This window comes from Rhodovulum marinum, from assembly GCF_004343075.1.
Classification (GTDB): Bacteria; Pseudomonadota; Alphaproteobacteria; order Rhodobacterales; family Rhodobacteraceae; genus Rhodovulum; species Rhodovulum marinum.
In genome coordinates this window covers 499,737-554,274 of record NZ_SLXP01000002.1, presented here as the reverse complement: position 1 = coordinate 554,274, position 54,538 = coordinate 499,737, and the positions used below count along the sequence as shown (strand labels likewise).

At 69.8% G+C, this 54,538-nt stretch carries 58 protein-coding genes and 1 pseudogene (2 of these 59 only partly in view); 41 read left to right on the top strand and 18 right to left on the bottom strand.

The features are described from left to right. The 11 genes from EV662_RS05835 to EV662_RS05785 form a co-directional block, all read left to right on the top strand. Window positions 1-20, top strand: the 3' portion of a protein-coding gene (locus EV662_RS05835) for a Mu-like prophage major head subunit gpT family protein (protein WP_132461192.1). It extends 877 nt beyond the left edge of the window; 20 of the gene's 897 nt are visible here — the last part of the coding sequence; its start codon lies off the left edge, out of view; the stop codon is at window positions 18-20. Between the two features lie 50 nt (window positions 21-70). Continuing rightward, a complete protein-coding gene (locus EV662_RS05830; protein ID WP_132461191.1) occupies window positions 71-1,930 on the top strand; it encodes a phage tail length tape measure family protein in 1,860 nt (619 codons plus the stop codon). Window positions 1,931-2,145: 215 nt separating this feature from the next. Beyond that, a complete protein-coding gene (locus tag EV662_RS05825) occupies window positions 2,146-2,508 on the top strand; it encodes a helix-turn-helix domain-containing protein (protein ID WP_132461190.1) in 363 nt (120 codons plus the stop codon). Then, entirely contained in the window at window positions 2,505-2,885 is a 381-nt protein-coding gene (locus tag EV662_RS05820; RefSeq protein ID WP_132461189.1) for a hypothetical protein, read from the top strand. The genes EV662_RS05825 and EV662_RS05820 overlap by 4 nt, the downstream gene beginning before the upstream one ends. Before the next feature lie 283 nt (window positions 2,886-3,168). Next, entirely contained in the window at window positions 3,169-4,644 is a 1,476-nt protein-coding gene (gene nifE / locus EV662_RS05815) for a nitrogenase iron-molybdenum cofactor biosynthesis protein NifE (protein ID WP_132461188.1), read from the top strand. 4 nt (window positions 4,645-4,648) lie between these two features. Further along, on the top strand, window positions 4,649-6,043 hold the full coding sequence (gene nifN / locus EV662_RS05810) for a nitrogenase iron-molybdenum cofactor biosynthesis protein NifN (RefSeq protein ID WP_132461187.1): 1,395 nt from the start codon (window positions 4,649-4,651) through the stop codon (window positions 6,041-6,043). Next, the gene (nifX, locus tag EV662_RS05805) at window positions 6,015-6,497 is read left to right on the top strand and encodes a nitrogen fixation protein NifX (RefSeq protein ID WP_132461186.1); all 483 of its coding nucleotides are present in this window, start codon (window positions 6,015-6,017) and stop codon (window positions 6,495-6,497) included. Before nifN ends, nifX begins: the two co-directional genes overlap by 29 nt. Then, on the top strand, window positions 6,494-6,967 hold the full coding sequence (locus tag EV662_RS05800) for a NifX-associated nitrogen fixation protein (RefSeq protein ID WP_132461185.1): 474 nt from the start codon (window positions 6,494-6,496) through the stop codon (window positions 6,965-6,967). The genes nifX and EV662_RS05800 overlap by 4 nt, the downstream gene beginning before the upstream one ends. A 139-nt stretch (window positions 6,968-7,106) precedes the next feature. Next, a complete protein-coding gene (locus EV662_RS05795) occupies window positions 7,107-7,316 on the top strand; it encodes a CCE_0567 family metalloprotein (protein ID WP_132461184.1) in 210 nt (69 codons plus the stop codon). A 3-nt stretch (window positions 7,317-7,319) separates the two neighbouring features. After that, window positions 7,320-7,622, top strand: a complete 303-nt coding sequence (gene fdxB, locus EV662_RS05790; protein ID WP_132461183.1) for a ferredoxin III, nif-specific — start codon at window positions 7,320-7,322, stop codon at window positions 7,620-7,622. Window positions 7,623-7,875: 253 nt separating this feature from the next. Beyond that, window positions 7,876-8,247, top strand: a complete 372-nt coding sequence (locus tag EV662_RS05785; RefSeq protein WP_132461182.1) for a 2Fe-2S iron-sulfur cluster-binding protein — start codon at window positions 7,876-7,878, stop codon at window positions 8,245-8,247. Here EV662_RS05785 and EV662_RS05780 read toward each other — a convergent pair. The 5 genes and pseudogenes from EV662_RS05780 to EV662_RS05760 all read right to left on the bottom strand — a co-directional run bounded on the left by EV662_RS05780 (window position 8,244) and on the right by EV662_RS05760 (window position 11,629). Beyond that, the gene (locus tag EV662_RS05780) at window positions 8,244-9,323 is read right to left on the bottom strand and encodes an FAD:protein FMN transferase (protein ID WP_132461181.1); all 1,080 of its coding nucleotides are present in this window, start codon (window positions 9,321-9,323) and stop codon (window positions 8,244-8,246) included. The two genes, EV662_RS05785 and EV662_RS05780, sit on opposite strands and share 4 nt — an antisense overlap. After that, the gene (locus EV662_RS05775) at window positions 9,320-9,784 is read right to left on the bottom strand and encodes a SoxR reducing system RseC family protein (protein WP_132461180.1); all 465 of its coding nucleotides are present in this window, start codon (window positions 9,782-9,784) and stop codon (window positions 9,320-9,322) included. The genes EV662_RS05780 and EV662_RS05775 overlap by 4 nt, the downstream gene beginning before the upstream one ends. A gap of 2 nt (window positions 9,785-9,786) precedes the next feature. Beyond that, window positions 9,787-9,987, bottom strand: a pseudogene (locus EV662_RS05770) (4Fe-4S binding protein); the annotation flags it as partial. 48 nt (window positions 9,988-10,035) lie between these two features. Further along, window positions 10,036-10,323, bottom strand: a complete 288-nt coding sequence (locus EV662_RS05765) for a 2Fe-2S iron-sulfur cluster-binding protein (protein ID WP_132461178.1) — start codon at window positions 10,321-10,323, stop codon at window positions 10,036-10,038. A gap of 16 nt (window positions 10,324-10,339) precedes the next feature. Continuing rightward, on the bottom strand, window positions 10,340-11,629 hold the full coding sequence (locus tag EV662_RS05760; RefSeq protein WP_243695775.1) for an FprA family A-type flavoprotein: 1,290 nt from the start codon (window positions 11,627-11,629) through the stop codon (window positions 10,340-10,342). A gap of 274 nt (window positions 11,630-11,903) precedes the next feature. Between EV662_RS05760 and rsxA the strand changes: the two genes are divergently transcribed. From rsxA to modD, 18 genes are all read left to right on the top strand, one after another. Then, the gene (gene rsxA / locus EV662_RS05755; RefSeq protein WP_132461176.1) at window positions 11,904-12,485 is read left to right on the top strand and encodes an electron transport complex subunit RsxA; all 582 of its coding nucleotides are present in this window, start codon (window positions 11,904-11,906) and stop codon (window positions 12,483-12,485) included. A 19-nt stretch (window positions 12,486-12,504) separates the two neighbouring features. Continuing rightward, window positions 12,505-13,074 (top strand): electron transport complex subunit RsxB, encoded by a 570-nt coding sequence (rsxB, locus tag EV662_RS05750; RefSeq protein WP_132461175.1) that lies wholly within the window; start codon window positions 12,505-12,507, stop codon window positions 13,072-13,074. Further along, on the top strand, window positions 13,071-14,624 hold the full coding sequence (rsxC, locus tag EV662_RS05745; protein WP_132461174.1) for an electron transport complex subunit RsxC: 1,554 nt from the start codon (window positions 13,071-13,073) through the stop codon (window positions 14,622-14,624). Before rsxB ends, rsxC begins: the two co-directional genes overlap by 4 nt. After that, complete coding sequence (locus EV662_RS05740; RefSeq protein WP_132461173.1) at window positions 14,621-15,697, top strand: RnfABCDGE type electron transport complex subunit D; 1,077 nt, start codon at window positions 14,621-14,623, stop codon at window positions 15,695-15,697. Before rsxC ends, EV662_RS05740 begins: the two co-directional genes overlap by 4 nt. Beyond that, window positions 15,694-16,335 carry an electron transport complex subunit RsxG gene (gene rsxG / locus EV662_RS05735; protein WP_132461172.1) on the top strand — a complete coding sequence of 214 codons (642 nt, stop codon included), beginning with the start codon at window positions 15,694-15,696 and terminating at the stop codon, window positions 16,333-16,335. The genes EV662_RS05740 and rsxG overlap by 4 nt, the downstream gene beginning before the upstream one ends. Next, window positions 16,335-17,060 carry an electron transport complex subunit E gene (locus EV662_RS05730; RefSeq protein WP_132461171.1) on the top strand — a complete coding sequence of 242 codons (726 nt, stop codon included), beginning with the start codon at window positions 16,335-16,337 and terminating at the stop codon, window positions 17,058-17,060. Before rsxG ends, EV662_RS05730 begins: the two co-directional genes overlap by 1 nt. Window positions 17,061-17,062: 2 nt before the next feature. After that, on the top strand, window positions 17,063-17,317 hold the full coding sequence (locus EV662_RS05725) for an RnfH family protein (protein ID WP_132461170.1): 255 nt from the start codon (window positions 17,063-17,065) through the stop codon (window positions 17,315-17,317). A gap of 33 nt (window positions 17,318-17,350) precedes the next feature. Next, window positions 17,351-18,340, top strand: coding sequence for an FAD-dependent oxidoreductase (locus EV662_RS05720; RefSeq protein WP_132461169.1), 990 nt, complete (start codon window positions 17,351-17,353; stop codon window positions 18,338-18,340). 229 nt (window positions 18,341-18,569) lie between these two features. Beyond that, window positions 18,570-18,890: a HesB/IscA family protein gene (locus EV662_RS05715; RefSeq protein WP_132461168.1), complete on the top strand. Its 321-nt coding sequence runs from the start codon at window positions 18,570-18,572 to the stop codon at window positions 18,888-18,890. A 13-nt stretch (window positions 18,891-18,903) separates the two neighbouring features. Next, window positions 18,904-19,596 (top strand): iron-sulfur cluster assembly scaffold protein, encoded by a 693-nt coding sequence (locus EV662_RS05710; RefSeq protein ID WP_132461167.1) that lies wholly within the window; start codon window positions 18,904-18,906, stop codon window positions 19,594-19,596. Between the two features lie 11 nt (window positions 19,597-19,607). After that, on the top strand, window positions 19,608-20,810 hold the full coding sequence (gene nifV / locus EV662_RS05705) for a homocitrate synthase (RefSeq protein ID WP_132461166.1): 1,203 nt from the start codon (window positions 19,608-19,610) through the stop codon (window positions 20,808-20,810). After that, the gene (gene nifW, locus EV662_RS05700) at window positions 20,807-21,139 is read left to right on the top strand and encodes a nitrogenase-stabilizing/protective protein NifW (RefSeq protein WP_132461165.1); all 333 of its coding nucleotides are present in this window, start codon (window positions 20,807-20,809) and stop codon (window positions 21,137-21,139) included. Before nifV ends, nifW begins: the two co-directional genes overlap by 4 nt. 58 nt (window positions 21,140-21,197) lie before the next feature. After that, the gene (gene rpoN, locus EV662_RS05695) at window positions 21,198-22,502 is read left to right on the top strand and encodes an RNA polymerase factor sigma-54 (protein WP_132461164.1); all 1,305 of its coding nucleotides are present in this window, start codon (window positions 21,198-21,200) and stop codon (window positions 22,500-22,502) included. 149 nt (window positions 22,503-22,651) lie between these two features. Then, window positions 22,652-23,452: a TOBE domain-containing protein gene (locus EV662_RS05690; RefSeq protein WP_132461163.1), complete on the top strand. Its 801-nt coding sequence runs from the start codon at window positions 22,652-22,654 to the stop codon at window positions 23,450-23,452. Between the two features lie 28 nt (window positions 23,453-23,480). After that, complete coding sequence (gene modA, locus EV662_RS05685; protein ID WP_132461162.1) at window positions 23,481-24,227, top strand: molybdate ABC transporter substrate-binding protein; 747 nt, start codon at window positions 23,481-23,483, stop codon at window positions 24,225-24,227. Between the two features lie 5 nt (window positions 24,228-24,232). Further along, window positions 24,233-25,039: an ABC transporter permease gene (locus tag EV662_RS05680; protein WP_132461161.1), complete on the top strand. Its 807-nt coding sequence runs from the start codon at window positions 24,233-24,235 to the stop codon at window positions 25,037-25,039. Next, entirely contained in the window at window positions 25,020-25,700 is a 681-nt protein-coding gene (locus tag EV662_RS05675; protein ID WP_132461160.1) for an ABC transporter ATP-binding protein, read from the top strand. The genes EV662_RS05680 and EV662_RS05675 overlap by 20 nt, the downstream gene beginning before the upstream one ends. Next, window positions 25,661-26,500 (top strand): ModD protein, encoded by an 840-nt coding sequence (gene modD, locus EV662_RS05670; protein ID WP_132461159.1) that lies wholly within the window; start codon window positions 25,661-25,663, stop codon window positions 26,498-26,500. The genes EV662_RS05675 and modD overlap by 40 nt, the downstream gene beginning before the upstream one ends. A gap of 199 nt (window positions 26,501-26,699) precedes the next feature. Here the strand turns inward: modD and pqqE are convergent, their stop codons facing one another. The 11 genes from pqqE to EV662_RS05615 all read right to left on the bottom strand — a co-directional run bounded on the left by pqqE (window position 26,700) and on the right by EV662_RS05615 (window position 38,077). Then, complete coding sequence (gene pqqE / locus EV662_RS05665) at window positions 26,700-27,782, bottom strand: pyrroloquinoline quinone biosynthesis protein PqqE (RefSeq protein ID WP_132461158.1); 1,083 nt, start codon at window positions 27,780-27,782, stop codon at window positions 26,700-26,702. After that, entirely contained in the window at window positions 27,779-28,057 is a 279-nt protein-coding gene (pqqD, locus tag EV662_RS05660; RefSeq protein ID WP_132461157.1) for a pyrroloquinoline quinone biosynthesis peptide chaperone PqqD, read from the bottom strand. Before pqqD ends, pqqE begins: the two co-directional genes overlap by 4 nt. Continuing rightward, window positions 28,054-28,803, bottom strand: a complete 750-nt coding sequence (pqqC, locus tag EV662_RS05655; protein WP_132461156.1) for a pyrroloquinoline-quinone synthase PqqC — start codon at window positions 28,801-28,803, stop codon at window positions 28,054-28,056. The genes pqqD and pqqC overlap by 4 nt, the downstream gene beginning before the upstream one ends. Then, window positions 28,800-29,696 carry a pyrroloquinoline quinone biosynthesis protein PqqB gene (pqqB, locus tag EV662_RS05650; protein WP_132461155.1) on the bottom strand — a complete coding sequence of 299 codons (897 nt, stop codon included), beginning with the start codon at window positions 29,694-29,696 and terminating at the stop codon, window positions 28,800-28,802. Before pqqB ends, pqqC begins: the two co-directional genes overlap by 4 nt. Before the next feature lie 22 nt (window positions 29,697-29,718). Further along, entirely contained in the window at window positions 29,719-29,814 is a 96-nt protein-coding gene (gene pqqA, locus EV662_RS05645; protein WP_132461154.1) for a pyrroloquinoline quinone precursor peptide PqqA, read from the bottom strand. Between the two features lie 111 nt (window positions 29,815-29,925). Continuing rightward, window positions 29,926-30,612: a response regulator transcription factor gene (locus EV662_RS05640; protein WP_132461153.1), complete on the bottom strand. Its 687-nt coding sequence runs from the start codon at window positions 30,610-30,612 to the stop codon at window positions 29,926-29,928. Beyond that, window positions 30,612-32,261 carry a sensor histidine kinase gene (locus EV662_RS05635; RefSeq protein ID WP_132461152.1) on the bottom strand — a complete coding sequence of 550 codons (1,650 nt, stop codon included), beginning with the start codon at window positions 32,259-32,261 and terminating at the stop codon, window positions 30,612-30,614. The genes EV662_RS05640 and EV662_RS05635 overlap by 1 nt, the downstream gene beginning before the upstream one ends. Before the next feature lie 204 nt (window positions 32,262-32,465). Continuing rightward, window positions 32,466-34,757, bottom strand: a complete 2,292-nt coding sequence (locus EV662_RS05630) for a GNAT family N-acetyltransferase (RefSeq protein WP_132461151.1) — start codon at window positions 34,755-34,757, stop codon at window positions 32,466-32,468. 1 nt (window position 34,758) lies between these two features. After that, entirely contained in the window at window positions 34,759-35,739 is a 981-nt protein-coding gene (locus tag EV662_RS05625; RefSeq protein ID WP_132461150.1) for a D-alanine--D-alanine ligase family protein, read from the bottom strand. Further along, window positions 35,736-36,737: a D-alanine--D-alanine ligase family protein gene (locus EV662_RS05620; RefSeq protein WP_132461149.1), complete on the bottom strand. Its 1,002-nt coding sequence runs from the start codon at window positions 36,735-36,737 to the stop codon at window positions 35,736-35,738. The genes EV662_RS05625 and EV662_RS05620 overlap by 4 nt, the downstream gene beginning before the upstream one ends. Beyond that, the gene (locus EV662_RS05615) at window positions 36,731-38,077 is read right to left on the bottom strand and encodes a KamA family radical SAM protein (RefSeq protein ID WP_243695774.1); all 1,347 of its coding nucleotides are present in this window, start codon (window positions 38,075-38,077) and stop codon (window positions 36,731-36,733) included. The genes EV662_RS05620 and EV662_RS05615 overlap by 7 nt, the downstream gene beginning before the upstream one ends. Before the next feature lie 309 nt (window positions 38,078-38,386). Here EV662_RS05615 and ugpB point away from each other — a divergent pair, with 309 nt between their 5' ends. From ugpB to EV662_RS05555, 12 genes are all read left to right on the top strand, one after another. Continuing rightward, a complete protein-coding gene (gene ugpB / locus EV662_RS05610) occupies window positions 38,387-39,697 on the top strand; it encodes a sn-glycerol-3-phosphate ABC transporter substrate-binding protein UgpB (RefSeq protein WP_132461148.1) in 1,311 nt (436 codons plus the stop codon). A gap of 50 nt (window positions 39,698-39,747) precedes the next feature. Next, entirely contained in the window at window positions 39,748-40,629 is an 882-nt protein-coding gene (gene ugpA / locus EV662_RS05605) for a sn-glycerol-3-phosphate ABC transporter permease UgpA (RefSeq protein ID WP_132461147.1), read from the top strand. Window positions 40,630-40,667: 38 nt separating this feature from the next. Then, window positions 40,668-41,504 (top strand): sn-glycerol-3-phosphate ABC transporter permease UgpE, encoded by an 837-nt coding sequence (gene ugpE, locus EV662_RS05600; protein ID WP_132461251.1) that lies wholly within the window; start codon window positions 40,668-40,670, stop codon window positions 41,502-41,504. After that, a complete protein-coding gene (locus tag EV662_RS05595) occupies window positions 41,504-42,505 on the top strand; it encodes an ABC transporter ATP-binding protein (protein ID WP_132461146.1) in 1,002 nt (333 codons plus the stop codon). The genes ugpE and EV662_RS05595 overlap by 1 nt, the downstream gene beginning before the upstream one ends. 188 nt (window positions 42,506-42,693) lie before the next feature. Beyond that, the gene (locus EV662_RS05590; RefSeq protein WP_132461145.1) at window positions 42,694-43,617 is read left to right on the top strand and encodes an aminotransferase class IV; all 924 of its coding nucleotides are present in this window, start codon (window positions 42,694-42,696) and stop codon (window positions 43,615-43,617) included. A 131-nt stretch (window positions 43,618-43,748) separates the two neighbouring features. Further along, window positions 43,749-45,344, top strand: a complete 1,596-nt coding sequence (locus EV662_RS05585; protein WP_132461144.1) for an ABC transporter substrate-binding protein — start codon at window positions 43,749-43,751, stop codon at window positions 45,342-45,344. 62 nt (window positions 45,345-45,406) lie between these two features. Beyond that, window positions 45,407-46,504: a M24 family metallopeptidase gene (locus EV662_RS05580; protein WP_132461143.1), complete on the top strand. Its 1,098-nt coding sequence runs from the start codon at window positions 45,407-45,409 to the stop codon at window positions 46,502-46,504. Further along, window positions 46,501-47,511, top strand: coding sequence for an ABC transporter permease subunit (locus EV662_RS05575; protein ID WP_132461142.1), 1,011 nt, complete (start codon window positions 46,501-46,503; stop codon window positions 47,509-47,511). The genes EV662_RS05580 and EV662_RS05575 overlap by 4 nt, the downstream gene beginning before the upstream one ends. Next, the gene (locus EV662_RS05570; RefSeq protein WP_132461141.1) at window positions 47,508-48,410 is read left to right on the top strand and encodes an ABC transporter permease subunit; all 903 of its coding nucleotides are present in this window, start codon (window positions 47,508-47,510) and stop codon (window positions 48,408-48,410) included. Before EV662_RS05575 ends, EV662_RS05570 begins: the two co-directional genes overlap by 4 nt. A 3-nt stretch (window positions 48,411-48,413) precedes the next feature. Continuing rightward, window positions 48,414-49,385: an ABC transporter ATP-binding protein gene (locus EV662_RS05565; RefSeq protein WP_132461140.1), complete on the top strand. Its 972-nt coding sequence runs from the start codon at window positions 48,414-48,416 to the stop codon at window positions 49,383-49,385. After that, window positions 49,382-50,341: an ABC transporter ATP-binding protein gene (locus tag EV662_RS05560; protein WP_132461139.1), complete on the top strand. Its 960-nt coding sequence runs from the start codon at window positions 49,382-49,384 to the stop codon at window positions 50,339-50,341. The genes EV662_RS05565 and EV662_RS05560 overlap by 4 nt, the downstream gene beginning before the upstream one ends. Window positions 50,342-50,439: 98 nt before the next feature. Further along, window positions 50,440-52,260 carry an SUMF1/EgtB/PvdO family nonheme iron enzyme gene (locus EV662_RS05555; RefSeq protein WP_132461138.1) on the top strand — a complete coding sequence of 607 codons (1,821 nt, stop codon included), beginning with the start codon at window positions 50,440-50,442 and terminating at the stop codon, window positions 52,258-52,260. Between the two features lie 9 nt (window positions 52,261-52,269). Here EV662_RS05555 and EV662_RS05550 read toward each other — a convergent pair whose 3' ends face one another. After that, window positions 52,270-53,469 (bottom strand): OpgC family protein, encoded by a 1,200-nt coding sequence (locus EV662_RS05550; protein WP_132461137.1) that lies wholly within the window; start codon window positions 53,467-53,469, stop codon window positions 52,270-52,272. Further along, on the bottom strand, window positions 53,456-54,538 hold the 3' portion of the coding sequence (mdoH, locus tag EV662_RS05545; RefSeq protein WP_132461136.1) for a glucans biosynthesis glucosyltransferase MdoH. Its footprint extends 687 nt past the window's final position; only the last 1,083 of its 1,770 coding nucleotides appear in the window; its start codon lies beyond the right edge, outside the window; the stop codon is at window positions 53,456-53,458. The genes EV662_RS05550 and mdoH overlap by 14 nt, the downstream gene beginning before the upstream one ends.

The following is a 54,538-nucleotide window of genomic DNA, read 5'->3' as shown; positions in this document are numbered from 1 at the left end:
CGCCGTTCCTGTCCGCGTGACGGGGCGCGCCGCAGGGGGCTGAACCGTGGTTTTCGTTGTCCAGGGCTTGATGGAATTCGACGCCGACGGCGCTATCAAAAGCGTGCGCGTGGCGAAGACGGAATTCGAGAAGCTCAAGACGGCGGGCGTCAACGTCAGCAAGGGCCTGTATGGCACCGACGAGCTGATGAAGAACCTCGGCCGGAACGCCAGGGTCTCGGCCGGGGCGGTCCAGAACCTCGGGTATCAGTTCAACGATATCGGCGTGATGATGGCTGCGGGCCAGTCGCCGCTGACGCTGGCCATCCAGCAGGGCACCCAGATCAGCCAGGTGCTCGGCCCGATGGGCGCGCAGGGTGCGGTGACAGCCTTGGGCGACGCGTTCAAGGCGATGATCAACCCGGTCAGCCTGGCGACCATCGGCATTGTCGCGGGCACCGCCGCCCTGGGCCAGTGGGCCATGGCGGCCGCCCAAGGCGAGGACGCCACCGAAGACTTTGCCACGTCGGTGGATGACCTCGTGACCGCGATGAACGCGCTTCAGGATATCACGGCGATCTATTCCGGCTCTGGCCTGGTCGACCTCAAGGAGAAGTATGGCGAGGTCACCGACCAGGTTCTCGCCCTGGTCGAAGCCCAACGTCAGTTCGCGGTCACCGACGCGGTGCAATCGGCTGCCGATGCGGCCAGCGCGCTAAAGGAAGAATTCCGCGACGTGTTCCTCGAACTCGGCCGCACCGACTTCGTGGACGAGCGCCGCCTTGCCTGGTTCAAGCGGGAATTCGGCCTTACCATCGGGCAGGCGCAGCAACTGCGCGCCGCCCTGGACGAGGCATCGCAGGCGACCACCTTTGATAGCCAGGCCGCCGCCCTGGCCAAGGTCCGGGGCATCCTCGACGCCACCACGCTCAAGACCGGGGAACTCTACGGCAAGCTCCTAGACGCCGAAAGCGCGATGCGCCAGCTCGCCGCGCAGGCCCCGCAGGCCGGGTGGCTGTCCGCGGTCATCGGCGAGGCCAAGTCGCTCGCCAGCGCGCTCTGGGACGCGGCCAAGGCCCGCGCGGCGGCGACGGCCGAGGCCACCACCGACGCGGCGGGCAATCCGACCCCGTTCGGGCCGGGATCGCGCGCGCGCAGCCGCCCGGAACGCATGGGCTTCGCCGCGTCGGAAGACGCGATCTACGGCCCGGCCGTGCGAACCCGGCAGGGCGGTGCCGCCGCGGCGCGCGAGGAACGTGACGCCGTCGCCGAGCTGATCCTGTCGCTGCAAGGCGAGGTGGACATTCTCCGCGAGGCGGACCCGGTCAAGCAGGAGCTCATCCGGTTGCGCGAACAGATGGTGGACGCGACCGACGCCGAGCGGGCGAAGATCGAAGATCTCATTCGCGCCAAGGAACGCGAGATCAACCTTGGCCAAACCCAGAAGCAAATGTGGCAATCCCTCGGACAGACGGCCCTGACCGCACTGGACGACATGGACGCGGCCATGAACATGCTGCTGCGGTCGCTTCGGGAAGGCGCGTTTCTGGGCAGCGGACCGCTGGGCGGTCTGTTCGGCGGTCAGAACGCAAGCGGCCTGGGTGGCCTCTTCGGAATGATGGTGGGCGGGTTCGGTGGCTTCCGCGCCTCGGGCGGATCGGTGCAGCCCGGCCGCGCCTACATCGTGGGCGAGCGCGGCCCTGAACCCTTCATCCCCTCGGTCCCCGGTACGATCCTGCCGAACAGCGCGCTGCGCCAGCAGGGCAGCGGGGGCACGGCGCAGTTCTCCATCACCGTGAACGTCAACGGCGCGACGGGCGACCGCGAGCTCGAAGAGCGGGCCTATGCGGGCACCTCGCGCGCAATCGAGGCGGCCTTCGCCCAATACGACGCCGAGCGCCTGCCGCTGCGCGTCCGCGAGATCAACGACCAGCCCGAGAGGATCGGATGAAGCGCTGGTGAACAGAGATTGCGCGGGAGGTTCTGGCCCCGCGCATTGGCCGCCGGTTTGTTCAGTTCACGGCGGTCTCGGGTCGGTTGCCTTTCTCAGCGGGTGACCGGCCCATCCCGCCCGCGGCGCCAAACGCGGGCGCGGCGGACCGGCCGGCTCCATCTCGGCGGCCGGTCCGCCTTCCATCCACCCCGCCGCCCGACGAGGTGACAGACGTGACGGACAGCTACCCGAAACCCCCGGCCCATGCCGCGCCCTATGTCGATATCCTCGGCTCGGCGCTGGCGGTGCGCTTTCTTCTGACCTTCGGCGGGGCCGAACTCTACATGGCCGAGCGACCGACCGAACGCTCGCGCGTGGTGCAACTCGTGGGCGTGGACCTGGCCCGCGCCCTTGGCGCGGCGGACCTTCCGCGCCGTGTGCCGCTCGCCAAGCCCTGGCTGGCCGCCTGCCTGGCGTATGAGGGCCAGACCGTCGCCGATATCGCGCGAACGCTCCACATGAGCGACACGGCTGTTCGCAAATGTCTCGCGAACAACCCCTATCGCAGCGCGCCCGCGTCCTGGAGGGACGCATGAGCCGCGCCCTGTCGCAGATCGTGGCCGTGCGCATCGCCCTGGCCGAGGCCCGCAAGCTCCTCGACAACGCCTCGGCCAAGATCGACGGCCTTCAGGGTACCCTTCGAGCGGAGCTTGAAGAGGGTCTTCCAACACCCCTTCGAACGCCCCTCGAAGACTTGCCCGAACCGAATGATCACGTCCGCGACCACCGCCCCGGCCGCCCATCTAGGATCAACACCGACCCCGAACTGCGCGCCTTCATCCTCGCCAGGATCGACCGGATGACCTATCATGCGCTCGCCGCCGAGGTCGCCAAGGCATTCCCGCCCGAGCGGCGTATCGGTCACAGCGGCATTTGCTCCTGGTGGCACCGCCACGGGAAACGCAAGCCCTAAAAACCCATCCGAGATAGCCCGAGGTCTACCGGGCTCTTCCGGTATCAAAACCCCTGTAAACCCCTGTCAGAACCTCGTGTAACTACACAGCCAAGGCGAAACCTGCAAGGCGCCGCGGGGCCAGGGGCAACAGGCGTGTCGCGTCCCCGACAAAGACCCGACAAAGGCGCCATCGCGCGACCCGCCGCGGTCGGCCAAGGTCCTGACATCGCGGGCGATCCGGCGAACCTGTGAGGCTTGGCATGCTTTCTGCTTGCCTTGGGGCAGCAACCCGGAGTGCCCGATGTCCGACGCCTTGAAGCAGACCCGAGAGGACGCCTTCCAGGAACCCGCCTGCGCCACCAACCGCGCCAAGTCCGCCGCGGAGCGCAAGAAGGGCTGCGCCAAGCCGCTGACGCCCGGCGCGGCGGCGGGGGGCTGTGCCTTCGACGGGGCGATGATCACGCTTCAGCCCATCGTCGACGTGGCCCACCTGGTGCATGCGCCGCTCGCCTGCAGCGGCAATTCCTGGGACAACCGCGGCTCGGCCTCCTCGGGGTCGATGCTTTACAAGACCGGCTTCACCACCGACCTGACCGAACTCGACATCGTCATGGGCCATGGCGAGAAGAAGCTGTACCGCGCGATCCGCGAGATCGTGGAGAAGCATGATCCCCCCGCCGTCTTCGTCTATGCCACCTGCGTGACCGCGATGATCGGCGATGACATCGCCGCCGTCTGCAAGGCCGCGACCGAGGCCTTCGGCACCCCCGCGATCCCGGTCGACGTGCCGGGCTATGCCGGGTCCAAGAACCTGGGCTGCAAGCTGGGCGGCGAGATGATGTTCCGCCACGTGATCGGCACGCAGGAGCCCGCGCGCACCACCGCCTATGACATCAACATCATGGGCGATTACAACCTGTCGGGCGAGCTGTGGCAGGTCAAGCCGCTGCTCGACCGGCTGGGCATCCGCATCCTCGGTTCGCTGTCGGCGGACGCCCGTTACCGCCAGGTCGCGCAGATGCACCGCGCGCGCGTGACCATGCTGGTCTGTTCCCACGCGCTTCTGGGCCTGGCCCGGAAGATGGAGGAAAAATACGGCATCCCCTATTTCGAGGGCTCGTTCTACGGCATTTCCGACACCTCCGAGGCGTTGCGCACCATGTGCCGGATGCTGGTCGAGCGCGGCGCCGATGCGGATCTCATCGACCGCTGCGAGGCGCTGATCGCCGAGGAAGAGGCGAGGGTGCGGGCCGAGCTTGAAGCCCTCAAGCCCCGCGTCGCCGGGCGCCGCGTGCTGCTTTACACCGGCGGGCACAAAAGCTGGTCGGTGGTCTCGGCGCTCCAGGAGCTGGGGATGGAGGTTGTCGGGACCAGCGTGCGCAAGGCCACCGAGAACGACAAGGCCCGCGTGGTCGAGATCATGGGCACCGAGGCGCACATGTATGAGAACATGGCCCCGAAAGAGATGTATGCCACGCTGCGCGCCTCGGGGGCGGATGTCCTGATGTCGGGGGCGCGCAGCCAGTTCGTGGCGCTCAAGGCGCGGGTGCCCTGGATCGACGTGAACCAGGAAAAGCACGAACCCTATGCCGGTTACATGGGCATGGTCGACCTGGTGCGCGCCATCGACCGGTCGCTGAACAATCCCGTCTGGGAAGATGTCCGCCGCCCCGCGCCCTGGGACGAATCCCGCGCCTTTGCCGGCGCCCGCCCGCGGATCAAGGATCGCTGCCCGGTCTCGGGCATTTCCAACGACCCCACCGATTTCGAGGACTGATGCCATGGCCCGCCTGACCCGACCGCGCCGCGCGCTGTCCACCAACCCGCTGAAGACCAGCGCGCCGCTGGGCGCCGCGATGGCCTATCTGGGCGTCGAGGGCGCGGTGCCGCTGTTCCACGGCGCGCAGGGCTGCACCGCCTTTGCCATGGTCCACATGGTGCGCCATTTCCGCGAGGCGATCCCGCTGCAGACCACCGCGATGAACGAGGTCAGCACGATCCTGGGCGGGGCCGAGCAGATCGAGGAGGCCATCGCCAACCTGCGGAAAAAGGCCGATCCGCGGTTCATCGGCATCGCGTCCACCGCGCTGACCGAAACCCAGGGCGACGATGTCCGCGGCGAGCTGGCCGAGATCATGGCCCGCCGCCCCGACCTGGCCGACATTCGCGTGGTCTATGCCTCCACCCCTGATTTCGACGGCGCGCTGGAGGATGGCTGGGCCAGGGCGGTGACCGCGATCATCGACGCGCTGGTGCCCGAGATCGACCCGATGTGGCGCGATGCCGACCTGCGCCAGGTCAACCTGTTGCCCGCCGCCCATCTGACCCCCGCCGAGGTCGAGGAAATCACCCGGATGATCCGCGCCTTCGGGCTGAAACCGATCATCCTGCCGGACCTGTCCGCGTCGCTGGACGGGCACCTGGCCGAGGACTGGGCGGGCAAGTCGCTGGGCGGCACGCGGCTGGACGACATCCCCGCCATGGCGAAATCCGCCGTCACCATCGCCATCGGCGAAAGCATGCGCGGGGCGGCGACGCTGCTGGCCGAACGCGGGCACATGCCGGTGCAGGTCTTCCCGTCGCTGACCGGGCTCAAGGCGGTCGATGCCTTCGTGGCCGCGCTGATGCGCATCGCGGGCACCGCCGATGCGCCGCCGGCGATCCGGCGCGACCGCGCGCGGCTGCAGGACGCGATGCTGGACGCGCATTTCCAGACCGGCGGGCTGAAATACGCCATCGCCGCCGATCCCGACCTGGCCTACGGGCTGTCCTCGGCGCTGGCCGGGATGGGCGCCCAGGCGGTCTGCTGCGTGACCACCTCGGCCGCCAATCCGATCGTCGAGGCGATCCCCTGCGAAACCGCGATCCTGGGCGATCTGGGCGACCTGGAGGACGGCGCGCGCGCCGGCGGGGCGCAGCTGCTGATCAGCCATGCCCATGCCCGCCACGCCGCCGCCGCGACCGGCCTGCCGCTGATCCGCGCGGGCTTTCCGATCAACGACCGGCTGGGCGCGCAGGATGCCTGCCGCGTCGGCTATCGCGGCACCCGCGCGTTCCTCTTCGAGGTGGCCAACGCCATGCTGGCCCATCCCCACGCCCCGCGCCCCGAGGATTTCGGCGCCGCCCCCATAGACCCGGAGTTCGAGCATGACCGCCCGCAGACTGCGCCTCATTGAGCCGGAGACCACCATGACCAGCGAAACACCCCTGAAAATCGCCATCGCGACCAATGACATGGAACACCTGGACGCGCATTTCGGCTCGGCCAGAAAATTCGCGATCTACGAGGTGACGACCACCTCGGCCCGGGTGGTCGAGGTGCTGGAATTCGACGATGTCACCGCCCAAAGCGGCCAGCACAACGATATCGACGACCGCATCACCCCCAAGGTCGAGGCGCTGGCGGGCTGTGCGCTGTTGTTCGTGCTGGCCATCGGCGGGCCCTCGGCGGCCAAGGTGGTGCGCGCCGGCATCCACCCGATCAAGCGCAAGGCGCCCGAACCCATCGCCGAGGTGCTGGCCCAGACCCAGACCATGCTCAAGGGCAGCCCGCCGCCCTTCCTGCGCAAGGTGCTGGGCCGCCCGAAAACCGATTTCGCCGCCGATTACGCCGAGGATGTCAGCGAATGAGTGCCGAAACCGAAACCCTGCCGCGCGGCGGCGACATGCCCGCAAGCGAGTTCCTGACCCAGCTGGTCGCGGTGATCCGCGCCGAGGACGGCTATGGCAGCTGGGACGACAAGTCCGATGCCGAGCTGCTGGCCGATTTCATCGTGACCCGCGAAGAGCTGCGCGACATGCCGATCATGTGCGACCCCGACCCCGACCTGTTGTGGCGGGTCGAGAAATTCCATGACGCCGTGGCGCTCTTGCTGGAGAAACGCACCGGGGCCATGGCCTCGCAGATGTCCAAGATCCACCACGAGGGCTTCGGGCGGATCGTGCTGATCTCGGGCCGCCTGGTGGTGCTGTCGAAACATGTGCGCGACATCCACCGCTTCGGCTTCGAAACCTACGCCAAGCTGGCCGAGGCGGGCGAGAAGGCCACCGCCGGCGCGGCCGAGATGGTCGCCCGCTTCCCCGAGGCCGCGGGGGCCTGAGCCGCATGATCCGGATCCGCCCGCTGCCCGCGCCGAAGACACCCGCGCCGCCCTTGTCGCTGAAACCCTCGGCCGGGCGCACCCCGTTCTCTCGCCGGATCCGCTCCGGTGCCGCGAAACCCGACCAAAGGAGCCCGGCATGAGCCTGGAAGAGCTTGAAACCCGCGTGAAGAAACTCTCGATGCGGTCCACCAACGCCAAGATGAACCTGCACGACCTGGCCGAGGAACTGCCCACCGACTGGGAGAAGATCCCCGAGGTGGCGGCCGAGACATTCGAGGTGTTCAAGGAGTTGAGCGCCGCGCGCAAGGAACTGAAAGCGGCGAAGAAAGCCGCCGAGGAGGCCTGAGCCATGCCGATCACCGCCCTGACCCGCGGCGGCACGGAATACGTGCCGGAATTCCTTGTCGCCATCGACATGGAGAAATGCATCGGCTGCGGCCGCTGCTACAAGGTTTGTGCGCGCAACGTGCTGGACCTGAAGGGTGTCACCGACGAGGACGAGATCGTCGACGTGGACGACGAGGAATACGAGGACGAGATCGAGCGCAAGATCATGGTGGTGGCCGATGCCGGCGATTGCATCGGCTGCGGCGCCTGCGCGCGGGTTTGTCCCTCGGCCTGCCAGACGCACGAACCCGCCGAAGCGGCGTGATGTGTTGGGTTTCGCCCCGGCTGTCGCCGGGGCGACCGGCTGGGGGCTCTGCCCCCAGACCCCCGGAGTATTTCACCAAGAAAAAGGGGTGTGTGGCGCGTTCCTGTCGGGTTTGCGACGCGATGCCGGGCGGGGGCGCGGGATTTCACGGGGGCGCGGGCTGGCATGGTTCGTGCTTGGTCTGGGCCGACGCGCCCCGGTGCGTTTCACCGACACCGCCGCCCGCGGGGCGGCCAGCAAAGGACAGAGTCAGATGGCCATCGTGACCTTTACCTCGCCGATGATGCACAAGGACAAGGCGGTTTACGCCGTCGCGGGCGATACCAAGACGATCCTCGCCCTTGCCGACCAGTACAACATCCCGATCCCGTTCGACTGCCGCGACGGCAATTGCGGGTCCTGCCTGATCGAGGTCAGCTATGACGACCCGACGCAGAAGAAGGGGATCATGCTGACCGACAAGGAAAAGAGCAAGCTCAAGGAGTTGGGCAAGATCACCGAGGAAGAGATCGAGAATGCCGAGGTCAACGACATGCCGCCGCGCTACCGGCTGGCCTGCCAGTTCATCGCCCGCGACGAGGACGTGACGGTGGCCTTTTCCGGCGTGCCGGGCGGGGCGGACTAGCCCGCGCAGGCGGGCCTTGGCGCCGGGGCGGGCAGGGGCACGGTCTCGACCGGCCCCGGCAGCCCCGGCCCGGCCGGGTCCAGCCGGGCCGCCATGTCGGGCGTGGCCTGCATCCGGCCTTCGCCGGTGATGACCAGCACCGCGCCCACCCCCATGTCGGCGGCGACCTGCGGCCAGTCCGCGGGTCCCGCGACGGACAGCGCGGTGGCCGCGGCATCGGCGCGCGCCCCGTCCGTGTCCAGCACCGAGACCGACACGATGTCCTGCACCGGATAGCCCGTGCGCGGGTCGAGGATATGGGCAAAGCGCTGGCCGTCATGGTCGAAGTAGCGTTCGTAATTGCCCGAGGTATAGAGCACCTCTCCGGGGGCCAGCGACACCGCCGCGACCGCGCCCCAGACGAACGGGTCGCGGATCGCCACGCGCCAGGGCCGGTCGCCATGGGTGCCGATCACGTTGACATCGCCGCCCGCGTTCAGCACCGCGTTCTCGATGCCCAGCGCGCGCAGGCGCGCCGCCGCCAGGTCCAGCGCCGCGCCCTTGGCGAACCCGCCCAGGTCGAGCTGCACGGCCCGGTTGGCCGAGGTGACGCGCGTGGCGTCGATCTGCAGGTCGGTCATGCGCGGGTGCGCGTCGACCAGCGCGGCGATGGCCGCGGGCGCGGGCGGCGCGCCGCTGGGCGCGGTATCGGCGTGAAAGCCCCACAGCCCGATCAGCGCGCCGATCGCCGGTTCGAACAACCCGCCGCTTTGGCACGACAGCTGCCGCCCGGTCTCCAGCACCTGCGCAAGCCGCGCATCGACGCCCGCGGTCTCGCCCCGCGCGATGGCGGCGTTCAGGTCGCCCAGCGCGCCGGGCCGCCAGGCGTGCCAGTCGTCGTGCAGGCTTTGCAGCAGGCGGCCGATCTCGGCACTGGCGGCGCGGGCCGCGGCGCGGTCTTCGCCGCGGATCTCGATCTCGACCAGGGTGCCGAAGACATACAGCGTTTCGCGGTGGTCGGGCGTGGGGCGCGCGGCCTGCGCCGCGCCCAGCGCCAGCGCCGCGCAGGTCGCCACGATCGCCAGCGCGCGTTTCATGGCCGCGCCCCGGCCGGGATCACCTCTTCGATCCGGAGTGCCGCGGCGATCCGGCCCCGCCGGTCCGCCCGCCACGCGGGCAGCAGCGCCAGCGCCAGCACCGGCGCGCAAAGCGCCGCCACCCACAGGTCGGACAGCCCCAGCGCCGCGAACCCGGCGGCCGCGGCCACCAGGGCGGCGGGCGGCAGCAGATAGGCCAGCCCCGCCGCCCCCAGGAAAGCCCCGCCCTCCATCGCAACGACCACCCGGTCGCCCGGCGCCACGGGCGCGCCGCGCGGCAGGGTGATTTCCAGCGGCCCGGCGTCCAGCATCTCGGCCAGCGCACCCGCCCCGCAGCCCGCGCGCGCCGCGCAGGCCGCGCAGCCCGACAGCCGGTCGCCCGCCAGCCGGACCCGCGCGCCCTCGACGCCCACGACCCGAAGGGTCTGGCGCAGGGCGCGCGCCTCGTGCGGGGCGGTCATGGCTATTCGGCCGGGCTGATGCAGCCGTCTTCCATGCAGGCGTTCAGGCATTGCGGCATATCGTGATCGGGCTCGCACTCGGTGCACTTGTCGGCCTGGATCATGTAGACGCCCTTGTGCGGGATGATCGCCCCGGTGGGGCAGACGGATTCGCAATCGCCGCAGGCGGTGCACATCATGCTGTCGATCATCATGGCCATGGTTCTATCCTTTCTTTCGGGGTTTCAAAGGGTTGCGGGTGCGCGCCGGGGTCAGCCCGGGCGCACCTTGACGGTGCCGGTCAGCACCTGGCACTGGCAGGCCAGCCGGTCGTTGCGGCCCGCCAGGTTGTCCTTCAGCACGCGGGTTTCCAGTGCCGAGGGTTCGGACAGGTTCTCCATCCCCTCGACGACGCGGGTGATGCAGGTGCCGCATTCGCCCTCGCGGCAGCCATAGGTTATCCCCGAGCCCACCTTTTCGGAAATCTCGATGATGCGCGTGCCCTGCGGCACGTTCACCGTCAGCGCGACATCCTCGAAGGTCAGTTTCGCCGTGCCCATGGGGCCTCCTTTCCTTTCAACTCCCAAGCAGCGCGCTCAGGTCGATTTCGCGTTCCATCGGGCGGCCGGCCAGGTGCGCGGCCAGGCGCCGGCCGAAATCGCGGCAGTCTTCCAGTTCGGCGGGCGTGGGGTGCATCTTGATGCGCAGGCCCTGTTCGGGCACCCGCATCTTCAGCCCCTGCATCCGCGCCTCGACCATGGCCACCGCCTCGCCCGTCCAGCCGTAGGATCCGAAGGCCGCGCCCAGTTTCCCCTTGGTCTCGATATCGACCAGGCTGGAGAGCATGTCCCAGACCACGCGCACCGCGTCGCCGTTGATCGTGGGCGTGCCGAAGACCAGGCCGTCGGCCTCTTCGATCAGGTCGATGAAGGGGGTGACGTCGCCGCCCTCGATATCGAACAGCGACACGCGCACATCGTCGCTTTCGGCCGCCCCTTCGTAGATCGCACCGGCCATCTGGGCCGTGGCCCCATAGGCCGAGACATAGAAGACCAGCAGGGTTTTCTGATCACCCGTTTCGCTGGCCAGCCGCTTGGTGATCAGGCGGCGGTAATGGGTGATGTAATCGCGCGGATGGGCGCGCAGGACGGGGCCGTGCCCCGGCGCGATCATGTCGATCTCCAGCGGTTCGATCAGGTCCAGCGCCTCGCCCACATAGCGTTTGAAGGGGCGCATGATGTGGTCGAAATAGTATTCGAACGAGAACCGGAAATCGCCGACCGCATCGTTGAACAGCCGCCCGTCGCAATAGTGACAGCCCAAGAGGTCGCAGGTGAACAGCAGGTTCTGTTCTTCCAGATAGGTGCATTGCGTGTCGGGCCAGTGCACATAGGGCGTGGTCAGGAACCGCAGCGTCCTGTCGCCCAGCGAAACCGTGTCGCCGGTGCGCACGACCCTGACCTTGTAGTCGTCGAACCGGTCCTTCAGCAGCGCGCGCAGCACCTGCACGCCCCGGGGCGAAACGCAGATTTCGACATGCGGCGCGCGCGCCAGGAATTCCGGCACCGCGCCGGTATGGTCGGGCTCCAGGTGGTTCAGCACCAGCGTGGTGATCTCGTCATAGCGGGCGACCTGTTCCAGCCGCGCTAGGAACGCGCCGGTGAACTCCTGCTTGACGGTGTCGATCACGGCGACGCCGTCCGACCCGCGCACCAGGTAGGAATTGTAGGTCGTCCCGTTCGCGGTCTTCAGGATGATGTCGAAACTGCGCAGGTCGGGGTCCAGCGCCCCGATCCAGGTCACGCGCGCGGCGATCTCGGCGGGGCCGTGCGGGGCCTGGGGGGCGATGGGGCCTGTGCGCGTCACCTTCGGGGATCCTTTGACTGCCATATCTCGGTGAAAGGATAAGCAACAAGCGTGCCAAGTCCTGTTTGCCACGCCCGGCGCGGGGGTGCTGTCGCGCCCTGTGTCGGGGCCGTGCGACAAATGTCGGCTTAACGACAACGCGGCGCCCCCGCGGCGCGGCGAACCCGGCCTTTCGCGGGGTTGCCGGGCTTGGCACGGTTCCTGCTTCCGTCAGGACAGCGCCCGCAGGCGGCCCCGACGGCCCCGGGCGGACGCCCGACCAAGGAGCCCAGACATGCCGGAATTCTTCATGATCCTGCTCGGCACGGCGCTGGTGAACAACGTGGTGCTGGTCAAGTTCCTCGGGCTGTGCCCCTTCATGGGCGTGTCGCGCAACACCGATGCGGCGATCGGCATGGGGCTGGCCACGACCTTTGTCCTCACGCTGGCCGCCGCGGCCAGCTGGGTGATCGAAACCGCCGTTCTGGTGCCCCTCGGCCTCGAATTCCTGCGCATCCTGTCCTTCATCCTGGTGATCGCGGCCATCGTGCAGTTCACCGAAACCGTGCTGCGCAAGGTCTCGCCGGGCCTCTACCGCGCGCTGGGCATCTACCTGCCGCTGATCACCACCAATTGCGCGGTGCTGGGTGTCGCGCTGCTGAACATCCAGGAACAGCACGATTTCGCGCAAAGCCTGCTTTACGGCTTCGGCTCGGCGCTGGGCTTTACCCTTGTCCTCGCGATCTTCGCGGGCATGCGGGAAAAGCTGGCGCAGCTTTCCGTTCCGGCCGCCTTCGCGGGCGCGCCCATCGCCTTCATCTCGGCCGGCCTGTTGTCCATGGCGTTCATGGGCTTTGCCGGCCTCGTCCCGAACTGAGCGAAAGGACAGCGACCCCATGCTTTCCGCCGTCGCATCGATGACCGCCATGGGCCTGGGCCTGGGCCTTGCGCTGGGCCTCGCCGCGCGCCGCTTCCATGTCGAGGTGCCCCCCGTCGTGGACGAGATCGACGCGCTGCTGCCGGGCACGAATTGCGGGCAATGCGGCTATCCGGGCTGCCGCGCGGGCGCCGAGGCGCTGGCCGCGGGCGAGGCGCCGGTCACGCTCTGCCCCCCCGGCGGGCGCGATGTGGCGCTCCAGATCGCCGACATCCTGGGCGTCGATCCGGCCGAGGGCGCCGACCTCGACGGGATGGAAGAGGCCCCGCAGATGGTCGCCTTCATCTTCGAGGATCACTGCACCGGCTGCACCAAGTGTTTCAAGCGCTGCCCGACCGACGCCATCGTCGGCGCCAACCGGCAGATCCACACCGTCATCACCGATGCCTGCATCGGCTGCGATGCCTGCATCGAGGTCTGCCCGACCGAGGCGATCATCCATCGCCCCAAACCCCGCACCCTGCGCAACTGGTACTGGGACAAGCCCGACCCCGAAACGGGCCATGCCGACACGAGGCTATCCGCATGAGCATCCTTCCCTTCGCCGGCCGCTTCGACCCGGCCCGCCTGTTCGCCTTCAAGGGCGGCGTGCACCCCGAGACGCGCAAGTTCCTGTCCGCCGAGTGCGAGATCGAGGACATGCCGATCCCCGCCCTGATCCGGGTGCCCCTGCAACAGCATATCGGCGTCGAGGCCGAGGCCATCGTCGAACGCGGCGACACCGTTCTGAAAGGCCAGCTGATCGGCAAGGCGCGCGGCCCCGTGTCGGCCAATATCCACGCGCCGACCTCGGGCCAGGTGATCGCGGTGGGCCATTTCACCGCGCCGCACCCCTCGGGCCTGCCGGTGCCCACGATCACCATCCGCCCCGATGGCCGCGACGAATGGGGCCCCCGCCTGCCGCGCCTGCACCCCGAAAGCGCCGCGCCCGAACAGATCGCCGCCCAGGTCGCCGAGGCCGGCATCGTCGGCATGGGGGGCGCCACCTTCCCCGCCTCGGTCAAGCTGAACCTGCGCGCGAAATACGACCTGCACACGCTGGTCATCAACGCCGCCGAATGCGAACCCTACCTCACCTGCGACGACCGGCTGATGCGCGAGCGCGCCGAGGAAATCGCCGACGGCGCCGGGATCATGGCGCGTGCGCTGGGCGTCAAGGACATCATCGTCGCCATCGAGGCGAACAAGCCCCAGGCGATCCAGGCCATGCAGCGCCACAAGATCGCGCTGGGCTACAAGATGCGGATCAAGACCGTGCCCACGCAATACCCGATGGGTTCGGAAAAGCACCTGGTCAAGACGCTGACGGGCCGCGAAACCCCCGCCCGCGCCCTGACCGCGGAACTGGGCATCGTGGTGCATAACGCCGCCACCGCGCACGCGGTGCACCTGGCGGTGCGCTACGGCGAACCCTCGATTTCCCGCGTGGTCACGGTCTCGGGGCGCGGCGTCGCCCGGCCCGCCAACGTGCGCGCGCTGATCGGCACGCCGGTCGCCGACCTGATCGCCCATTGCGGCGGGCTGGTCGAGGAACCCGACCGCCTGCTGATGGGCGGGCCGATGATGGGCCAGCCGATCCGCAACCCCCGCGTGCCCATCGTCAAGGGCTCGGGCGGCATCCTCGCCCTGACGGCCGAGGAAACCCGCGAAAAGGACGTCATGCCCTGCATCCGCTGCGGGCTGTGCGTGCAGGTCTGCCCGATGGGCCTCACGCCCTTCGAGTTGAACACCCGGGTCGAGGCGGGCGACCTGGACGGCGCGGCCAAGGTGGGCCTTCTGGACTGCATCAATTGCGGCTGCTGTTCCTTCACCTGCCCGTCGAACCGCCCGCTGGTGCAGACCATCCAGTATGCCAAGGGCAAGCTCGCCGAACGCGACAGCCGCAAGCACCAGCAGGACCAGGCCAAGCGCCTGGCCGAGGCCCGCACCGCCCGGCTGGAGGCCATCGCCGAGGCCAAGCGCGCCGCGATGGCCAAGCGCAAGGCCGAGATGGCCGCCAAGAAAAAGCGCGAGGCCGAGGCCGCGCAGGTGGTGGCCGAGGCGGTCGAGGCGACATCGCGCAAGGAGGCCGCGAAATGACCGCGATACCGACCCTCGTCAGCGGCCCGCACACCCATTCGCGCTTCAACGTCTCGCGCACGATGATGGCGGTGATGATGTGCCTGTCGCCCGCCACGGGCTTCGGCCTGCTGCATTTCGGCTGGCCCGCGGTGTTCCTGTTCCTCGTCACCATCGCCGCCGCGCTTGTGTTCGAGGTGCTGTGCCTCGCGCTGGCGGGCAAGCCGATCCTGCGGTTCGCCACCGACGGTTCGGCGGTGCTGACCGGCTGGATCGTGGCGCTGACCCTGCCGCCCTGGGCGCCCTGGTGGGTGGGCGTCACCGGCGCGGGCATCGCCATCGTGATCGGCAAGCATGTCTTCGGCGGGCTGGGCCAGAACCTGTTCAACCCCGCCATGGTGGCCCGCGCCATGCTCTTGGTGGCGCTGCCCGTGCAGATGACCACCTGGGTCACGCCCATCATCGGCGGCCCCGTCGGCACCGATTTCCGCCAGGCGCTGGCCATCACCTTCGGCGGCGAAACCGGCATCGACGCGGTCAGCAGCGCCTCCACCCTCAGCCATGTCAAAAGCCAGCTGGACGCCGGCCAGCCGATGCAGGCGATCCTCGCCGACATGGGCAGCCTGCATGACCAGTTCTTCGGCTTCGTTCCCGGCAGCCTGGGCGAGATCAGCGCCTTCCTCCTCCTGCTCGGCGGTGTCGGGCTGATCCTTCTGCGGGTCATCACCGTGGTCATCCCGCTCAGCGTGCTGGGCTCGGTCGCGGTGCTGTCGGGCGCCGCGTGGCTGATCGCGCCTGACCAGTTCCCGCCGCCGCAATTCCACCTTGTGTCGGGCTCGCTGATGTTCTGCGCCTTCTTCATCGCCACCGATTACGTCACCTCGCCGGTCACGGGGCTGGGCAAGATGATCTACGGCATCGGCATCGGGTCGCTGATCTTCGTCATCCGCAGCTGGGGCGCCTTCCCCGAGGGCGTGGCCTTCGCGGTGCTGCTGATGAACGCCTGCACGCCGCTGATCGACGACTACGTCCGCCCGCGCATCTTCGGCCGCACCCGCGCGGGCAAGCCGATCGAGTTGAGGGAAACGCCATGACCGATACGCCCGCCCCCCGCGCCGCCGGTCTGCGCAACTCGCCGCTCTGGCACGGGCTTCTCCTGGGCCTGTTCGCGCTGGTCACCGCGCTGATCCTGTCCGCGTCGAATGACCTGACGCGCGGCCCCATCGCCGACCGCGCGGCCGAGGACCTCTTGGCCTCTCTCGCCCAGGTGATCCCCGCTGACCTGCATGACAACGACCTTGTCGCCGGCATGCGCAGCGTGACCGACACCGAAGAGGGCACCGTGCCCGTCTATGTCGCCACGGAAAACGGCGCGGTGACGGGCGTGGCCTTCGTGCTGACGGGTTACGGCTATTCCGGCGCGATCCGCGTGCTGATGGGCATCGCCCCCGATGGGCGGCTGTTGGGCGTGCGGGTGCTGTCGCACACCGAAACCCCCGGCCTCGGCGACAAGATCGAGATCGCCAAGGACGACTGGGTCACCGATTTCACCGGCCGTTCGCTGACCGACCCCACCCCCGACGGCTGGAAGGTCAAGAAAGACGGCGGCGTGTTCGACCAGTTCTCGGGCGCCTCGATCACGCCGCGCGCCGTGGTCGGCACCGTGCATCGCGGCCTGTCGCTGTTCGGCCGCCACCGCGCCGCCCTGATCCCCCCGACGGAGGCCCAGTGATGTCCACCAATTACGCCACGATCGCCCGCAACGGCATCTGGGACAACAACGTGGTCTTCGGCCAGTTGCTGGCGCTCTGCCCGCTGCTGGCGGTCACCGGCACCGCGACCAACGGGCTGGGCATGGGGCTGGCCTCCACCGCTGTGATGGTGGGGTCGGGCCTGGCCGTGTCGCTCTTGCGCAAGGTCATCACGCCCGAAATCCGCATCCCAGCCTTCGTCCTGCTGATCGCGACGCTGGTGACCGTCGTCGACCTGGCGATGAACGCCTGGCTGCACGACCTGCACAAGATGCTGGGCCTGTTCATCCCGCTGATCGTCACCAACTGCGCCATCCTCGGCCGGGCCGAGGCCTTCGCCTCGCGCCAGTCGCCGCTGGCCTCGGCCTTCGACGGGCTGATGATGGGCATCGGCTTCACGCTGGCGCTGGTGCTCCTCGGCGCGGTGCGCGAAATCCTCGGCTCGGGCACGCTGTTCGCCAATGCCTCGCTGCTCCTGGGGCCGCGCTTCGGCTTCCTCGAACTGACGGTGTTCCCCGACTACCAGGGCTTCCTGCTGATGATCCTGCCCCCCGGCGGCTTCATCGTGCTGGGCTTCCTCCTCGCGCTCAAGGCGCTGGTCGACAGCCGCAGCCGCGCGGGCACCGCCACGCCCGCCAACCCGCAAGTCGAAAAGGTATTCACCGCCGCGGGCGTGCTGTCCCGCGACCGCCAGCCCGGAGAATGACCATGATCGTCAGCGCCACCTTCGCCAAGGCCACCACCCAGGTGTGGAAGAATCTCGACGTCCCCGAAGGCGCCACCGTGCGCGACGTGATCGAGGCGTCGGGCCTTCTGGACCAGTTCCCCGAAATCGACCTGAACGAGAACAAGGTCGGCATCTTCGGCGCGCTCGCGAAACTCGACAAGCCGGTGAAAGAGGGCGACCGGGTCGAGATCTATCGCCCCATCCACCCCGATGCCGAGCTTCTGGAAAAGCGCTAGGCCCCCACGCGCCCCGCGCAAGGAGACAGACCCATGCAAAACCCCAACCGCAGACGTTTCCTGGGAACCCTCGCCGCCGGGGCCGCGCTCGCGGGCGGCGCGGGCCTTGCCACCCGCGCGCTGGCCGCGCCGCAGGCCGTGGTGGTCGGCGGCGGCCCGGCGGGGGCTGCGGCGGCCCTTGCCCTGCGCGACATGCGCCCCGACGCCCCCGTCCTGCTGATCGAACGCGACCCTCGCCGCCTGGGCCGCAGCGCGGGCGCCTTCGACCGGCCCGCCGCCGGGCCCGACCTCGCCGCGCTCCGCCGCGCGGGCGTTCAGGTGGTGCTCGACGACGTGGTGGGCCTCGACTGGCGCGCCGCGCGGCTTGAGCTGTTCAGCGGGCGCAGGCTGGCCTTCGACGCCCTGATGCTGGCCCCCGGCACCGCCCCCCTCGACGAACCGATCCCCGGCCTCGACGCCGTCGCCCGCCACCGCTGGCCCGCCGCCTGGGGCAGCGCGCGCGAGGGCCAGCGGCTCGCCGCCCAACTCGCGGCCCTGCCCGAGAAGGCCCATGTTGTCCTGCGCCTGCCCAGTCCCCTCAGCCACCCCCAGGCCGCGCTCGACCGCGCCCTGCGCCTCGCCGCGCTGCTCACCCGCACGCGGCCCGCGGCGCGCCTGACGGTGCTCGAGGCCGGGGCCACCCCGGGCCTGGCCGACCGCTTCCGCGCCGTGGCCGCACCCGGCATGACCTGGCTGACCGGCCCCGAGGGCGGCGCGGTCCTCTCGGTCGACGCCCCCGCCGGCACGCTGGAAACCGGGGCCGGGCGGCTTCGCGCCGACGTGGTGAATTTCGTCGGGCTTCAGGGCGCGGGCGCCATCGCGCGCGTGGCCGGGCTGGCGGATGCCAGCGGCTGGTGCCCGGTCGATGCGGCGGGCCGTTCGCTGCACCGGTCCGAAACCCTGATCCTGGGCGACGCGCGCAAGGGCGCGACCCGGCAGGTGGCCGCGGCGCTCGCCTCCGCCCGCGACGCGGCCCGCGCCTGAACCCATCCGATACGGCGCCATGCGGGCGGGGCAGGGGGCTGCCCCGCCCGCCTTGCGGGACGGAATGTCGCACCCCCGACAGGCCGCGCGCCGCTGTCGCAAACCCGCCAATCGCCCCCCCCGACATTCCCGACACCGCCACCCAAGCCCCTGATTTTCCAACGCCCGGAAAACTTGGCACGCTTTGTGCTTCCTCTCCTGCAGGACCCGCGACCGACAGGAGACACCCATGATCCAGATCACCGAAGCCGCACGTGATGCCATGGCCACCGCCATCCAGGGCGCAGGCCAGCCGATCGCCGGGCTGCGCCTGATGGTGCAGTCGGGCGGCTGTGCCGGTCTGCAATACGCCATGGCCCTCGAACTGACCCGCGAGGACACCGATGCCGTGGTCGAGGCCGAGGGCGTCACCGTCCTGATCGACCCCGACAGCCAGGGCTATCTCGTCGGCACCACCATCGACTTCGTCACCGGGCTCGAAGGGTCGGGCTTCGTCTTCGACAACCCCAACGCCTCGGCCGGCTGCGGCTGCGGCAAGTCGTTCTGCTAGGGGAGGGCGCGCGATGTTGGACTATTCCCCGACCCTGACCGACCATTTCCTGAACCCCCGCAACCGCGGCGCGCTGGACGACGCCAACGCCCTGGGCGAGGCGGGGTCGCTGCGCACCGGCGACGCGATGCGCCTGATGCTGCGGATCGAGGGCGGCGCCATCGCCGCGGCGCGGTTCGAAACCACCGGCGGCGGTCCCGAAGTGGCCGCCGGATCGGCGCTCACCGAACTCCTGACCGGCAAGCCGCTGGCCGAGGCCCGCGCGATCACCGCCGACTATATCGAAACCGTCCTCGGCGGCCTGCCCGACGAAGACCGCTCCGCCGCCCATGTCGCCGCCGAGGCGCTGGCCGCGGCGCTGCGCGACTATGCCCAGCCGCCCGCCTTTCGCGCCGCGAAAACCGCCCGGCCCAGCCAGCCGCTTTCCATCGCGCCGCTGAAACCCAGCCTGCCGAAACCGGGCGCCGTGACCCCCGCCGACGAAACCGCCGCGGTTCAGAAGGTGCTGGAAGAGATGCGCCCCACCTTCCGCGCCGATGGCGGCGACGTGGAACTGGTCGATATCGCCGGCCCCCGCGTCCGCGTCGCGCTCAAGGGCAATTGCTCGGGCTGCCAGCTGGCGGGCCTGACCCTTGGCGGGCTGCAGAAACGCCTGGCCGAGGCGCTGGGCCGTGCCGTCCTCGTCGTGCCCGCCCCGGCCCGCTGAGGGAAACGCGCATGACCCGGCCCATCGCCCCCGACAGCCTGCGCCCCGGCCCCGCGCCGCTGATCTGCGACACCACGCTGCGCGACGGCGAACAGGCCCCCGGCGTGGCCTTTTCGGCGGCCGAAAAGGTCGCCATCGCCGCCGCGCTGGATGCCGCGGGCGTGGCCGAGATCGAGCTGGGCGTGCCCGCCATGGGCATGGCCGAAATCGCCGCCATGCGCGAGGCGGGGGCGGGGCTGACCCGCGCGCAGGGCGTCGCCTGGTGCCGCCTGCGCGAGGGCGACCTGGAACTTGCCGCGCTCACCGGCCTGACCCGCCTGCACCTGACGGTGCCCGCCTCCGACCGGCAACTGGCGGGCAAGCTGGGCCAAACCCGCGCCTGGGCGCTGGCGGAACTCGACCGGCTGGTGCGGCTGGCCACGGACGCGGGATTCGCCGTGTCCGTCGGGGCCGAGGATGCCTCGCGCGCCGATCCCGATTTCCTGTTGCAGTTGTCGCAGACCGCCGCCGCCGCGGGCGCGATCCGCCTGCGGCTGGCCGACACGCTGGGCCTGATGGACCCCTTCGCCGCGCACCGCCTGGTTTCGCTGGTGGCCGCCGGACCCTTGCCGCTGGAATTCCACGCCCATGACGACCTTGGGCTGGCCACCGCCAACACGCTGGCCGCCGCGCGCGCGGGCGCCACGCACCTGTCGGTCACCGTGGGGGGGCTGGGCGAACGCGCGGGCAATGCCGCGCTGGAACAGGTCGCCGCCGCGCTTGCGGTGCAGGGCCGGGCGACCGCCGTCGCGCTCGACCGGCTGTGTGCGCTCTCCGATCTGGTGGCCGCCGCCGCCAACCGCCCCGTGCCCCCCGCGCGCCCCATCGTCGGCGCCAACGTGTTCAGCCACGAATCCGGCATCCACGTGGACGGCCTGATGAAGGACCCCGCCACCTACGAGGCGCCCGACCTTGCCCCCGCCCGGTTCGGCCGCGCCCGCGAAATCGTGCTGGGCAAGCATTCGGGCCTTGCCGCGCTTACCGCCGCGCTCGCCGCCGCGGGCCTGCCCGCCGACCCGGCCACCGCGCGCGCCGTCCTGCCCCTGTTGCGCGACTGGGCCAATGCCGAGAAACGCGCGGCCACCCCTGCCGACCTTGCCATTCTCACCGCCCGGGCCGAGGCGCTCTGCCACGCGCCCGTCCTCTCCGACCCAACCGAAAGGACCCTGCCATGACCCGCCCCCAGACCCAAAGCGTCCTGGATCAGATGCACGCGCTGTCCTCGGCCGAGGAGATCTTCACCTTCCTGCTGCTGCCCTATGACCAGGCGGTGCTGAACCGCGCGCGGCTGCACGTGATGAAACGCATGGGCGATTATCTCTCCAAGGTCGACCTGACCGCGCTGGACGATGACGGCGTCTATCTCGAGGCGCGCAAGGCCCTGAAACAGGCCCATGCCGATTTCGTCGACTCCACCCCCCGTGCGCAGAAGGCGTTGAAGATCTACACCCAGCCGCGCGGCAACATCGTGCCCATCGCCGGGCTGCAACTGGCGGGCAAGTGACGCGGGCGCCCGGCACATTGCCGGGCCCCCTCCGCGGGAATCGTGCTAGGCTGTGCCCATGGAGATGAATTTCGTCCAGCGCCAGACCCAGGGCCTGGCAATGACGGCCAAGATGCAGGCCTCGCTCAAGATCCTGCAGATGAGCCAACTCGACCTGACCGCGCATCTGGCCGAACAGGCGCTGGAAAACCCCTGTCTCGACATCCGCATGCCCGAGGTGGCCCCGCCGCTGCCCACCGGCGCGCGCGGCACGCCCAACCCCGATTTCGACCCGGTCGCGGCGCTGGCCGAGGCCAAGCCCAGCCTTTACGAACATGTCGGCCGGCAGATCGCGCGCGCCTTTACCCACCCCGTGACCCAGCGCGTCGCGATGGCCTTTGCCGAGGCGCTGGAACCCACCGGCTGGCTGGGCGCCCCGGTCGACCAGATCGCCCGCATCGCCGGCGTGCCGCGGCCCGTGGCCGAGGGCATCCTCGCCCGCCTGCAGGATTTCGAACCGGCCGGCCTCTTCGCCCGAAACCTTTCCGAATGCCTGCGCCTTCAGGCCGCCGACAAGGGCCTTCTGACCTGGGAACTGTCGGTGATCCTCGACAACCTCGCCCTGCTGGCCGAGGGCCGGATCGACGAGCTGGCCCAGATGTGCGACGGCACCCCCGACGACGTGCGCGCCGCACTCGCCACCATCCGCGGGCTGGACCCGAAACCGGGCATGGCCTTTTCCGCCCCCGACATGCCGGTGCTGCCGCCCGACCTGCACCTGACCCGCGGTGCGGATGGCTGGCAGGTGGAACTGAACCGCTCGGTCCTGCCGGGGCTGCGGGTGACCGACGGCCCCGACAGCGCGGGCGACGCCGCCGCGCGGGCCTGGCTGTCGGCGGCGCGCTCGCGCGCGCGCTGGCTGGTGCGTGCGGTCGAACGCCGCCAGGCGACGCTTCTGCTGACCGCGGGGTTCCTCGTCCGCCACCAGGCCGCCTTCCTCGACGCGGGCCCCGAGGCGCTGCGCCCGCTGTCCACCGAAGAGGCCGCCGCCGAACTGGGCATCCACCCCTCGACCGTCAGCCGCGCCGTCGCCCACCGCACCATCGAAACCCCGCGCGGCACGCTGCCCTTGCGCGCCTTCTTCAGCCGCGCCTTCACCCCCGGATCCGGCGCCGACGGCCCCTCGCAGGACGCGCTGATCGCGCTGGTCGCCCGCATCGTCGCCGCCGAGGAACCCACGCGCCCGCTGTCGGATGCCGACATCGTCCGCCGGGCCCAGGCCGAGGGCGCGAAACTCGCCCGCCGCACCGTCGCGAAATACCGCGACATGCTGGGCATCCCGTCCTCCTACGACCGCAAGCGCAAGGCCCCCGAACCGGCCTGAGCGTTGTGACAAACCCGACACCGCCTGTCGGCTTTCCGTCAACGCCCCCGCCAACCCCCTGATTTCCCACGGCTGGCGCCGCTTGGCCCGCTCCTTGCTAGGACCGTTATGAAGCCGCGCTTCATAGCGCCCCAGCACAGGCCAGCACCATGCCCGACCCCACCCTTCAGGCCAGCCTGACCCTCGCCCGCGAGGGCCGCCCCCGCATCGGCGGCGCCCGCATCCGCCTGCTCGAGGCGATCGCCGCCGAAGGTTCCATCGCAGGCGCCGCGCGCGCCGCGGGCCTGTCCTACAAGGGCGCGTGGGACGCGGTCACCGCCATGAACAACCTTTTCGCCCGCCCGCTGGTCGATGCCGCCCCGGGCGGGCGCGCGGGCGGCGGCGCGCAACTGACGCCGGCCGGCCGCGCCGTGCTCGACCGGTTTTCCCGGATCGAGGCGGGCCTTGCCCGCGCGCTGTCCGCGCTCGACGCCGACATCGCCGAGCCGGGCCAGACCGTGTCCGACCTTATCTGGAGCCTCGCCATGCAGACCAGCACCCGCAACACCTTCCGCTGCACCGTCGAAACCGTCACGCAGGGCACCGTCAGCGCCGAGATCGGCCTGGCCTTCGGCGACGGCCAGCGCCTCACCGCCGTCATCACCGAACGCAGCGCCGCCGAAATGGGCCTTGCCCCGGGCCGCGAGGTCTTCGCGCTGGTCAAGGCCAGCTTCGTGATCCTCGCCGCCGGCGACGCCCCGCTCTCCGTCTCGGCCTGCAACAGCCTGCCCGGCACCGTCGTCGCGCGCGAAGACGGCCCCGTGAACAGCGAAATCGTGCTCGATCTCGGCGCCGGCAAAAGCCTGACCGCCGTCGTCACCCAAGCCTCGGCCCAGGCGCTGGGCCTGACCCCCGGCAGCCGCGCCACCGCGCTGGTCAAGGCCAGCCACGTCATCCTCGCCCTTCCCTGACACCCCCGTACACCCAAGGACCCCGACCATGCGCCGCCTCATCGCCCTTGCCCTCGCCGTCCTCGCGCTGGCCGCCCCCGCCCGCGCCGAGCCGCTCTTCGCCTATGCCGGTGCAGGCTTGCGCCCCGCGCTGCAACCGCTGGCCGAGCAATTCGAGGCCGAAACCGGTACGAAGGTCCTCGTCGAATATGGCGGCACGGGGCAGATCCTGGCCCGCTTCCGCACCACCGGGCGGGGCGATGTCTTCGTCTCGGGCAGCGCCTTCTTCACCGACCAGCTGACCGCGGAAGGCCGCATCGCCGAGGTGCAGACGCTCGCCGTGCACAGCGTGGCCATCGGCGTTTCCGCCGCCGCCGCCGACCGGGTGCGGGGCCTCGACGACCTCGCCCAACCGGGCCTGCGCGTCGCGCTGGGCGATCCGCAGGCCATGGCACTCGGCCGCACCGCCGAGGCGATCCTGGCGGCCTGCGCCGATGCCCCCGCCGTCCACGCCAACACCGTCGTCCGCGCCACCACCCTGCAACAACTGGCGCTTTACGTGGGGCAGGGGGATGTCGACGCTACGATCCTCACCACCTCCGCCGCCCGCCCGCAGGGCGCGGCCATCGTCACCGTGCCGGTCCCGCCCCGCTGCTACACCCCCGAACGGATCACCGCGGGCCTGCTGGACACCGCCACCGCGCCCGAGGCGGCCCGCGCCTTCCTCGCCTTCCTCGCCTCGGAAACCGGGCAGGCGGCGTTCGCCGCGGCGGGCTTCGGCCCCGCGGCGGAGTAAGCGCCGTGCGCGCCCTCTCGCTGCTGGCCTGGGCACCGCTCGCCCTGATCGTCGCGACGATCCTGGGCGCGCTCGCCGCCTTGGCCCTGCACCTGCCGCTGGCGACGCTGACCGCCGCGCTGGCCGACCCCGAAACCCATTTCGCGCTGGCGCTGTCGCTGCGCACCTCGCTCGCCGCCCTTCTGATCGCGCTCGCCCTCGGCGTGCCCTCGGCCTACCTGCTGGCCCGCCGCCGCTTCCCCGGCAAGGCGGTGGTCGAAACCATCCTCGATTTGCCCATGGTCACCCCGCCGCTGGTCGCGGGCATCGGCCTTCTGTTCCTGCTGGGCCGCGACGGCCCCATCCCCGCGCTGGGCCGCGAGATGCTGTTCGCGCCTGCGGGCGTCGTCCTCGCCCAGGCCTATGTCGCGACCTCGGTCGTCACCCGCAGCGCGCGGGCGGCCTTCGGCGCCATCGACCCCGGTTTCGCCGCCAATGCCGGCACGCTGGGCCTGCCGCCTTTCTGGGCCTTCCTGCTGGTCGAGGTGCCCATGGCGGGCCGTGCACTCCTCAGCGCCGCGATCCTCGGCTGGGCGCGGGCGCTGGGCGAATTCGGCGCCACCCTGATGGTCGCGGGCGCCACGCGGTTTCACACCGAAACCCTGCCCATGGCGATCTTCCTCAACATCGCCAGCGGCCGCACCGATGTCGCCATCGCCTGCGCGCTGGTGCTGCTGGGGCTGGCCTTCGCGCTGCTGCTCGCGATCCGCCTTCTGGCGGGCGAGCGTGCCGACCCCATGACGGAGGCCCCCGATGCCCGGCTTGCGGCTTGAATCGGTGGGCAACGCGGTCCTGGCCCCGCTCGACCTGACCCTTGCCCCGGGCGAGGCGGTCGCCGTCCTCGGCCCCTCCGGCGCGGGCAAAAGCACGCTTCTCAGGATCGTCGCGGGGCTCTTGCCCCATCGCGGCCGGGTCTTTCTCGGCAACGAACCCATGACCGGCCGCGCCCCCCACCGCCGCCCCATCGGCTACATGAGCCAGGATCTGCACCTGTTCCCCCATCTCAGCGTGGCGGGCAACCTGCACCTGCCGCTGCTCTTCACGGGCCTCAGCCGCGCCGAACGCACCGCCCGCGTCGCCCAGACGCTGAAGACCTGCGCCATCGCCCACCGCGCCACCCGCCGCCCCGCGCACCTGTCGGGCGGCGAACGCCAGCGCGCCGCGCTCGCGCGCGCGCTGGTGCGCGGTCCCCGCCTGCTGCTCCTGGACGAACCGTTCTCCAGCCTCGACCCCACGACCCGCCGCACCCTCTGGCGCGAGTTCGACACGCTGCGCCGCGCCGCGGGCATGACCGCGCTGATCGTCACCCACGACCCGGAAGAGGCCGCCGCGCTCGCCGACCGCACCGTGACGCTCCGCGCGGGTGAATTGCACGAAGAAAGGACCACACCCCCATGTTTCTCCTCGACGACCAGGCGCTGCGCTGCCTGCTGAAGGAAGACGTCCCCCTTGGCGACCTGACCACCCGCAGCCTCGGCATCGGGGCCGCCAACGCCGCGCTGACCATGCGTGCGCGGGGCGCAATGACCGCCTGCGGAACCGAAGAGGCCGCGCGGATCTTCGAACTGGCGGGCGCGCAGGCCGACATCGCGTGCGCCAGCGGCACGCCCGCCGCGCCGGGCGACCTGCTGCTCGCCGCGCGCGGCCGGGCCGAGGCGATCTTCGCCGCCTGGAAGGTGGCGCAAACGCTGGTCGAATGGGCCTCGGGCGTGGCGGGCGCGGCGGCGGGCATCGTGGCCGCGGCCGAAACCGCGCGCCCGGATATCATCGTCGCCTGCACCCGCAAGGCGATCCCGGGCACCCGCGCGCTGTCGCTCAAGGCGGTGACCGCGGGCGGCGCCACGATACACCGGACGGGGCTGTCCGACACGGTGCTGGTCTTCCCCGAACACGCGCGCTTTGCCGGGTCAGCGGGCGTTGCGGGCCAGATCGCGCGACTGCGCCAGACCTGCCCCGAACGGCGCATCGTGGTCGAGGTCGGCGATGTCGACGCGGCGCTGGCGGCGGCCGAGGCCGGGGCCGACGTGATCCAGCTGGAAAAATTCCCCCCCGACGCGGTCGCCGCCACCGCCGCCGCGCTCGCCCCCGCCTGGCCCGGCTGCCTCGCCGCCGCAGGCGGCATCACGCAAACCAACGCCGCCGCTTACGCGGCCAGCGGCGCCGCGGTCCTCGTGACCTCCGCCCCCTATTACGCCCCGCCCGCCGATGTCGCGGTGGCGATCGAACCGGGCTGACCTGGCCGCGCGCCAACGGGCCGGCCGGGAAGAGGGGGGCTCTGCCCCCCGTCCTTCGGACTCCCCCCGGGATATTTCCAGCCAGAAGAAGACCCGATCCCTTCTTCTGGCTGGAAATATCCCGGGGGGTGCGGGGGGCGGCGCCCCCCGCGCGGGTCGCCCCGGCGACAGCCGGGGCGAAACCCTGTATGGCCGCCCCTCAGCCCGCTGCCGCGCGGGCAGTGAACCCGGCCTCGCCGGCCGCGAAGGCATCAGCGCGCTCCTGCAGTTCGCCGTGGTGGGGCGACTTGATGCAGACCGGGTCGGTGGCTGCCGCGTCCCCCACCAGCGCCATCGCCTGGCAGCGGCAGCCGCCGAAATCCACCTCTCTGCGTTCGCAGCTTCGGCAGGGCTCCTGCATCCACTCGGTGCCGCGGAACGCGTTGAAGGCCGCCCCCTCGTACCAGATCTCGCGCAGGCGTTTCTCGCGCACGTTGTCGAAGTGAAGCGTCGGGATCGTCTGCGCCGCGTGGCAGGGCAGGACCAGCCCGTCGGGTGCCACGTTCAGCCCGGTCGTGCCCCAGCCGCCCATGCAGCGCTTGGGGTAGTCCGAGTGGTAATCGGCGGGCACGTAGTCGATCACCAGCGTGCCCTTCAGCCGCGCCCGCGCCTCGGCGACGATGGCGTCGGCCTCGCGGGCCTGCTCGCGCGTCGGCATCAGCGCGTCGCGGCTCAAGAGCGCCCAGCCGTGGAACTGCACGGTCGCCACCTCGATCCGGCGCGCGCCCATTTCCACCGCCATCTCGATGGCCCGCGGCAACTGGTGCAGGTTCTGCCGGTGCAGCACCGCGTTCAGCGTCAGCGGAAAACCGATCTCGCCGATCCAGCGGGCCACGTCCATCTTGCGCGCGAAGCCGCCGCGATAGCCGCCGATCCGGTCGGCCATCTCGGCATCGGTGCCCTGCAAGCTCAGCTGGATATGGTCCAGCCCCGCCGCGTCCAGCTCCGTCAGCCGCTTTTCCGTCAGCCCGATCCCCGAGGTGATGAGGTTGGTGTAAAGCCCCGCCTCGCGCGCCGCCACGACCAGGTCGACCAGGTCGCGCCGGCTCACCGGTTCGCCCCCCGACAGGTGCAGTTGCAGCACGCCCAGGTCGGCGGCCTGCCGGAACACGTCGGCCCAGGTCGCGGTGTCCAGTTCCGCGTCGCGCCGGGTCAGCTCCACCGGGTTCGAGCAATAGGGGCAGGACAGCGGGCAGCGGTGGGTCAGTTCCGCCAGCATCGCGATGGGCGGGTTGATACTCATCTGCGGACCTCCACGAAGCGGCGGTCGATCAGCGCGCCGAGGAATCCGCGGCTGTCCTCGGCGATTTCCTCTTGCGGGGCGGCATATTTCGCCGCCAGCCCCGCGGTGATCTGGCCGAAACTGCGTTCCCCGTCGATTTCCGACAGGATCGCCCGGCCGATCTCGTCCAGCGCCACGGTGCGCTCGGGCGCCAAGAGGACCCAGCGCTCGCGCACGCGGTCGAACTGCATCCGCACGCCGCGCGGGATCACGGGGATGTCGTCGGCCCCGATCATGACGCCCTGGCCAGTGCCATGCCTTCGCCCGGCACCCAGCCGCCCGGCGGGATGCGGGCCGGTTCCACATAGGCCGAATACAGCGCATCCAGCTGCGCCCACAGCACGTCGGTCTTGAAGGTCAGTGCGGCGGCCGCGGCGTCCTGTTTTTCCCGCGTATCTGCATGGTCCAGCACCCAGGCCAGGCCGAACGCCACGTCCTTGGGCGCCTCGCTCAGGCGCTTGCGGAAATAGGACATGCTGACATCATCGGCGAAATCGTAATTCGCCAGCAGCCCCTCGATCCGTTCGGCGTGGATCTTGGGCGCGAACAGTTCCGTCAGCGAGGACGCCACCGCCTCCAGCAGGGTCTTGTCACGGACAAAGCGCACATAGGCATCCACCGCGAATTTCGTCGCCGGCAGGATGCCCACCCCCGAGGCCACGTAATCGGGGTCCAGCCCCACGGCTTCCGCCAGTTTCAGCCAGCGCGCGATGCCGCCCTCGTTCTCGGCGGTGCCGTCGTGATCCTCGATCCGCGACCGCCAGGCGCGGCGCAGTTTCGGGTCCTCGACCCGGCTCATGAAGGCCGCGTCCTTCATCGGGATGCGCGACTGGTAGTAATAGCGGTTGATCACCCAGGCCCGCACCTGGTCCGGCGTGCAGCGCCCGCCATGCAGCAGGTGGTGGAACGGGTGCTTGTCGTGATAGCGCTCTTCGCCGATCCGGCGCAGCCGGGCCTCGAACTCCTCCCGCGTCTGAGTCATGGGGACACCTCCATTCCGTCCTGTCCGATGATCCACCCGGCGGCCTCGGCCTCGGCGCGTTCGGCCGATCCGGGGTCCAGCACCGGGTTGGTGTTGTTCATGTGCACGAAAACCTTCCTGGCCACGCCCAGATCGGCGAACCCGGCGATCGACCCGTCCGGCCCGCTCATCGAGATATGGCCCATCCGCTTGCCGGTCTTGGCGCCCAGCCCCGCGCGCACCATCTCGTCGTCGCGCCACAGCGTGCCGTCGAAGAACACCAGCGGCGCGCCCCGCAGCCGCGCGCGAAGATCGGCGTTCAGCACCGCACAGCCGGGGATATACAGCGCCTCGCCGCCGCCCCCCTGCAGATGCACGCCCACGGTCTGTTCGCCCACCAGGTCCGTCTCGACCGTCTCGCCCTCCAGGTAGAGCGGCACCTTGCCCGGCACGGCGAACAGTTCGGCCCGCAGCCCCGGCGCCAGGTCGAAGGGCTGGCCCAGCGCCACCGTTTCCCGCGCCACCACGCTTTCGTTCAGCGCGGCGAAGATCGGGTTGGCGGCCAGAACCTCGTGGATGCCCGCCGTCGCGAACAGGGTGAACGCCTGCATCTCGCGCAGCGTCAACAGACCCGCCACATGGTCGATATCGCCATTGGTCACCAGAACCGAGGCCAACGGCACCTCGCGCAGCCCCGTGGGGTGCAGCGCGGCGCAGGCGGTCAGTTGCTGGCGAATGTCGGGGGACGCGTTCAGGATTGCCCAGTCGCGCCCGTTGGCGGTCACCGCGAGCGACGACTGGGTCTGCGGGGGGATCGTGCCGGCGCGTGCCATGTTGCACTGCGCGCAGCCGCAGTTCCACTGGGGCAACCCGCCGCCGGCGGCCGCCCCAAGGATGTGCGCGCGGAATCCCATTCCGGCCTCCGCGCGCCGGCGATCAGAACAGGACGCCGTGATCGTCGCTGTCGGGGCCGTACATGTTGATTTCCATGCCGCACTCGATTTCGCGGACGATCGGTTTCTTCCAAGCCATGATGTTCTCTCCCTTAAGGTTCCCGTAGGATGGACAGAGGATCGCCATCGCGCCCCCTCCCGTCAAAAGAATTGTTCTAAGAAATTTTAAAAGGCAATCGCGACCAAAGGCTTAGTTTTCGTCGTCCGCAAGGGATTCCAGCACGAAGCCGCGGTTGCGCAGGGTGCGCAGTTCGAATCCATATTCCCGCGTGGGCGCCAGCTTGCGCCGCAGATAGCCGATATAGACGTCGACCACGTTTTCCGAACTGGTCCCCTCCCGCGCCCAAAGCCGGTCGAACAGGTCGGCGCGCGACATCACCTCGCCGCGATGGGTCCACAGCGTCGCGAACAGGGCGAATTCGCGCTCGGTCAGGGTCACGTGGCCCGCGGCCCCGTGCACCGTCCGCGTCGCGGGTTCCAGCCGCAGGGCAGGGGCGGCGCGTTTCGCCCGGCGCTCCTGCACCTTCAGCCGCGTGACCAGCTCGTCAAAGGCAAAGGGCTTGGCGATGTAATCGTCCGCGCCCGCATCCAGGCCCCCGGCGCGGTCCTCCACCTCGCTCAGCGCGCTCAGCATCAGGATCGGCGTGCGGTCGCCCTCGGCGCGCAGGTCCCGCACCAGCTCGATCCCGCTTTCCGGGCCGATCATCACGTCGACGATGGCCGCGCTGAAGCCCCCCTCGCCGAACCGCGCGCGGGCCTCGTCCACCCGGTGCGCGCAAACCGTGCCGTACCCGTGCAGCGCCAGACCGCGTGCCAGCGCCGCGGTGATCTCGGGGTCGTCGTCGACGATCAGGATGAGGTTCTCGCTCTCGGTCATCATCCCTCTTCGGCCAGCGGCAGGCGCAGCGTCACCATCGCGCCCGGCCCCGCGCCGATCCGCGCATGCTCGGGCACGGGGCTTTCCATCGCGATCCGCCCGCCCATCTGTTCCACCAGCCACCGCGCCAGGGCAAGCCCGATCCCGAACCCCTCGGGGCGCGGGCCGTCCGCGCCGCGGTGGAACCGGGTGAACACCCGCTCCAGTTCGTCCTCGGGCACGCCGGGGCCGGCGTCGATCACCCGCACCAGCCCCTCGCCCCCCTCGGCCGCCACCCGGATCGCCAGCGCGCCGCCCGCACGCCCATGGCGCACCGCGTTCTCGATCAGCCCGGCGACCAGCTGGCGCAGCCAGTCCGCATCGCCCCGCACGCTCACGCCGGGCCGGGCCGCGACCTCGACCGACATGCCCGCGCTTGCGATCTTGGGGCGGGTGTCGGCCACCGCCTCGGCCACCGCGCGGACCAGGTCCACCGGCTCGGCGGCCAGCTCGATCCGCCCGCTTTCCGACCGCGCCACGCGCAGCAGGTCGTCGATCCGCCGCTGCAACCGCTGCGCCCGCGCCCGGATCGTCTCGAATCCTTCGCGCGGCTCGCCCGCGCCCTTGGCGCCCAGTTCCGATTCCAGCAGGATCACTGTCAGCGGCGTGCGCAGCTCGTGCCCGATATCGGCAAAGAACCGGCGCCGGTCCTCGTCGGTGCGTTCCAGCGCGGCGTTGGCGGCGCGCAATTCCTCGGTGCGCGCGGCGATGGTCTCGTTCAGCGCCGCCCATTCCCGTTCCACCGCGGCGCGGCGGCTGGCCAGCGCGCGGGCCGCGCGGTTGGTCTCGGCGAACAGCCGCCCGATCTCGTCTTCGCGGTCCTCGGGCAGGGCCACGTCGAATTCCTCGCGCCCGATCCGCTGGGCGGCCTGGCGCGCCAGGTCCAGCCGCGCCAGCTGCGGGCGCACGAGGCCCAGGTAGAACGCCCCGAACATCGCCGCCACCAGCCCCGCCAGCCCCAGCGCCATCAGCGTCAGCCGCCGCCGCAACTCGCCGATGCCCGAAAGGATCGCGTCGCGGATCCGCATCTCGTCGGCCACCGCGGCGTTCAACAGCGGGTCCACCGTCTGCGAGAACCCCGCCAGGTAGGCCTGCGCCCGGTCCTTGCCCGTGGTTCCCGCCATCAGCCCGTCATGCGCCGCGGTGAACAGAGCCTCCATCCGGGCGATCGCGATGCTTTGCGTGGCGCGGCGCGATTGCTCGTCCAGCCCCTGCGCGCGCGCCTCCTCCACCGCCCCCTCCAGGTCGCGGCGCATCAACGCAAAGGTCCCCCGCAGCCCGCGCGTCGCAGGCTCCAGCCGCGCGGCGCGGTCCTCGGGCGACAACCCCACCTGGATCGCCTCGGCCGCCACCACGATAAAGGCCGAGATCTGCGTCGACAGCACCGAATAGCGCGCGATCCGCCGTTCCGCGTTCAGCGAATCCTCCAGCCGGTCCGACACCTGCGCCATGCCATGCAGGGTCAGCGCGCCCGACAGGATCGCGACGCAGCCGATCAGCCCCGCCCCCAGCGTCAGCTGGCCCTTCAGCGTGGCAAACGGGCCCAGCGGGCGCAGCCGGGCGCGGGCGTTCGACCCCGCCGCCGCTGCCGTCCCCGCCTTGTCGCCCATGCCGTCCACGCCCTTGCCGCTCCCCGGCCGGGCCCAAGTCTAGGCCGGAACCCGCCCCAAGGCTGCAAGACCAAAGGCGGTCTTGACATGGGCACACCCCCCGCCGCCCGCGATGCCAGGCATGGGCCGGGGGCGTCAGCCCCCGGCCCCCGGTCGCCTTGGCGCAGCCAAGGCGAAACCCCTTACCCTCGCGCCGCCCGGGGTCTAGGGCGCCGTCCCCCCGGCATCCCCGCGCGGGGCCAGCACCTTTTCGAACACCGCCTTGCCGTCGCCCGCGCGGTAGAAATCGGGGAACTCGGCCGCCACGCGATAGCCGCGCGCGGCATAGAAGGCCCGCGTCGCCGCGTACCCCGCGCTGGTCGAGGTGTCGGCATGCACGAACCGCCCCCCCGCCGCCCGGATCGCGTCCTCCGCCGCCGCGATCAGCCGCGCGCCCAGCCCCTGGCCCTGCAGTCCGGGCGCAACCGCGATCCAGTAGAGATCCCAGCCGATCTCCGACCCGGGGATCGGCCCGAAACAGGCATAGCCCGCCAGCCCCCCCGCGCCCTCGGCCAGCAGGAACTCATAGCCCGAGGCCGCCCCCTTCGCGATCCGCTCCAGCGCCAGGTCTTCGGCGATGCCGATCTCCTCGGCCGAGAACCGCCCCGTCGCCGCCACCAGCGCGCGGATGCGCGCGGGGTCCTCGGCGCGCAGCGTGGCGCGGAACGCGGCCCCGGGCGCCTTGGCCGGGCGGCGCGGCGCGCGGCCCCCCGCCGCCCGGCGCGGCGCCGCCAGCCCCTCGGCCAGCCCCTCGAAGAACCGCCGCGCGTTCGTGCCCAGCGTGCGCACCCGATAACCGCCCTCCTGCACGATCACCGTGGGATAGCCCGCCGCCCCGATCCGCGCGCCGATCCGGCGGAAATCCTCGGCCCCGTTCGACCAGGTCCCCGTCGGATCGCCCCGCGCCGTGTCGAACCCCAGCGACAGCACCAGGAAGGCCGGGGCGAACGCCTCGATCCGCGCCAGCGCGCGGTCGAGCGCCGCGCGATAGGTCTCGGGGCTCACCTGTTCGGGCAGGGCAAGGTTCAGGTTGAACCCCGCCCCCGCGCCCCGGCCGGTTTCGTCCTTGAACCCGGTGAAATAGGGATAGGCGAAACTGGGGTCGCCATGGATCGACACGGTCAGAACGTCGGCGCGGTCGTAAAAGATGTCCTGCTGGCCGTTGCCGTGGTGATAGTCGATATCCAGGATCGCCACCCGCCCGTGATGCGACAGGAAATTCGCCGCGATCGCCCCGTTGCACAGGTAGCAGAACCCGCCGAAACTGCGGTGCTCGGCATGGTGGCCCGGCGGGCGCACCAGCGCATAGGCCGCGGGCGCCCCGTCCAGCACCGCCTCGGCCGCGCCCAGCGCGCAATCGACCGCGCCGCGCGCGGCGGGCCAGGCGTTGCGGTGGATCGGGGTGAACGTGTCGATGCACCAATACCCCGCCAGCACCGACCGTTCCTTGGGCGGCCGCGCCGCGTTGCGGATCGGAAAGACATAGGGGTAAAGCGCGGTCTTTTCCGGTGCCTCGGCGCAGGCCCGGCGCAGATAGTCGATCAGCCGCGCGTCATGCACCTCGCGGATCCAGCGATCCGGAAAGCGGCGCGCCGGGCGCCGCTCGAACAGGCCCGACTTGTCCAGCTCCGCCAATATCGCGGGGATGCGCACCGGGCTTTCGACATAGCCGCGCTCGCGCACGTGGTGGATGTCGTGCCGGTCGTTCACGATCAGCGGGATCGGCGCCCGCCGGTCGGTCCGGGGGGCGGGGGCCGCGCGGTTGCGATACCGCGCGGGCCGCAGGTCATAGCCCCCCGGTGCGATAGACCCCAGCACGCTTGCCACGTAATCCGGCGGGCACAGCGTGGGGTATTTCCGCTCCAGGATCGCCGCCACGATGGCGCGCAGCCGCTCGGCCCCGGGCAGGGCATGCCCCCCCAGCCCGTCGAACACCAGGTAGGGCGCGTCGGTCTCGCCCGGCTTGATCGGCGTTTCATAGGCGGTGCCCGCGATCGGCCGCGCGCCGAACCGTTCATAGAACCGCAGCCGGTCGGCGTTCTGGCGCCGCGTCTCGGGGTCGGGGCTCAGGTCCGGGTCGTCGGGCAGGCACTCGAAATACAGCCCCTCGGCGCCCCGCTCGGCGGCGGCCTGGCGCAACCGTTCATACAGCGCGCCGCCCGCGCCCGATCCGGCCCGTGCGCCCGGATCGGCGGCGATCACGTCGAGAAAGGCGAAATTCAGCTCGGGGTCATGCAACAGCACCGCCGCCGCCCGCACCCGCGCGCGCGCGTCCTGCGCCACGAACAGGTCCGCCACGAACCGCTGGGCGAACGGGTTGTCCAGCCGGTCGGGCAGGGCGTCGATATCGGCCGGGTCCATGCCGGGGAACTGCGCGCGCAGGATCGCCTGCGCCTCGGCGATGGCGGCCCGGTTGGCGGGCGCGTGGGCATCGGCGATCTTGCGGATGCGGAACATCTCAGGCGGCTTTCCGGGGGGTGGCGCGGGCGGCAGCGACGATCCGGCCCACCAGCGCGTCATGGCCGAGACCGGCCCGGGCGGCGGCGGCGGCAAGGCCCGCGTCGGGGGCCAGGCAGGGGTTGGTGTTGACCTCCAGGATCCAGGGCTGGCCGTCTTCGCCGACCCGGAAATCGACCCGCGCATATCCATCCAGGTCGAACGCCCGCCACGCCGCCAGCGCCAGCGCGCGCAGCCGGTCCAGCAACGCGTCCTCCGCGGGCGCAAAGTCGAACCGGCGCGGGGTGTTTTCGAACCCGTGCGATCCCTCGATCCACTTCGCCTCGTAATCGACGATGCGGGGCCGCGCCGCGCCGAACCCCTCGAACAGGATTTCCGCGGGCGGCAACAGCTCGGGCCCCGCCGGTCCCTCGACCAGCGACAGGTTGAACTCGCGCCCCTCGACATAGGCTTCGGCAAAGAACCGCCCGCCGAACCGCGCCTGCCGGCGCACGATCTCGGCGCCCGCCTCCTCGGCCGCCACGACCGACCCCGCATCGATCCCGACCGAGGCATGTTCGCTTGTCGATTTCACGATCACCGGCGCCCCCGCGGGCAGGCCCCGCCGGGTCATCGACCACGCGGGCGTCGGCAGCCCGGCCCGGACCAGCACCCGTTTCATCGCCGGCTTTTCGGCGCACAGCCGGCTGGCCCGCGCCCCGCAGCCGGTAAAGGCCAGGCCCCGCCGGGCCAGCCGCGCGGGGATCGCCGCGGCCGGGGCCGCCACCCCGCCCACCGCCTCGACCAGGTTGAACACCAGGTCGGGCGGCGCGGCGGCCAGCCGGTCCAGCGCGGCCATGTCGGGCGCCAGGTGGACAAGCGTGGGCGCATGGCCCAGCCGGGTCAACGCCGCCGCGACCGTTTCGGCGGTGCGCAGCGTGTCGATCTCGTCCGGGCGGTCGCCGCTCGCCCCGTGCAGCACGGCGATGGACAGCCCGCTCATGCCCGTTCCCGCACCTCTTCGCCCAGCCCCAGCCGGGCACGGGCCGCCGCCACGATCCCCGCGATCAGCCGGTCATGGGACAGCCCCGCCAGCCCCGACAGGATCGGCAGGTCGGAATGGGTGGGATGCAGCCCCGCCAGCGTGTTCACCTCCAGGAACTGCGGCCGCCCCGCGCCATCCGACCGGATATCGACGCGCGCCGCATCCCGGCAGCCCAGCGCGCGATAGGCCGCCAGCGCGACGCGCCCCGCCTCCTGCGCCTCGGCGTCCTCGGCCAGCCGATAGGCCACCCGCGTCGCGCACAGCTCCTTGTTCTCGAAGCTGTAGATCTCGGCCTCGGCGGTGCGCGGCAACTCGATCTCCATCACCGCGATCACCGCCGCGCCCGCGCCGTTGCCCAGGATGCCCACCGTGAATTCCCGCCCCGGCAGGAACCCCTCGGCCAGCACTGGCTGGCCGAAGCGCGCCCGCAGCGCCGCCGCCGTGGGCGCCAGCGCGGCGCGGTCCGTCACCTTGGACGCGCGTTCACAGCCCTTGCCGGTGCCCTCGGCCAGCGGTTTCAGGAACAGCGGGCAGGGCAGGTCACAGGCCGCGTCCGCCGCCGCATCGTCCAGCACCGCGAAGGGCGCGGTCGGCACGCCCGCCTCGCGCACCAGCCGTTTCGCCACCGCCTTGTCCAGCCCCACCGCCTGGGTCAGCGGGTCGGAAAACGTGTACGGCACCCCGAACGCCTCCAGCAGGGCGGGCACCTGCGCCTCGCGCGACCGGCCCGCCAGCCCCTCGGCGATGTTGAACACCAGATCCCAGCGGTCGCCGGCGACCAGCCGCGCGGCCAGCGCGCGCACATGGCCGATGCGGTCGACCCGGTGGCCCAGCGCGCCCAGCGCCGCCTCGATCGCGGCCACCGTCTCGGGGCTGTCGAACTCGGCCAGCGCTTCCTCGCTCAGCCCCATCCCCGCGTAATCCTCGCGCAGGTCGTAGGTCAGCCCGATCAGCATGGCCCCGCCCCCCGGTCGGCCCCGAAACTCTCGCCCGGGTCCGGGTAGCGATACAGCCCGCCCTCGAAATTCCGCACGATCAGGTCGTCGCCATCCCGCCCCGCCACGTAATCGGGCAACAGCGGGATCTTGCCCCCGCCGCCCGGCGCGTCGATCACGTAATGCGGCACCGCGTAGCCCGTCGTGTGGCCCCTCAGCCCCTCGATGATCTCCAGGCCCCTGGCCACCGGCGTGCGGAAATGCGCGGACCCGGTGATGGGGTCGCATTGATACAGGTAATAGGGCTTCACCCGGCGCTTCAGCAGGCCGTGATACAGCGTCTTCATCACCTCGACATCGTCGTTGATGCCCTTCAGCAGCACGGTCTGAGAGCCCAGCGGAATCCCCGCATCGGCCAGCCGCCCGTAGGCCTCGCTCGCCTCGGGGGTCAGCTCGTGCGGGTGGGTGACATGGATCGACATCCACAGCGGATGGTGCTTCTTCAGCACCCGCGTCAGCTCGCGCGTGATCCGCATCGGCAACACGGTCGGCACCTTGGTCCCGATGCGGATGAATTCCACATGGGGAATCGCCCGCAACCGGCCCAACAGGTAATCCAGCTTTTCATCCGAAAGCGTCAGCGGATCGCCACCCGAGAGCAGCACGTCGCGAATCCCGGGATGCGCGGCGATATAGGCCAGCGCCTGCTCCCATTGCCGGGTCGAGAGCTGGTATTCGCCGCCCGCCTGGCCCACCATGCGCGACCGCGTGCAATAGCGGCAATAGGTCGAACAGGTGCCCGTGGTCAGGAACAGCACCCGGTCGGGATAACGATGCACCAGCCCCGGCGCCGCGCTGTCATGGTCCTCGCCCAGCGGGTCGTCGGCCTCTCCGGGGGTGCGCAGGTATTCCGCGCCCACCGGGATATGCGTGCGCCGCAGCGGCTCGGACGGGTCGTCCAGGCCCATCGTGCTGGCGTAATAGGGCGTGATCCCCACCGGCAGCCCGCCGGTATGGCGCGCGACCGCCGCGCGCTCGTCCGCGCTCAGGGCAAAGACACGCTCCAGCTCGGCCAGCGAGCGGATGCGCGCGCGCATCTGCCAGCGCCAGTCCGACCAGTCCTCGGCGCTGGCCGCGGGAAAGAACCGCCGCTGGAACGCCCGTGCCACGGGGCCGCGCGGGAACGCCGCGCGGCGGGGGGCCGGCGGGCGCGGGGCGCGCATCTGCGGGGCGGGGGGATGATCGGGCAAGGGAAGGGCGGTGGAAACGGTCAGGCCGCTTCGCGAAGGCTCCGCATCGGGAGCGAGGATCTCTTCCATCGAGAGGTTTGTCCCGGTGTCGGGCCAGCCGTCGCGCGCCAATCGTCGATGCTGTCGCTGGATCCGACGCGATGAAACATGCGGTCAAACCGTGCGAATTTCAATCGCGGAATCAAAGGTTTTTTTCAGCCCCGGAATTCCCGCAAGCACATGATATGAAACGGAAATAAATGCAGCCCCCGGACATGCCCCCAACCCCCGCGATTCGACCCGTGCGCCCGTGGACCCGCCCCGGCCCGGGGCGTCGTGAAAACGTCACGTCAGGCGCTTAAGCGATTGATCCGTCAAGCCGCTGGGCGCTAGTGTTCCGGCGACACGGAAACGGTCCAACAACATTCGGGAGGACTTACCATGAAAGCGGGCATTTCGCCGATCGCGTTCCTTTGCGCCCTTGCCGCCGCCACCCCCGTGGCCGCGCAGACGGAAATCGAGTTCTGGCACGCCTTCACCGGGCGGCTGGGCGAACTGGTGGCCGAACAGGTCGACAGCTTCAACGCCAGCCAGTCCGACTATGTCGTGACCGCCACCCACAAGGGCAACTATTCCGAAACGCTGAACGCCGGCATCGCCGCCTTTCGCGCGGGCGAACAGCCCGACATCCTGATGGTGTTCGAGGTCGGCACCGCCACCATGATGGCCGCCCAGGGCGCCATCGTGCCGGTCTATCAACTGATGCAGGACGCGGGCGCCGACTTCGACCCCGACGCCTTCATCGGCTCGGTCAAGGGCTATTACACCACCACCGACGGCCAGATGCTGTCGATGCCGTTCAACTCCTCCACCCCCGTCCTCTGGGTCAACCGCGACGCGCTGAGTGCGGCGGGAATCGACCCCGACACCGATCTTTCGACCTGGCAGCAGGTGGGCGCGGTGCTGGACCAGCTGAAAGAGGCGGGCAGCGACTGCCCGATGACCACCGCCTGGCAAAGCTGGATTCACCTCGAAAACCTGTCCGCCTATCACGACGTGCCGTTTGCCACGCAGGATAACGGCTTTGCCGGGCTGGATACGGAACTGGCCTTCAACGGCCCGGTCCAGGTCCAGCACATCCAGGCGATGGGCGACTGGGCGCGGGACGGCAAGTTCATCTACGCCGGCCGCCGCAACGAGGGCGGCGCGAATTTCCGCGCGGGGGAATGCGCCCTGTTCACCGAAAGCTCGGCCGGCTACGCGGGCATCAAGTCCGAGGCCCAGTTCGATTTCGAGGTCCGCCCGCTGCCCTATTGGGAAGGCGTCGAGGGGGCCCCCCGGAACACCATCATCGGCGGCGCCTCGCTCTGGGTGATGGCGGGGCAAACGGACGAGGAATACAAGGGCGTCGCGGCCTTCCTCAACTTCCTGTCCTCGCCCGAAATCCAGGCCAAGTGGCACCAGGACACGGGCTACCTGCCGATCACCAAGGCCGCCGGGGACCTGACCCGCGAACAGGGCTTCTATGACGCGAACCCCGGCACCGATATCGCGGTGACCCAGATGACCGCCAAGGAACCGACCGCGAATTCCAAGGGCCTGCGCCTTGGCTCCTTCGACCAGATCCGCGGCATCATCGACGAAGAGCTTGAGGCCGTCTGGGCCGGTGACAAGGACGCGCAGACCGCGCTGAACACCGCCGTCGAACGTGGCAACCAGTTGCTGCGCCGCTTCGAACAGGCCAACCGCTAAACCCGCCGCGCGCCCCGGCCCCCGCGCCGGGGCGCGCGCATCGCCCGCAAATGGAAAAACGCGTTCTCTTCAAGGGCATCTGGCTGCCCCTGCTGCTGATCCTGCCGCAGATCGTCATCACGGCGGTCTTTTTCTTCTACCCGGCAGGGCAGGCGATCTGGCAGTCGCTGTTCATCCCCGACCCGTTCGGGCTGTCCTCGCGCTTCGTGGGGCTGGGCAATTTCGACTACCTGCTGTCCGACCCCTATTACCGCGCGTCCTTCGTCACCACGGCGATCTTCTCCACCCTCGTCACGCTGGTCTCGATGGGAGTCGCCCTCTACCTCGCCGTCCTCGCCGACCGGCTGATCAAGGGGTCCGGCACCTACCGCACCCTTCTGATCTGGCCCTATGCCGTCGCCCCCGCCGTCGCGGGCGTGCTGTGGCTTTTCATGTTCAACACCCGCGTGGGCGTTGTGACGTGGTACCTGGGCCTTCTGGGCTATGACTGGAACCACGTGTTGAACGAGGGCGAGGCGATGGGCCTTGTCGTCGTGGCCTCGGCCTGGGGGCGGATCAGCTACAATTTCCTGTTCTTCCTCGCGGGCCTGCAAGCGATCCCGAAATCGGTGATCGAGGCCGCCGCCATCGACGGCGCCCGCTTCTGGACCCGGTTCCGCACCATCGTCTTCCCGCTGCTCTCACCCACCACCTTCTTCCTGCTGGTGGTCAACATCGTCTACGCGTTCTTCGAAACCTTCGGCGTGATCCACACCATCACCTCCGGCGGCCCCCAACAGGCCACCACCATCCTCGTCTACAAGGTCTATTCCGACGGCTTCGTGGGCCAGGACCTCGGGTCTTCGGCGGCCCAATCCGTGATCCTGCTGGTCGTGGTCTCGATCCTGACCATCATCCAGTTCAAGTATATCGAGCGGAGGGTGCATTATTGACCGCCCCCGCCCGCACCCGCAAAGCCCCGCCGCCCGGCATGGTCGAACGCCGCGGCGCGGGGCTGTGGCTGACCCATGCCGGGCTGATCCTCGGCGTCGCCTTCATCTTCTTCCCGATCTGGCTGGCCTTCGTCGCCTCGACCGTCAGCCAGCCCGAAATCGTCCGCCCGCCCATGCCGCTTCTCCCCGGCGACCAGTTCTTCGAGAATTACCGCAAGGCGCTGGTCTCGGGCATCAACGCCCCTGTGGCGCTGATGCTGCTGAATTCCGGCGTCATGGCGATCGGCATCGCGGTGGGCAAGATCATCATCTCGCTCCTGTCGGCCTTCGCCATCGTCTATTTCCGCTTCCCGTTCCGGCGGGTGTTCTTCTGGCTGATCTTCCTGACGCTCATGCTGCCGGTCGAGGTGCGCATCGTCCCGACATATGAGGTCGTCGCGGGCTTCGGCATGCTGAACAGCTATTCGGGCCTCATCCTGCCGCTGATCGCGTCGGCCACCGCCACCTTCCTGTTCCGGCAATTCTTCATGACCGTTCCCGACGAACTGGCCGAGGCCGCCCGCGTCGACGGCGCCCGCCCGATGCAGTTCTTCCGGGATATCCTCCTGCCGATGAGCCGCACGAATATCGCCGCGCTCTTCGTGATCCTGTTCATCTATGGCTGGAACCAGTATCTCTGGCCGCTCCTCATCACCACCGACCCGTCGATGAACACCATCGTGATGGGCATCAAGCAGATGTTCCCGTCGGGCGACGACATCGCCGACTGGCCGGTCATCATGGCGACCTCGATCCTCGCCATGCTGCCGCCCGTGGTGGTGGTCATCGGCATGCAGCGGCTGTTCATCCGCGGCCTTGTGGAAAGCGAGAAGTAATGGCGACGGTAACGCTCACGGACGTGCGGAAAAGCTTTGGCAAGACGCAGGTGATCCACGGCGTCGATATCGACATTGCCGACGGCGAATTCATCGTGATCGTCGGCCCCTCGGGCTGTGGGAAATCCACGCTTCTGCGCATGGTGGCGGGGCTGGAAACCGTCACGGCAGGCGAGGTGCGGATCGGCGGTGAACGGGTGAATGACCGGGAACCCATGGACCGCGACATCGCCATGGTGTTCCAGAACTACGCGCTTTACCCGCACATGTCGGTTTTCGACAACATGGCCTATGGCCTCAAGATCGCGAAGACCCCCAGGGCCGAGATCGAGGCGCGGGTGCAGACCGCCGCCCGGCTGTTGCAACTGGAACCCTATCTTGGGCGCAAGCCGCGCGAACTCTCGGGCGGCCAGCGCCAGCGCGTCGCCATGGGCCGCGCCATCGTGCGCAAGCCCGCGGTGTTCCTGTTCGACGAGCCGCTCTCGAACCTCGACGCGAAACTCCGGGTGCAGATGCGCCTTGAGATCAAGCAGTTGCAGCGTGACCTTGGCGTGACCGCGCTTTACGTCACCCATGACCAGGTCGAGGCGATGACGCTGGCCGACCGCATGGTGGTGATGAATGCCGGCCGCGCCGACCAGATCGGCGCGCCGCTCGATGTCTATGCCGACCCGCGGACGGAATTCGTCGCGGGCTTCATCGGCTCGCCGCCCACGAATTTCCTGGACCCCGCCGCGGTGGGCGGGCAGGGCGCGCGCCTCGGCATCCGGCCCGAGCACATGCGCATCGGCCCCGCCGGATCGGGCCGCATCACCGCCCGCGTGCTCGACGCCGAACCGCTGGGCGCCGAAACCTTGATCCACACGCGCCTGCCCTCGGGCGACCTGCTGACCATCCGGCAAGACGGCGCCGCCCCGATCCCCGGCGAGGGCGACGAGATCGGCCTGGCCTGGGAGGCCGCCGACGAGATGCGCTTCGGCCCCGACGGGCGGCGGGTCTGACCGCCGCCCCGGCCCTTATCGCTTGCATCCCCCCGTTGCCCGGCGCACCCTGCGTTAATCCCGCCCCGGCGGGGAAAAGCTCATATGAGAGTCATATGGAATTCATATGCGATTCATATCGCCCGGACGCCGCCGATCCGCCCCGTTAACCATACCCTGCGACTCGGCACACACCCGCCAAAGGCCCGATGACCGACACCCGCACCACCACCCATGACGCCGAGGACGACCCGCGCAACCGGGATCTCCTGATCTACGTGAACGGCACCCTTCTGCCGCGGGATCAGGCCATGGTTTCGGTCTACGATTCCGGCTTCATGCTGGGCGACGGCATGTGGGAAGGAATGCGGCTATATAACGGAAAATGGGCGTTTTTCGACGAACACATGGACCGTCTTTTCGACAGTTGCCGCGCGGTCAGCCTTGATATCGGGATGGACCGTCAGGGTATCCTCGACGCGCTGACCCTGACCGCCGAGGCCAACGGAATGACCGATGACGTCCACTGCCGCCTGATGGTGACGCGCGGCGTCAAGCTGCGCCCGTTCCAGCACCCCTCGCTGTCGCGTTCGGGGCCGACCGTCGTCATCATCATGGAACATTCCAAACCCGCCAACACCCTGACAAAAAAGGGAATTCGGCTGGCCACCGTGCCCCAGGTGCGCGGACTGCCGATGAGTCAGGACGCGAAATACAACAGCCATTCCAAGCTGAACTGCGTGATCGCCTGCCTGCAGGCCGAACAGGCCGGTGCCGACGAGGCGCTGATGCTGGACCCGTTCGGGTTCGTGAACACCACCAATGCCTGCAACTTCTTCATCGTTCGCCGGGGCGAGGTGTGGACCTCGACCGGCGACTATTGCATGAACGGGGTGACGCGGGCCAAGGTGATCGAGATCTGCCGCCGCGAGGGTATCCCCGTGTTCGAGAAAAACTATTCCCTGGTCGAGGCTTACGCCGCGGACGAGGCGTTCCTGACCGGCACGTTCGGCGCCCAGACGCCGGTCTCGCATATCGACGGCAAGGCGATCGGCACCAACGGCGGCCGGGGCCCCGTGATGGACCGCATCGCCCGCCATTACCGCGCGCTCGTGCAGGAGAACACCGCATGAGCCACCCCCCGTTTTCCGGCCCCACGCGTCGGGGCCGTTGCCGGGCATCGCCCGGCCCAGAACGACAAGACGCGACCGAGGCCGCGAGCGGCCAAAACAGGTACACCATCAAGATCCAAAGGGAGATCACGATGAAATTCAGGACACTCATGGCCACCGCCGGCGTTGTGGCACTGCTGGGCGCGGGCGCGGCAAGCGCGCAGACGCTGGTCTATTGCTCGGAAGGCTCGCCCGAGGGCTTCGACCCGGCGCTGTATACCGCCGGCACCACCTTCGACGCCTCCTCGCACCCGGTCTACAACCGGCTGATGGAATTCGAGACCGGCACCACCAACGTCGTTCCGGGCCTTGCCGAAAGCGTCGAGGCGTCGGAAGACGGGCTGGAATACACCTTCAAGCTGCGCCAGGGGGTCAAGTTCCACTCGAACGACATCTTCACGCCGACGCGCGACTTCAACGCCGATGACGTGATCTTCACCTTCGAACGTCAGCGGCTGGACGACCACCCCTACAACAAGGTTTCGGGCGGCACCTGGGAATATTTCGACGGCATGTCGATGCCCGACCTGATCAAGTCCATCGAGAAAGTCGATGATTACACGGTGAAATTCGTCCTCAACCGCCCCGAGGCGCCATTCATCGCCAACATGGCGATGGATTTCGCCTCGATCCAGTCGGCCGAATATGCCGATGCGATGATGGCCGCCGGCACCCCCGAGATGCTGAACCAGAAACCCATCGGCACCGGCCCGTTCCAGTTCGTCGCCTACCAGAAGGACGCGGTGATCCGGTATCAGAAGAACGCGGATTACTGGAAGGACGGCTTGCCCAAGGTCGACAACCTGGTCTTCGCGATCACGCCCGATGCGTCGGTGCGTTACCAGAAGCTGAAGGCCGGCGAATGCCACATCATGCCCTATCCGAACCCCGCCGACATCCAGGCGATGAAGGACGACGAGGGCATCAACGTGCTGGAGCAGGAAGGGCTGAACGTGGGCTACCTGGCCTACAACACCACCCAGCCGCCCTTTGACAACGCCAAGGTGCGCAAGGCGCTGAACATGGCGATCGACAAGCAGGCGATCATCGACGTGGTGTTCCAGGGCGCGGGCCAGATCGCCAAGAACCCGATCCCGCCGACCATGTGGTCCTATAACGACGCCGTCGAGGATGACGCCTATGATCCCGAGGCGGCCAAGGCGATGCTGGCCGAAGAGGGCGTGTCGGACCTGTCGATGAAGATCTGGGCGATGCCGGTGCAGCGGCCCTATAACCCCAATGCCCGCCGCATGGCCGAGCTGATGCAGGAGGATTTCGCCAAGGTCGGCGTCGACGTCGAGATCGTGTCCTATGAATGGGGCGAATATCTCAGCCGGTCGCGCGAACTGAACCGCGACGGTGCGGTTCTGTTGGGCTGGACCGGCGACAACGGCGACCCGGACAACTTCCTGGCCGTCCTGCTGGGCTGTGACGGGGTCGAGAACTCGAACCGGGCGCAGTGGTGCCACCAGCCGTTCGAGGACCTGATCCAGAAGGCCAAGGTGACCACCGACCAGGCCGAGCGCACCAAGCTGTACGAAGAGGCGCAGGTCGTCTTCAAGGAGCAGGCGCCCTGGGCGACCATCGCGCATTCGGTCGTGTTCATGCCGGTGCGCCCCGAGGTCGAGGGCTACAAGGTGCACCCGCTGGGCGGGCATATCTTCACCGAGGTCGGCCTGGCCGAGTAAGGGCCTGACGCAACCGGGCGGGGCCTTTCCCGGGCCCCGCCCGCCATCAGGGGGCATTCCGCATGGCGTCTGGACTGGCGGAGTATGCCGGGCTTGCGGCCCGGCTGGGGGTGGATGCGGTCGCGATCGTGCCCGGCCCCAATTTCACCCGGATGACCGGGCGCAGCTTTCACACCAACGAACGCCCGCTGGTCGTGGTGATCCCCGCCGAGGGGCCGCCCGCGGCGGTGGTTCCCAACCTGGAACTGCGGTCCTTCGACCTGGTCGAGTTCCCGGGCGAGGTGTTCGACTGGCGCGACCAGGATGGCTATCAGCCCGCGTTCGACGCGCTGGCGCGGCATCTGCCGCTGTCCAGCCTGGCGGTCGAGGGGCAGGTGATGCGGGTCTTCGTCCACCATGCGCTGGCCGCCGCCTGGCCGGGGCTGAAGATCGTCGATGCCGAGCGCGAGATTTCCGCCCTGCGCATCCGCAAGACGCCCGAGGAAATCGCCGCGCTGGAACGGGCCATCGCGATTTCCGAACGCGCGCTGGCCCGCGTGCTGGACCAGGTCCGCCCGGGCCAGACCGAAAAACAGGTCGAACAATTCCTGGTGCAGGCGCTGTTCGCCGAGGGGGCCGAGGACCAGTCGTTCCATCCCATCGTGGCCGCCGGCGACAATTCCGCCCGGCCCCATGCCAGCGCGCGGGCCGATTACGCGATCCGGAAGGGCGACGCGCTGCTCTTGGATTTCGGGGCACGCTGGGGCGGGTTCTGCGCCGATATCACCCGCACCGTTTTCGTGGGCCATGCCAGCGACGAGGCCGAACAGGTCTATGACACGGTGCTGCGCGCCAACCTGCGCGGCCAGGAGGTCACGCGCCCCGGCGTCACCGCGCATGACGTGGACGACGCGGTGATCTCGGTGCTGGAGGCCTCGCCCTTCGCCGACCGCATCCGCACCAAGACCGGCCACGGCCTGGGCCGCGAGGTGCACGAGGCGCCCTATATCATGCGCGGCAACCCCCAGGTTCTGGAACCGGGTATGGTCTTTACCGACGAACCCGGTCTATACCGCGTCGGCGGTTTCGGTGTCCGGATCGAGGACGACCTTCTGGTGACCGAGACCGGTTGCCGGTCATTGACCGGCTTTCCCCGCGAACTGATAGTGGTGGCCCGATGATCCGCTACCTGCTTGCCCGGCTGCTGACCTTCCTGCCCACCTTCCTGGGGGTGACGCTGATCTCGTTCGCCTTCATCCGGGTGCTGCCGGGCGACCCGATCATCGTGATGGCGGGCGAACGCGGGCTGACCGAGGAGCGCTATGCCGAACTGGTCCGCCAGTTCGGGTTCGACCAGCCGCTGCCGGTGCAGTTCTGGAATTACCTGACCGGCGTGTTGCAGGGCGATCTGGGCACCTCTTACGTGACCAAGCGGCCGGTCTGGGACGAGTTCTTCTCGCTGTTCCCCGCCACGCTGGAACTGTCGATCTGCGCGATGATCTTCGCCGTCGGCATCGGCCTGCCCGCAGGCGTGATCGCCGCCGTCAACCGGGGCAAGCTGTTCGACCGGGCGCTGATGTCGACCGCGCTGGTCGGCTATTCGATGCCGATCTTCTGGTGGGCGCTGCTGATGATCATCGTCTTCTCGGGGAACCTCGGGTGGACGCCGGTGTCGGGGCGCATCGACCTTTTGTATTTCTTCGATTCCGTGACCGGCTTCATGCTGATCGACTCGGCCTTGTCGGGGCAGAACGGGGCCTTTACCTCGGCGGTGCGCCACCTGATCCTGCCGACGATCGTGCTGGGCACGATCCCCTTGGCGGTGATCGCGCGCCAGACCCGGTCGGCCATGCTGGAGGTCTTGTCCGAGGATTACATCCGCACCGCGCGGGCCAAGGGCCTGTCGCCGCTGCGGATCAACGGAATGCATGCCCTCAGAAACGCGATGATCCCGGTCATCACGGTGATCGGCCTGTCGGTCGGCACGCTTCTGGCGGGCGCGATCCTGACCGAGACGATCTTTTCCTGGCCGGGCATCGGCAAGTGGATGGTCGATTCCATCTATCGGCGCGACTACCCGGTGGTGCAGGGCGGCCTGCTGCTGATCGCGTCGATGGTGATGATCGTGAACCTGACGGTCGACATCCTGTATGGCCTCATCAACCCCAAGATCAGGGCGCGGAAATGACGGCGGAACCCGACGCACAAGGAACGGCGCCCGCGCGCCAGGGCCAGCTGGCCGAGTTCTGGTATTACTTCCGCGAGAACCGCGGCGCGGTGATCGGGCTGTATGTCTTCGTGGTCTTCGTGATCGTGGCGCTGTTCGCGCCGCTGCTCGCGCCCTATGACCCGACCGAGCAGTTCCGCGACCACATCCTCAAGCCCCCCGCCTGGGTTCAGGGCGGCGACTGGGCCTTTCCGCTGGGCACCGATCCCCTGGGCCGGGACATGCTTTCGCGGCTGATCCACGGCGCGCGGTTCTCGTTCTTCGTGGGGATCGTGGTGGTGGTGGTCGCGGCCTCGGGGGGTATCCTGGTCGGGCTGATCGCGGGCTTCGCGCCGAAATGGCTGGATTCCATCATCATGCGGCTGATGGACGTGATCCTGGCCTTCCCGTCGCTGTTGCTGGCGCTGGTTCTGGTGGCGATCCTGGGGCCGTCCCTGACCAACGCGATGATCGCCATCGCGCTGGTGCTGCAACCCCATTACGTGCGCCTGACCCGCGCCTCGGTGCTGTCGGAACGCACGCGCGATTACGTGGTCTCGGCGCGCGTTGCGGGGGCGAAACTGCCCCGGCTGATGTTCGTGACCGTCCTGCCCAATTGCCTGGCACCGATCATCGTTCAGGCGGCGCTGTCGTTTTCCACCGCGATCCTCGATGCCGCGGCGCTCGGGTTCCTCGGGATGGGCGCGCAGCCGCCCACGCCGGAATGGGGCACCATGCTGGCCGAGGCGCGGGAGTTCATCCTGCGCGCCTGGTGGGTGGTGACCTTCCCCGGCGTGGCGATCCTGGTGACGGTGCTGGCGATCAACCTGATGGGCGACGGGCTGCGTGACGGGCTCGACCCGAAACTGAAGCGGAGCTGAGGCATGACGTTGCTGCGTATCCGCAACCTCTCGGTCGATTTCGCCACCGCCTCGGGCCAGTTCCGGGCGGTGGACGCGATGGACGTGACCGTCGACCCCGGCGAAATCCTGGCCATCGTGGGCGAGTCGGGCTCGGGCAAGTCGGTGGCGATGCTGGCCTTGATGGGCCTTCTGCCCTGGACCGCGACGGTCACGGCCGACGAGATGAGCTTCGACGGGCAGGATTTGCGCGCGATCACGCCGCGCACCCGCCGGCGCATCGTCGGCAAGGACATCGCGATGATCTTCCAGGAGCCGATGTCGTCGCTGAACCCGTGTTTCACGGTCGGCTTCCAGATCAAGGAGGGGCTGAAAAAGCATCTCGGCCTCGACCGCAAGGCACGCCATGCCCGCGCGCTGGAGCTGATGGAGATGGTGGGCATTCCCGATCCCGCGCGGCGGCTGAACGCCTTTCCGCACCAGCTGTCGGGGGGCATGAGCCAGCGGGTGATGATCGCGATGGCCATCGCCTGCCGCCCGCGCCTGTTGATCGCGGACGAACCCACCACGGCGCTGGACGTGACGATCCAGGCGCAGATCCTGGACCTGTTGACCGATTTGCAGGCCGAAACCGGCATGGCGCTGATCCTGATCACGCATGACATGGGCGTGGTCGCCGAAACCGCGCGCCGCGTCAGCGTGCAATACGCGGGCCAGAAGGTCGAGGATCAGCCCGTGGGCCCGCTGTTCGAAACCCCGCATCACCCCTATACCGCCGCGCTGCTGGCCGCGCTGCCCGAACGGGCCACCTCGCGCGTGTTGCCGACGATCCCGGGCGTGGTGCCGGGCCAGTTCGACCGGCCCAGGGGATGCCTGTTCGCGCCGCGCTGCGCCCATGCCGATGAGCTGTGCCGCACCACGCCGCCGCCCGTGCAGCCGCCCGGGATGGGCCTTGCGCGCTGTCACTACCCGTTGACCGAGGAGGGCAGGGGATGACCGCATCCGTCGTCACCGCCACCGGCCTGTCGCGTTTCTACGAGGTCGGCGGCGGGCTGTTGTCCAAGCCGCGCGAAATCCGTGCCCTGTCCGAGGTCAGCTTTGCCATCCCGCGCGGCAAGACGCTGGCCGTGGTGGGCGAGTCGGGCTGCGGGAAATCCACGCTGGCCCGCGTCGTCACCATGATCGAGCCGCCCACCGCGGGCCATTTCGCCATCGAGGGCACCGAGATCACCCCCGACCAGTGGGAGGCGCATCGCGACGCGGTGCAGATCGTGTTCCAGGACCCTTACGGGTCGCTCAACCCGCGCCAGCGGATCAGCGCGATCCTGTCCGAACCGCTCAAGATCAACCGCCCCGAGATGTCGCGCGCCGAGCGCGAGGCCAAGGTGCGCGAGGTGATGGGGCTGGTGGGCCTGCGGCCCGAGTTCTACGACCGCTACCCGCACATGTTCTCGGGCGGGCAGCGCCAGCGCATCGCGGTGGCCCGCGCGCTGATGCTGGAACCCAAGGTGCTGGTGCTGGACGAACCCGTCTCGGCGCTGGACCTGTCGGTGCAAAGCCAGATCCTGAACCTGCTGCTCGATCTGCAGGAACGGCTGGGCCTGACCTACCTGTTCATCAGCCACGATTTGTCGGTGGTCCGCCATGTCTGCGACGAGATCATGGTGATGTACCTGGGCCGCGCGGTGGAAACCGGCACCAAGGAGGCGGTGTTCGGCAATCCCCGCCACCCCTATACCCGCGCGCTGTTGTCGGCGACGCCGGTGGCGGATCCGAAAAGCCAGAAAGAGCGGATCAAGCTGTCGGGCGAATTGCCCTCGCCGCTGAACATCCCGCCGGGCTGTCCCTTCGCCGCGCGCTGCTGGAAGGTGCAGGACCGCTGCCGGGCCGAACGCCCCGCGCTGGACGGCGACGGCCACAAGGTCGCCTGTTTCTTCCCCGAGGGCGAATAACGTCCCCGATCCGGGCGCGGGCGGGGAATGCGCACTTGGCGAACCCGCCCCGATCCCGCTAGCCTGTTGGCGGGAAACAGCGCGGCGAACGGGACCCCATGCGGATCATCATCGGTATCGTCCTTCTGGTCATGTCGGCCCTGCCGGGGCTGGCCGATCGGCGCGTGGCGCTGGTGATCGGCAACGGCGCCTACCGGGCCGCGCCCGAATTGCCCAACCCCACCAACGACGCCCGCGCGATTACCGCCGCGCTGGAGGAGATCGGGTTCGAGGTGACGGCCGGGCTGGACCTGGACGGGGCGGGGCTGCGGGCGGCGATCCGCGATTTCTCGCGCCGGGCCGAGGGGGCGGATCTGGCGCTGTTCTTCTATGCCGGGCACGGCATCCAGATGGCCGGGCGCAACTACCTGATCCCGACCGACGCGGCACTGGAACGCGAGGGCGATGTCGAACTTTACGCCATGCCGCTGGACCTGGTGATCGCCGGGATGGAGCGCAGCGCCAAGACCAACGTGGTGCTGCTGGACGCCTGCCGGGACAACCCGTTCGAAACCCAGTTGGCGCGGTCGATGGGCCGGGCGCGGTCCGCGGCGCTGTTGGGGCGGGGGCTGGCCCCGGTGGAAACCGTGGGCGGCATCTTCGTGGGGTTCGCCACCGACCCGGGCAAGGTCGCCTATGACGGCGCGGGCGATCACAGCCCCTTTACCGAGGCGGTGCTGGACCATGTCGCGACCGAGGGGCTGGAAATCAACCAGATGATGACGCGGGTGCGTGCCGACGTGTTCGACACGACCGCCGGGCGGCAGCGGCCCTGGTCGACCTCGTCGCTGTTGCGGGAACTGTATCTCACCCCCGCCGAGGCGCCGCCCCCCGACGATACCGAGCGCGATATCGCGCTGTGGCAGGCGCTGGGCGAGGCGGCGGGGCCGGCGGGCTATCGCGCCTATCTCGACGCCTTCCCGCGCGGCATCTTCGCCGAGGTGGCCCGCGCCCGGCTGGGTCAGTTCGAAACCGCGGCGCTGGTGCCTGATCGCGGCACCGCGCCGCCCGAGGCACCCGCCGAGGTCGAGGCACCGCCGGTCGAAACGGCCCCGCCGCCTGCCGGTCCCACGCGCGATTGCGCGGCCTGCCCCGAACTCGTCGCCCTGCCGGGTGGCGAGACCGTTCTGGGTGCGACCGAGGCCGGGGCCCCGGCCGCCGAGAAGCCCGCCACGCCCCAGACGCTTGCGCCGTTCCTGATGGCCGCGCGCGAGGTTTCGGTCGGGCTGGTGCGCCGCTACGAGGCCGAGACCGGCCAGCAGGTGCCGCGCGGCTGTTACGTGTGGACGCCGGACGGGCGGATGCGCAAGGACGCAGCCGCCTTTTGGGGCGCGCCGGGCTATCCGGTGAACGACGCCTCGCCCGCCGCCTGCCTGAACTGGGAGGACGCCGTGCGCCTTACCGCCTGGCTGAACGAACAGGCGCCCGGCGCGGGCTATCGGCTGCCCACGGAGGGCGAATTCGAATACGCGCTGAAGGCGGGCGGCGACGGCCCCTTCCCGTGGGAGGGTGGGGCCGAGGCCGCCTGTGCCCATGCCAATGCCGCCGATGCGGAGTCGCGCTTTCGCTGGCGCAACACCGCCTGTGCCGATGGCGCGCCCGAGATCGCGGCGCGCGGCAGCTACCCGGCCAATGCCTTCGGGCTGTTCGACCTTTCGGGCAACCTGTGGGAATGGACCGCCGATTGCTGGAACGACAGCCACGCGGGCGCCCCTGCCGATGGCCGGGCGCGGACCGACGGGCGCTGTGCCTCGCGGGTGCTGCGCGGCGGATCGTGGGACGATCCGCCGGCCAACCTGCGCGTCACCTACCGGGTGGGCATCCCGGCGACCCAGCGCCAGGCCAATGTCGGCATGCGCGTGGTGCGCGACGCGCCCTGATCTGCCGGATTACTCCGCCGCGATGCCATGCGGCGTGGCCCCGGCAGCGGCGGCCTGCGGGCGACGGCGCGCCCGGGCCGCATCGCCCAGGGCAGCGGCGGCCAGCATCCCGGCGATGCCCAGCGGCGGCAGCCCCCAGGCCAGCCAGGCCTCCCCCGGCCGGGCGGCCATGGCCACCTGGAAGGCCAGCGAGATCAGCGTGCCCGTGCAGAACACCAGCAACCCCTGCCGCCCCATCAGCCGCAGCGGCGCGGCCAGCGCGCTGGCCGCCGCGGCGGTGACCGCTGGCAGGCAGGAGATCACGTAGACCATCGCCAGCACGTGCAACAGACGCGGCAGCGCAAGGAAGGTCTTGTCATGCGAGATCAGGTGGAACGGCGCCCCGGCCTTGCCCAGCAGGGACAGCTGGTGGTTCAGCCAATGGCCCAGCGGGTCGATCTTCATCCAGGCGATGACCAGCACCAGGTAGCCCACCGCCAGCCAGAACAGCCGCCGCGAGACCGGCACCAGTCGCGCGCCCTCGCGCAGGCGCAACCCGATCAACAGGCCGGTGACGAACACCGCCTGCCAGGCCAGCGGGTTGAAGAACCAGCCGCCCGGGTTGGGATAGTTCGGCAGGTTGAGCCGCCACAGACCGGCCGCGAACCACAGCCCCGCCGCCAGCGCGGCCAGCGCCAGCGGGCGGCGCAGCCCGATCACCAGGGCCAGCGGCGTGCAGAGCAGCAGCACCGAATAGGCCGGCAGGATGTTCACGTACCCCAGCTGGTGCGTCAGCGCCGGGATGCCCACCAGTGCCGCGCCGGTATTCTCGAACACCTGGCGCAGGTTGATCTTGGTCAGCAGTCCGGGCAGGTCGAAGGTGGACGCCCCCCAGGCAAAGATCGCGATCGCCCAGACGGTCAGGAACAGTTGCGAAAGATATAGCGTCCAGGCCCGGCCCCAGACCGGCCGGACCGCCGCCCACAGCCCGTCACGCGCCAGCGCGCCCGGCAGGAACCGGCCCGAATAGGCCAGCCCCGCGGCGATGCCCGACATCACGAAGAACGACTCGGCCGCGTCGGAAAACCCGAAATTGCGCAGGGTGAAATGTTCGTAGGGGTTGCCGGGCACGTGGTCGACGAAGATCATCACCAGCGCAAGCCCGCGGAACGCGTCGATCCGGGGATCGCGCGGCCGTTTCGCCGGGGCCGTGGGATCAGGCCGCCGCATCGAACGCTACCGTCTCTTGGGCGGGCGCGGTCCATCGCGCGTGCCACGCGTGGAAGGCACGGATCACCGGTGCGGGGTCGGTCTCGTCGGGGGTGGTGAACAGCCCCCCGCCCAGCGGGTGCGACGTGGCCCAGATCAGCAGCGGCGCGGCCAGCATCGGCAGGCAGACCGGCAACAGCCACACGGTCAGCGCAGGCGCCACCGCCTTGACCGCGGCCAGTGACAGCGCGCCGAGGGCGAGGATCCAGAAGCCCGCGCCCAGGCTCGCCCGCAGGCTCAGCCGGCCTTCGCCGCGCTGGTTCGCGGGCCAGCCGCCGTCGCGGCCCGACAGCACCTGCAGGACCGCGCGCGACTGGTAGGCCAGCATCAGGGGCGCCAGCACGGAAGACAGCAGGATTTCCACCATCACCGACCCCGCGGCCCGCGCCCGCCCGCCGAAGCCCCGCGCCCGGCCCGAAAGCGCGGCGCTGCCGAGGATCGAGAACTTGGGCAGCACCAGAAGCCCCACGATGCCGATGGCCAGCGTGATGATTTCCTTGGTCCGGTCGGAGGGGAAGACCGGGAACAGCTGGTAGGGTTCGGGGAAATAGTCGGGCGGCGGCGCGGTCACGGTGGCGGCGATCGAGGCCACCAGGAACCCCGCCCACAAGAGCGAGGCGAGATAGGCGAAGATGCCCTGGAAGAAGACGAACCTGCTCCACGGGGCCAGGCCGGGCGCGGTCAGCAGGCGGGCGTGCTGCAGGTTGCCCTGGCACCAGCGCCGGTCGCGGCGGGCATGGGCCAGGATGTTGTCGGGGCCTTCCTCGTAAGACCCTTCGATGGTCTCGTCGAGTTCGACCTTCCAGCCGGCGCGCGCCAGAAGTGCCGCCTCGACATAGTCGTGGCTGAGGATATGCCCGCCAAAGGGCGGCGGGCCCGACAGCGCCGGCAGGCCGCAGCTTTCGGCGAAGGCGCGCACCCGGACGATGGCGTTATGGCCCCAGAACGGCCCCGTCGCGCCCTGCATCCGCGCCAGCCCGCGGGCGAAAACGGGGGCGTGGAAGGCGGCCGAGAACTGCATCGCCCGGCC

Excerpts from the sequence above, each read along its gene's own strand:
- EV662_RS05830 (WP_132461191.1), top strand. The coding sequence starts at position 71 with ATGGAATTCGACGCCGACGGCGCTATCAAAAGCGTGCGCGTGGCGAAG.
- EV662_RS05820 (WP_132461189.1), top strand. The coding sequence starts at position 2,505 with ATGAGCCGCGCCCTGTCGCAGATCGTGGCCGTGCGCATCGCCCTGGCC.
- nifE (WP_132461188.1), top strand. The coding sequence starts at position 3,169 with ATGTCCGACGCCTTGAAGCAGACCCGAGAGGACGCCTTCCAGGAACCC.
- nifN (WP_132461187.1), top strand. The coding sequence starts at position 4,649 with ATGGCCCGCCTGACCCGACCGCGCCGCGCGCTGTCCACCAACCCGCTG.
- nifX (WP_132461186.1), top strand. The coding sequence starts at position 6,015 with ATGACCGCCCGCAGACTGCGCCTCATTGAGCCGGAGACCACCATGACC.
- EV662_RS05800 (WP_132461185.1), top strand. The coding sequence starts at position 6,494 with ATGAGTGCCGAAACCGAAACCCTGCCGCGCGGCGGCGACATGCCCGCA.
- EV662_RS05795 (WP_132461184.1), top strand. The coding sequence starts at position 7,107 with ATGAGCCTGGAAGAGCTTGAAACCCGCGTGAAGAAACTCTCGATGCGG.
- fdxB (WP_132461183.1), top strand. The coding sequence starts at position 7,320 with ATGCCGATCACCGCCCTGACCCGCGGCGGCACGGAATACGTGCCGGAA.
- EV662_RS05785 (WP_132461182.1), top strand. The coding sequence starts at position 7,876 with ATGGCCATCGTGACCTTTACCTCGCCGATGATGCACAAGGACAAGGCG.
- EV662_RS05780 (WP_132461181.1), bottom strand. The coding sequence starts at position 9,323 with ATGAAACGCGCGCTGGCGATCGTGGCGACCTGCGCGGCGCTGGCGCTG.
- EV662_RS05775 (WP_132461180.1), bottom strand. The coding sequence starts at position 9,784 with ATGACCGCCCCGCACGAGGCGCGCGCCCTGCGCCAGACCCTTCGGGTC.
- EV662_RS05765 (WP_132461178.1), bottom strand. The coding sequence starts at position 10,323 with ATGGGCACGGCGAAACTGACCTTCGAGGATGTCGCGCTGACGGTGAAC.
- rsxA (WP_132461176.1), top strand. The coding sequence starts at position 11,904 with ATGCCGGAATTCTTCATGATCCTGCTCGGCACGGCGCTGGTGAACAAC.
- rsxB (WP_132461175.1), top strand. The coding sequence starts at position 12,505 with ATGCTTTCCGCCGTCGCATCGATGACCGCCATGGGCCTGGGCCTGGGC.
- rsxC (WP_132461174.1), top strand. The coding sequence starts at position 13,071 with ATGAGCATCCTTCCCTTCGCCGGCCGCTTCGACCCGGCCCGCCTGTTC.
- EV662_RS05740 (WP_132461173.1), top strand. The coding sequence starts at position 14,621 with ATGACCGCGATACCGACCCTCGTCAGCGGCCCGCACACCCATTCGCGC.
- rsxG (WP_132461172.1), top strand. The coding sequence starts at position 15,694 with ATGACCGATACGCCCGCCCCCCGCGCCGCCGGTCTGCGCAACTCGCCG.
- EV662_RS05730 (WP_132461171.1), top strand. The coding sequence starts at position 16,335 with ATGTCCACCAATTACGCCACGATCGCCCGCAACGGCATCTGGGACAAC.
- EV662_RS05725 (WP_132461170.1), top strand. The coding sequence starts at position 17,063 with ATGATCGTCAGCGCCACCTTCGCCAAGGCCACCACCCAGGTGTGGAAG.
- EV662_RS05720 (WP_132461169.1), top strand. The coding sequence starts at position 17,351 with ATGCAAAACCCCAACCGCAGACGTTTCCTGGGAACCCTCGCCGCCGGG.
- EV662_RS05715 (WP_132461168.1), top strand. The coding sequence starts at position 18,570 with ATGATCCAGATCACCGAAGCCGCACGTGATGCCATGGCCACCGCCATC.
- EV662_RS05710 (WP_132461167.1), top strand. The coding sequence starts at position 18,904 with ATGTTGGACTATTCCCCGACCCTGACCGACCATTTCCTGAACCCCCGC.
- nifV (WP_132461166.1), top strand. The coding sequence starts at position 19,608 with ATGACCCGGCCCATCGCCCCCGACAGCCTGCGCCCCGGCCCCGCGCCG.
- nifW (WP_132461165.1), top strand. The coding sequence starts at position 20,807 with ATGACCCGCCCCCAGACCCAAAGCGTCCTGGATCAGATGCACGCGCTG.
- rpoN (WP_132461164.1), top strand. The coding sequence starts at position 21,198 with ATGGAGATGAATTTCGTCCAGCGCCAGACCCAGGGCCTGGCAATGACG.
- EV662_RS05690 (WP_132461163.1), top strand. The coding sequence starts at position 22,652 with ATGCCCGACCCCACCCTTCAGGCCAGCCTGACCCTCGCCCGCGAGGGC.
- modA (WP_132461162.1), top strand. The coding sequence starts at position 23,481 with ATGCGCCGCCTCATCGCCCTTGCCCTCGCCGTCCTCGCGCTGGCCGCC.
- EV662_RS05675 (WP_132461160.1), top strand. The coding sequence starts at position 25,020 with ATGCCCGGCTTGCGGCTTGAATCGGTGGGCAACGCGGTCCTGGCCCCG.
- modD (WP_132461159.1), top strand. The coding sequence starts at position 25,661 with ATGTTTCTCCTCGACGACCAGGCGCTGCGCTGCCTGCTGAAGGAAGAC.
- pqqE (WP_132461158.1), bottom strand. The coding sequence starts at position 27,782 with ATGAGTATCAACCCGCCCATCGCGATGCTGGCGGAACTGACCCACCGC.
- pqqD (WP_132461157.1), bottom strand. The coding sequence starts at position 28,057 with ATGATCGGGGCCGACGACATCCCCGTGATCCCGCGCGGCGTGCGGATG.
- pqqC (WP_132461156.1), bottom strand. The coding sequence starts at position 28,803 with ATGACTCAGACGCGGGAGGAGTTCGAGGCCCGGCTGCGCCGGATCGGC.
- pqqB (WP_132461155.1), bottom strand. The coding sequence starts at position 29,696 with ATGGGATTCCGCGCGCACATCCTTGGGGCGGCCGCCGGCGGCGGGTTG.
- pqqA (WP_132461154.1), bottom strand. The coding sequence starts at position 29,814 with ATGGCTTGGAAGAAACCGATCGTCCGCGAAATCGAGTGCGGCATGGAA.
- EV662_RS05640 (WP_132461153.1), bottom strand. The coding sequence starts at position 30,612 with ATGACCGAGAGCGAGAACCTCATCCTGATCGTCGACGACGACCCCGAG.
- EV662_RS05635 (WP_132461152.1), bottom strand. The coding sequence starts at position 32,261 with ATGGGCGACAAGGCGGGGACGGCAGCGGCGGCGGGGTCGAACGCCCGC.
- EV662_RS05630 (WP_132461151.1), bottom strand. The coding sequence starts at position 34,757 with ATGTTCCGCATCCGCAAGATCGCCGATGCCCACGCGCCCGCCAACCGG.
- EV662_RS05625 (WP_132461150.1), bottom strand. The coding sequence starts at position 35,739 with ATGAGCGGGCTGTCCATCGCCGTGCTGCACGGGGCGAGCGGCGACCGC.
- EV662_RS05620 (WP_132461149.1), bottom strand. The coding sequence starts at position 36,737 with ATGCTGATCGGGCTGACCTACGACCTGCGCGAGGATTACGCGGGGATG.
- ugpB (WP_132461148.1), top strand. The coding sequence starts at position 38,387 with ATGAAAGCGGGCATTTCGCCGATCGCGTTCCTTTGCGCCCTTGCCGCC.
- ugpA (WP_132461147.1), top strand. The coding sequence starts at position 39,748 with ATGGAAAAACGCGTTCTCTTCAAGGGCATCTGGCTGCCCCTGCTGCTG.
- ugpE (WP_132461251.1), top strand. The coding sequence starts at position 40,668 with ATGGTCGAACGCCGCGGCGCGGGGCTGTGGCTGACCCATGCCGGGCTG.
- EV662_RS05595 (WP_132461146.1), top strand. The coding sequence starts at position 41,504 with ATGGCGACGGTAACGCTCACGGACGTGCGGAAAAGCTTTGGCAAGACG.
- EV662_RS05590 (WP_132461145.1), top strand. The coding sequence starts at position 42,694 with ATGACCGACACCCGCACCACCACCCATGACGCCGAGGACGACCCGCGC.
- EV662_RS05585 (WP_132461144.1), top strand. The coding sequence starts at position 43,749 with ATGAAATTCAGGACACTCATGGCCACCGCCGGCGTTGTGGCACTGCTG.
- EV662_RS05580 (WP_132461143.1), top strand. The coding sequence starts at position 45,407 with ATGGCGTCTGGACTGGCGGAGTATGCCGGGCTTGCGGCCCGGCTGGGG.
- EV662_RS05575 (WP_132461142.1), top strand. The coding sequence starts at position 46,501 with ATGATCCGCTACCTGCTTGCCCGGCTGCTGACCTTCCTGCCCACCTTC.
- EV662_RS05570 (WP_132461141.1), top strand. The coding sequence starts at position 47,508 with ATGACGGCGGAACCCGACGCACAAGGAACGGCGCCCGCGCGCCAGGGC.
- EV662_RS05565 (WP_132461140.1), top strand. The coding sequence starts at position 48,414 with ATGACGTTGCTGCGTATCCGCAACCTCTCGGTCGATTTCGCCACCGCC.
- EV662_RS05560 (WP_132461139.1), top strand. The coding sequence starts at position 49,382 with ATGACCGCATCCGTCGTCACCGCCACCGGCCTGTCGCGTTTCTACGAG.
- EV662_RS05555 (WP_132461138.1), top strand. The coding sequence starts at position 50,440 with ATGCGGATCATCATCGGTATCGTCCTTCTGGTCATGTCGGCCCTGCCG.
- EV662_RS05550 (WP_132461137.1), bottom strand. The coding sequence starts at position 53,469 with ATGCGGCGGCCTGATCCCACGGCCCCGGCGAAACGGCCGCGCGATCCC.